General features: G+C 39.1%; 38 protein-coding genes (1 of these 38 only partly in view). 13 read left to right on the top strand and 25 right to left on the bottom strand.

All coding sequences use genetic code 11. From position 1 onward, the window contains the following. Nucleotides 1–50: 50 nt before the first annotated feature. The 23 genes from N5O98_RS01745 to N5O98_RS01635 all read right to left on the bottom strand — a co-directional run bounded on the left by N5O98_RS01745 (nt 51) and on the right by N5O98_RS01635 (nt 33135). The gene (locus tag N5O98_RS01745) at nt 51–1058 is read right to left on the bottom strand and encodes a FecR family protein (RefSeq protein WP_004310319.1); all 1008 of its coding nucleotides are present in this window, start codon (nt 1056–1058) and stop codon (nt 51–53) included. Between the two features lie 7 nt (nt 1059–1065). Further along, nucleotides 1066–1686, bottom strand: a complete 621-nt coding sequence (locus tag N5O98_RS01740; RefSeq protein ID WP_004310318.1) for an RNA polymerase sigma factor — start codon at nt 1684–1686, stop codon at nt 1066–1068. A 195-nt stretch (nt 1687–1881) separates the two neighbouring features. Continuing rightward, nucleotides 1882–4086, bottom strand: coding sequence for an alpha-L-rhamnosidase-related protein (locus N5O98_RS01735; RefSeq protein ID WP_182423438.1), 2205 nt, complete (start codon nt 4084–4086; stop codon nt 1882–1884). Between the two features lie 140 nt (nt 4087–4226). Further along, entirely contained in the window at nt 4227–6086 is a 1860-nt protein-coding gene (locus N5O98_RS01730; RefSeq protein ID WP_118160944.1) for a right-handed parallel beta-helix repeat-containing protein, read from the bottom strand. A 35-nt stretch (nt 6087–6121) separates the two neighbouring features. Then, nucleotides 6122–8218 (bottom strand): aceric acid hydrolase, encoded by a 2097-nt coding sequence (locus N5O98_RS01725; protein WP_118160945.1) that lies wholly within the window; start codon nt 8216–8218, stop codon nt 6122–6124. A gap of 128 nt (nt 8219–8346) precedes the next feature. Then, nucleotides 8347–9096: a DUF5131 family protein gene (locus N5O98_RS01720; protein WP_118160946.1), complete on the bottom strand. Its 750-nt coding sequence runs from the start codon at nt 9094–9096 to the stop codon at nt 8347–8349. Between the two features lie 729 nt (nt 9097–9825). After that, on the bottom strand, nt 9826–10764 hold the full coding sequence (locus tag N5O98_RS01715) for an N-acetylmuramoyl-L-alanine amidase (protein ID WP_004318388.1): 939 nt from the start codon (nt 10762–10764) through the stop codon (nt 9826–9828). Between the two features lie 28 nt (nt 10765–10792). Continuing rightward, nucleotides 10793–11143 (bottom strand): hypothetical protein, encoded by a 351-nt coding sequence (locus tag N5O98_RS01710; protein ID WP_118160947.1) that lies wholly within the window; start codon nt 11141–11143, stop codon nt 10793–10795. Nucleotides 11144–11228: 85 nt separating this feature from the next. Next, a complete protein-coding gene (locus N5O98_RS01705) occupies nt 11229–11747 on the bottom strand; it encodes an HU family DNA-binding protein (protein WP_004296078.1) in 519 nt (172 codons plus the stop codon). Nucleotides 11748–12059: 312 nt separating this feature from the next. Continuing rightward, nucleotides 12060–14009: a protein-disulfide reductase DsbD family protein gene (locus N5O98_RS01700; RefSeq protein ID WP_149948970.1), complete on the bottom strand. Its 1950-nt coding sequence runs from the start codon at nt 14007–14009 to the stop codon at nt 12060–12062. A 25-nt stretch (nt 14010–14034) separates the two neighbouring features. Next, a complete protein-coding gene (locus tag N5O98_RS01695) occupies nt 14035–14583 on the bottom strand; it encodes a hypothetical protein (protein WP_118160949.1) in 549 nt (182 codons plus the stop codon). A 167-nt stretch (nt 14584–14750) separates the two neighbouring features. Next, on the bottom strand, nt 14751–15284 hold the full coding sequence (locus N5O98_RS01690) for a hypothetical protein (RefSeq protein ID WP_242398329.1): 534 nt from the start codon (nt 15282–15284) through the stop codon (nt 14751–14753). A 121-nt stretch (nt 15285–15405) separates the two neighbouring features. Next, nucleotides 15406–17250, bottom strand: a complete 1845-nt coding sequence (locus N5O98_RS01685) for a S41 family peptidase (RefSeq protein WP_269495433.1) — start codon at nt 17248–17250, stop codon at nt 15406–15408. Between the two features lie 29 nt (nt 17251–17279). Continuing rightward, nucleotides 17280–19817 (bottom strand): PL29 family lyase N-terminal domain-containing protein, encoded by a 2538-nt coding sequence (locus N5O98_RS01680; RefSeq protein WP_118160980.1) that lies wholly within the window; start codon nt 19815–19817, stop codon nt 17280–17282. A gap of 81 nt (nt 19818–19898) precedes the next feature. Continuing rightward, complete coding sequence (locus tag N5O98_RS01675) at nt 19899–22124, bottom strand: hypothetical protein (RefSeq protein ID WP_118160951.1); 2226 nt, start codon at nt 22122–22124, stop codon at nt 19899–19901. A 21-nt stretch (nt 22125–22145) separates the two neighbouring features. Further along, nucleotides 22146–23201, bottom strand: a complete 1056-nt coding sequence (locus N5O98_RS01670; RefSeq protein WP_118160952.1) for an Omp28-related outer membrane protein — start codon at nt 23199–23201, stop codon at nt 22146–22148. Between the two features lie 9 nt (nt 23202–23210). Further along, nucleotides 23211–24329: an Omp28-related outer membrane protein gene (locus N5O98_RS01665; protein WP_004306194.1), complete on the bottom strand. Its 1119-nt coding sequence runs from the start codon at nt 24327–24329 to the stop codon at nt 23211–23213. A 5-nt stretch (nt 24330–24334) separates the two neighbouring features. Beyond that, complete coding sequence (locus tag N5O98_RS01660; protein WP_118160953.1) at nt 24335–25432, bottom strand: Omp28-related outer membrane protein; 1098 nt, start codon at nt 25430–25432, stop codon at nt 24335–24337. A gap of 35 nt (nt 25433–25467) precedes the next feature. Beyond that, nucleotides 25468–27072 carry a DUF6029 family protein gene (locus N5O98_RS01655; protein ID WP_118160954.1) on the bottom strand — a complete coding sequence of 535 codons (1605 nt, stop codon included), beginning with the start codon at nt 27070–27072 and terminating at the stop codon, nt 25468–25470. A gap of 33 nt (nt 27073–27105) precedes the next feature. Then, nucleotides 27106–27594 carry a TlpA family protein disulfide reductase gene (locus tag N5O98_RS01650; protein WP_004306197.1) on the bottom strand — a complete coding sequence of 163 codons (489 nt, stop codon included), beginning with the start codon at nt 27592–27594 and terminating at the stop codon, nt 27106–27108. Nucleotides 27595–27630: 36 nt separating this feature from the next. Further along, nucleotides 27631–28524 (bottom strand): Calx-beta domain-containing protein, encoded by an 894-nt coding sequence (locus tag N5O98_RS01645; protein WP_118160955.1) that lies wholly within the window; start codon nt 28522–28524, stop codon nt 27631–27633. Nucleotides 28525–28561: 37 nt separating this feature from the next. Then, nucleotides 28562–30145, bottom strand: coding sequence for a RagB/SusD family nutrient uptake outer membrane protein (locus N5O98_RS01640; protein ID WP_258910592.1), 1584 nt, complete (start codon nt 30143–30145; stop codon nt 28562–28564). 20 nt (nt 30146–30165) lie between these two features. Then, the gene (locus N5O98_RS01635; protein ID WP_118160957.1) at nt 30166–33135 is read right to left on the bottom strand and encodes a SusC/RagA family TonB-linked outer membrane protein; all 2970 of its coding nucleotides are present in this window, start codon (nt 33133–33135) and stop codon (nt 30166–30168) included. A gap of 938 nt (nt 33136–34073) precedes the next feature. Here N5O98_RS01635 and N5O98_RS01630 point away from each other — a divergent pair. From N5O98_RS01630 to N5O98_RS01575, 11 genes are all read left to right on the top strand, one after another. Continuing rightward, nucleotides 34074–34559 (top strand): hypothetical protein, encoded by a 486-nt coding sequence (locus tag N5O98_RS01630; protein ID WP_118160958.1) that lies wholly within the window; start codon nt 34074–34076, stop codon nt 34557–34559. 332 nt (nt 34560–34891) lie between these two features. Further along, entirely contained in the window at nt 34892–38125 is a 3234-nt protein-coding gene (gene hsdR, locus N5O98_RS01620) for a type I restriction-modification system endonuclease (protein ID WP_118160959.1), read from the top strand. A gap of 14 nt (nt 38126–38139) precedes the next feature. Then, the gene (locus tag N5O98_RS01615; RefSeq protein ID WP_118160960.1) at nt 38140–39597 is read left to right on the top strand and encodes a class I SAM-dependent DNA methyltransferase; all 1458 of its coding nucleotides are present in this window, start codon (nt 38140–38142) and stop codon (nt 39595–39597) included. After that, nucleotides 39597–41030 (top strand): restriction endonuclease subunit S, encoded by a 1434-nt coding sequence (locus tag N5O98_RS01610; protein WP_118160961.1) that lies wholly within the window; start codon nt 39597–39599, stop codon nt 41028–41030. The genes N5O98_RS01615 and N5O98_RS01610 overlap by 1 nt, the downstream gene beginning before the upstream one ends. 4 nt (nt 41031–41034) lie before the next feature. Then, nucleotides 41035–42639: an AAA family ATPase gene (locus N5O98_RS01605; protein WP_118160962.1), complete on the top strand. Its 1605-nt coding sequence runs from the start codon at nt 41035–41037 to the stop codon at nt 42637–42639. Continuing rightward, nucleotides 42636–43454, top strand: a complete 819-nt coding sequence (locus tag N5O98_RS01600; RefSeq protein WP_118160963.1) for a hypothetical protein — start codon at nt 42636–42638, stop codon at nt 43452–43454. Before N5O98_RS01605 ends, N5O98_RS01600 begins: the two co-directional genes overlap by 4 nt. A 10-nt stretch (nt 43455–43464) precedes the next feature. Beyond that, entirely contained in the window at nt 43465–45099 is a 1635-nt protein-coding gene (locus tag N5O98_RS01595) for an McrB family protein (RefSeq protein ID WP_220400869.1), read from the top strand. Continuing rightward, nucleotides 45096–46391, top strand: coding sequence for an McrC family protein (locus N5O98_RS01590; protein WP_118160964.1), 1296 nt, complete (start codon nt 45096–45098; stop codon nt 46389–46391). The genes N5O98_RS01595 and N5O98_RS01590 overlap by 4 nt, the downstream gene beginning before the upstream one ends. Before the next feature lie 227 nt (nt 46392–46618). Beyond that, a complete protein-coding gene (locus tag N5O98_RS01585) occupies nt 46619–47530 on the top strand; it encodes a DUF5655 domain-containing protein (RefSeq protein ID WP_004318410.1) in 912 nt (303 codons plus the stop codon). A 2-nt stretch (nt 47531–47532) separates the two neighbouring features. Then, a complete protein-coding gene (locus N5O98_RS01580; protein ID WP_118160965.1) occupies nt 47533–49296 on the top strand; it encodes a DUF262 domain-containing protein in 1764 nt (587 codons plus the stop codon). Continuing rightward, on the top strand, nt 49280–51055 hold the full coding sequence (locus N5O98_RS01575; RefSeq protein ID WP_118160966.1) for a DUF262 domain-containing protein: 1776 nt from the start codon (nt 49280–49282) through the stop codon (nt 51053–51055). The genes N5O98_RS01580 and N5O98_RS01575 overlap by 17 nt, the downstream gene beginning before the upstream one ends. Before the next feature lie 166 nt (nt 51056–51221). On the opposite strand, the gene N5O98_RS01570 is transcribed toward N5O98_RS01575, so the two are convergent. Both N5O98_RS01570 and N5O98_RS01565 read right to left on the bottom strand, forming a co-directional pair. Further along, nucleotides 51222–52985, bottom strand: a complete 1764-nt coding sequence (locus tag N5O98_RS01570; RefSeq protein ID WP_118160967.1) for a helix-turn-helix domain-containing protein — start codon at nt 52983–52985, stop codon at nt 51222–51224. 374 nt (nt 52986–53359) lie between these two features. Then, complete coding sequence (locus N5O98_RS01565; protein WP_004308227.1) at nt 53360–53977, bottom strand: DNA polymerase ligase N-terminal domain-containing protein; 618 nt, start codon at nt 53975–53977, stop codon at nt 53360–53362. 221 nt (nt 53978–54198) lie between these two features. Between N5O98_RS01565 and N5O98_RS01560 the strand changes: the two genes are divergently transcribed. Next, the gene (locus N5O98_RS01560) at nt 54199–56667 is read left to right on the top strand and encodes a glycoside hydrolase family 95 protein (protein ID WP_004308228.1); all 2469 of its coding nucleotides are present in this window, start codon (nt 54199–54201) and stop codon (nt 56665–56667) included. A gap of 13 nt (nt 56668–56680) precedes the next feature. Continuing rightward, a protein-coding gene (locus N5O98_RS01555) for a glycoside hydrolase family 88/105 protein (protein ID WP_004308229.1) crosses the window boundary here: on the top strand, nt 56681–57671 show its 5' portion. The gene runs 212 nt beyond the window's last position; only the first 991 of its 1203 coding nucleotides appear in the window; it begins with the start codon at nt 56681–56683; the stop codon falls past the right edge of the window.

Here is a 57671-nt window from a genome sequence, read left to right as displayed (position 1 = left end):
CTGCGTATATACACAGCCTGTCCTCATTCTATTATCCTATCCAGTATATTTTACTTCTTTCCGTCCTGTTTCATTCGGACTGTCACTTCTTTCCGGACTTCATCATATTCAAATTTTACCGGTGCAATTTTTTCCAAATCCTGAAGCACCTTCTCCAGTATCGTGTTATCCGAGGTCAACGTATATACATATTTCGATGCCTGCTCATCCTCTATCTTAAAGTTTACATTATACCAGCGGTTCAGAACCTTGACCACTTCTGCCAGAGGAGTATCTTTAAAAGAAATCACATTGTCTTTCCACATTGAAACTTGCTTTGAATGATCGTTCTTGATTATCCGGCACTGGTCACTTTCTTTATTATATATCAGTTTCTCGCCCGGCAGTAACGGGTATTCTTTTGCAGAGGAAAGAGTCAGGTTTACATGTCCTTCATCCAGACAGATCACAATATCTTTATTTTCCGGGTAGGCTTGTACATCAAAAGAAGTACCTAGTACATGAACGGAAGGTCCGTTCAGATTAACGATAAACGGACGTTTTTTATTCTTGGCTACCACGAAATAGGCTTCTCCCACCAGGAAAACTTCCCGCTTACTCAATCCGAACTTTTTAGGATACTTCAACCAGGAATCCGAATTGATATAAACTCGCGTCCCGTCTTGAAACATCATCTGTATCCGCTCTCCTTTGGCAACACGAATTTCCTCATACTCCGTAGTGCCGAATAAATCCACCCGGGAATTGATCTGTAAATAAAGACCTATCAGGAAAATAACGGGAATCAAGATTGCAGCCACACGGAAGCAGATACGTTTGATCTGTTTGCGTGATATGTTCTTTTGGATCTGATGGTACATCTTTTCTGAAGGTATAGTATGGTCCACATATATTTCTGCCGTTTCGGCTTTTAAATATTCTGCCTCCCGAGTCATCACAGCATCCAGGTAAGTGTTCCCTTCTTCTGTGGCAAACCATTCCGCCACAAATTTTGCATCCTCCGGTGTAGCAACTCCGGCAAGCACTTCTTCTATTTGTTTATCAGTGGGTCGATTCATTCTCTTTTTATCTTAAATAGTGGACACTTAAATATGTCATTAGTGTGACAAAAGTAACAATTATTAGCATTTTACTTAAATGAATACGTAGCATTTTCAATGCTTCCGTATAATGCGTTTTGACTGTATTAACAGACAGATTCATCCGTTCGGCTATTTCCTGATTCGTTAGTTCCTCTTTCACTTTCATCAAACAAATACTGCGTTTCTGCGGTGGAAGCATATCTACCGCTTTATAAAAAGAGGCCATCAATTCTTTCTTCTCCAGATTTTCTATCAGATTATCTTCGTAGACAGGCGTCGATTGGGCTATCTCATAGTTCTTGCTGATTGCACTATTCTCATTACGAATCAGATTTAAGACATGATTTTTCGTCATAGTGAACAGATAGTTCTTAAGGCTGATTCCTACATGTAGTTCCGACCTAAATTCCCATAAACGGGCAAAGACATGTTGCACTACATCTTCTGCCATGTCTGCATTCATTAAATAACGGTAAGCTAATACATATAGCAGCTTATGATATCTGTCATAAGCCTGTGTAAAAGCTCCTTTATCTCCTTTTTCTATGAAGGAAAAGAGCTTCTCGTCATCCGTATTAGTGTATTGAGCTGATTTATCTAACATTCCTTGGACTTTGTTTAATCGTTTTTCCAAAAGAACAAAAGACATATTACAATTATGTGTCTTTCACAAAACAAAAGTAGTAAAATTTAGAAAAGGCAATGCATATTCCTATAAAAAAAGTCCCTGATTAACAATCTCCACTATAAAAGAGGATCGTTAATCAAGGACTACTCCACTAACTAATTAACAAATGAATTATAAATGATAGGTAACAATTCTTTCTTCGGGTGAATCGATCCAGAGCCGCCATACTCCTTCCGACACTTTCTCCGGTGTTCCGATATTTGCTTTGGGGGAACGACGGCTTTTGATTGTCAGATAGCCTTTCCCTTCTGTTGCTTTCACTTTCATCGTTTTGCTGTTCATATAGACATGGATATTGCCATTCGGTGTGGGTACAGTGCCTTCCATCCATTTCAATCCTCCCAATACAGGAGCAATAGCAAACTCTTTATATCCTTCTTTTACAGGTTTCACTCCCAGATAATATTTGCCCAACAGGTAGATAGGACTCGCTCCCCAGGCATGGCACAAACTCTTTCCGTATGGACGGCCATACATGGCAAGATGTTGCGTTCCGGTTTCTTCCGGGTTATATTTTTCCCAGAAGGAGGTAGCTCCTTCCTTCAACATTCCTCCCCAATAGGCTTTCATTTCTTTCATTACAGCATCTTGTTCGCCAAGAGCACAAAGGGCTTCCAGTTCGTAAAAACGCATATAGGGAGTTGTTATTTTCAGAATACTGTCATTCAGAAGAACAGAGTTCTTGATGGCTTGCTGCTTGTCTGCATTCAAATATTGAAAGAATACAGAAAACATATTTGCATAGCGGGTGACTGCATCACTTTGCTGACCGTTGACGCAGTTATGTACAAATGCCTGTTTCTCGTTATTCCAGAAGGCAGGTTCTAACTTTGCTTTCAAAGCAGCAGCCAGTTTCTCGTATTTCTGTTTGCCATTGGCATCTCCAACTAATTCCGCACACAAAGCCATTGTTTCCAGACTCCTGCAAAACAAAATTTGTTCAAAAGAGAGTTCACCTTTCTTATCCAGATAACCGTCTGCCCAGTCCACAAATACCCAGTCGCCGGTCATGCCTTCTACCATGCCATTCTTATTGGTACGTCCCAACACATAATCCATCATTGTTTGCATACGTGGATACAGTTGGTTGACAAAATGGCGGTCGCCACTATACATATAATAGTCATATACGCTAAGGAACCAGTAGAAAGTATAATCCATGATTGTATTACTGTGGCTGGTCACAGGGTCTTTGCCACGAAGTAACCAGATTGTACGTTTGACGGACTCGTTATCAAAGAAAAGATAGTAGTTCATCAAATAACTTTGGATGGCATCGCCACTCCATACCCAACGGTCACGTTTGATACCGTCAATGAAAAATTCGCGGGTAGTGAGATGCATGGTGTATGCACCAACTTCCCAAATACGATTCAGTTCTTCATCATTGCAACGGAAATTTCCACGGTATTCTTCAGGAAGATATTCATATTGCATGGAGACTTCTCCAATCTGTACACCCAGCTCGTGAGTTACATAGACATAGCGGAAGGCTTTACTGTTCTCCAATGTATATTCGTTTTCAGAATTACTCAAGGAAGAAGTGCTGCGGATGGCGAGGTCGGTCACTTGTCCCGGTTCGAGCAAGAGTTTGTCCAATGTTTCGCAATATGCTTTATCTTTTGCTTCTTCCGGGCTTTCACCATAATAAATTTCTATTTTTCCTTTTCCGGAAAGATTCTTCAATGTGATAAACCCGAATGTTTCTTTTCCAAAATCATAAAGGATACCTCCTTCGGACTGTTCTGTCTTCGTAACAGGTTGCTGCGGTTCACGCGTCAGACTGAATTGGGAAGGACGTTGGGTAGCTCCGTCAAAATTCCAGCAACCGGCATCCATATAGATAGTGGCAGATGTGTCACTGGCTTTTCCACTCTCGTCAATCCATTCTTTATCTTCGTAAGTCACACGCCAGGAAGAGTCTGAATTCACTGTTTTTCCCTTCACATAAATAGTGGGAGGAGTTGCCTGATTCCAGACTTTAATGTTCAGATTATGTTTTCCGGCCGGAAGCAACATGGTTTCCGGCATACCGAACTGGAGCTTTCCATCCAGTTTGACGTTGTACTTTCCTTCGGCAGCAATAAAGATCTCTTCCGGCTCAGAAAGATTCAGTTGCTTGCTGAATTCTACGACAACATAATGACTGTCCGTTTTCCAAAAAGGAGGGAAAAATGCACCTCGTTCCGTACGACGGTTATTCATTTGATTTCCCAGCCAGATTTCGTAGTCTCCCGGATACCATATCCAGGTCTGGGCAAATGCGCTGCTTGCCAAAGACAAGGCACTAAGCAATATCATATATTTCTTTTTCATTTCTCTTTCTATTACTAACAAACTGAATCGTAAGAAATAATTCGTTCCACAGTGGTTGACGTTTAGTTCCACATCTGTTTCCCTTTAGTTCCATATCTGTGGAACGAATCACGTATTACAGTTAAATGACTTGTCAATACCTACTGGATATTTAGTAAATCCTTATATCCTGCTTCCAGTCCCGCACGTTCACGAACATCATTATCCACCTTCGGGCCATTGTTCTCCCATACATTTCCCGGACCATTGGCATTTTGCAGATACTTCTCTCCTTCTGTCCAATTATCACGTACAGTAATAAAGGAAGAACCTTCATCCGTATAAAGATAGAACCAGTGATTAGGATCGTGCACATACCCCGGCTTATAAATACTATGCACGCAATTCTCCGTTACATAACTTTTCGGCTGCGAACCGAGTGTGTAAATACCTGCCACATCATACATGTGTTTCGCATAATGATGAATCAGATTGGCATGTACTCTGTTATTACGCATACAATTCACAGTTTGCGTCCATCCCCAACCAAGGCTGATGCCACTATAAGGCACTTCACTGATTTCATTATGTTCGATATTGACGTCCCCTACATATCCCGCAGCAATGGCAAGGCATCCCCAATCTTCATTGCCTATTTCCGTGAAATAGCAATTATTGATTTGTTGCTGTGTGCATACTTCCCGACGATCAGCAGGGTCGTATGGCAAATGCGTTTCATGGGCAGCCGGAGAAAAACTGCCGACTAACAGACCATTTCCGGCAATATCGCGGAAAAGACAGCCACGAACAACACCGCCTTGCACCGCTTCTTCATAATCCAATCCGGTCGAGCCTAAATGCTCGAACCGGCAACGCTCGAAATCAATCTGCCTTGCAGCAACCACACGAACAGCAGCTGCGGGACGTCCCAACCATCCTTGGTTATCCAACGGATGATTCAAATAGTTCCGTTGCATTTTCGGATCAATCCGGTAACCATCTGTCAGATACATACCTGCCTGAAGAGGTACATGTCCTTTTTCTGACGGACGCATCCACGTAGTATAGGAAAAAGTAATTTTCTCGAAACGAATATGACACACAGGGCGATCCAAAGTTCCTTCCACCCGTACTAATGTCTCAACGGCAGGCACGATCACTTCCGCCTCCTGCATCTTCTCTCCTTCCCGTGGATAATAATATACTTTACGGGCATCTATATCATGATACCATTCTCCGGGTACATCCTGCAATTCGCGGGCATTTGTCAGATAGAAAGCAGAATTATGTCCGTTCGTCGTCACCATCGGACGCGGCCAGGGATGCTCAAACTGAATCCGGCTTTCCGGTTGATGAAAACGTATTGCCGCACTATCTCCCTGCACTTCAACTGAACGAATCCGAAGATTGGCAACACACCACATCTGGTGTAATACCATCTCGGCATATTTAGCTTTCAAATTCCCTTTATTATCAATAAGTCTGCGAATGGAAACTGCAGGCACATAAAGAATTTCATTCTTCTCATCCACACTGCAAATGCGATTCATCTTTTCGAAATCTTCCACATCACGGGCACGAACTGCCTTTTTTCCATTCACCCACAACTGGCGGAAATCCAATGGACGTCCATTAAATGCCGGGACATCTGCTACCCAAACTTTCCCTTGTTTCTTCCAGCCATTTATGCTGATTCCTCCACTCAATATCACCTTTTCATCGCCTACCGAACGAATGACTGTTGGCGATTCCTTGGTTCCGCTATCTTCCGGACGGATAAAAACCGGTTCATGGAAGGCATACGTTCCACCTTCCATATAGATTGTGATTCCACCTTGAATACGGTTATCCTCTGTCCTGCGCCATTCTCGTGCTTGTCGCAAGGCAGAAGTCAGCGTGGCTTTAGGAGATTGACGAGTTCCGTCGTTGAAATCACTGCCCTTGGGAGAAATCCATATCTCATCGGCCAATAGCCAGTGACTGCACAAGATACATATAGCCGTTAAAAATAACTTTTTCATGATTTTTTTCATTTCTGTATACTAAACAATCCGGACTATCTGGCAAGAGGCATCCATACAGTCATTTCTCCCTTTCCTCTGTTTCCCCAGGCATAATAAGGAATCAAGCGGATATTTACTGTCTTTTCAGCCTGAACAACCGGCCGGTAAAGCACTCCTTCCCACGAAGTTGCAGATGCCAGACGTGCCATCCCTTCGAGTGCAACAATCGGACTGCCTTCGATTGTGATTTTCTTCGGAGTTAGTTTTATATCAGCGGGAATCAATACATTATCAATCTTTTCCCCGTTTGCAATATCCATACTTTCCAGACAGTACACCAACGGCCCGCGCTTCACGACCACCTGATTACGAATCTCCTCTGCTAACGGATGAGCTTCGAGCAAACGGACAGGCATATCCATCATCAGCTCCACTATATCCCCCTTCTTCCATGTACGATTTACTTCCGCATACGAATTTGCCTTTGCATTGGTTTGCAGCGGCTGTCCATTCACCCTAAGCGTAGCCTTTTCACACCATTCAGGAATACGTAAGAAGAGCGAGAAAGTACCCGCCTTACGAGGAACTTTATCCAACGTTACGCGCACATTTCCATCCCAGGGATAATCCGTTTCCTGCGTCAGAGCTACTTCTCCCTTCTCTTTCCAAGTCGTTGTCAATGTATTTGCCCCATACAGATTGCAATAAATCCCTTCCGGACTCAATGTATATGCATAGTTTTGTGCCTGGCACAGCGTACGCAATGTGTTCGGAGGACAGCAGAAACAACTGATATATTCTGTCCGTTCCTTTGGCCAGCGAAGCGTGTAAGGAAGATCGGCACTGATACGAAGCGGATTCGTGTAGAAATACTTCTTTCCATCCAGACTAATACCGCTCAATACACTATTATAAAGACAAGTCTCCACAAGATCGGCATATTTCGCATCCCCTGTCACTTCCAGCATCCGCCAGTTGAACAACATATTACCGATATTAGCACACGTTTCATTGTGAGCAGTGCTATTCGGCAGCTGATAAGGACGTCCATAACTCTGATGCACTTTCTGAATACTATCCGGCTCATAACACGTTCCATCGGGCGATGTACCATCATAAAGAGCACCGCAAGCACCGGTCACATACATTTTCCGGGTCACGATATCATTCCAGATACTAGTCAGATTCTTCATTAATTGCTGCTCACCGGTTTCTGCATATACATCCGCTACTCCGGCATACAGATAGTTGGCACGTACCGCATGTCCCATCGCACGATATTGATCGCGGAAAGGAATACGGTCCTGGTTATCATCCGTACCGTTCTCTACCATACCACGGATATCAATCAGATTCTTTGAAAGCTCCAGATAACGGGGATTTCCGGTAGCCCGGTACATTTCGACTACCCCCATATAGTGAGAGGGACAAATAGCATTGCGAGCCAGTTCGGCAGAAGCCGTTTCATAAAAATGACAGAGGAAATCCGTCGCTTTCACGGCAGCATCGAAAAGAGTCGTTTTTCCGGTGGCACGACGATGCACAATACCCGCCATCATCAAGTGTCCCAGATTATAAGTCTCAAAGTTCAACCGATTCGCAAAAGCTCCTTTTTCATCCTCGTCACCTACTTTCGTTCCAATGACCGTTTGTTTATGCTGACCCTCCAATGCATGAGAGTCAATCCCTTTATTCAGTTCTTCGATAACAACAGGCGTATGTATATAACCGTCTGCACGTTGGGCTTTTACGACACAAGTAATAAAGTTATCCATTAACTTGTCCAACTCCGGATCTTTATTAACTGCATAGACAGAAGCGACACCTTCCATCCATTTATACATATCTCCGTCATGAAATGGAGGTCCCCAATGCTCTCCTTTGCATACCCCGGCAGCAATCTCAAAATTACGGAAACCGTGAGAGATCTCCGGCGCGTTCCAAGTGTTCCACATACTTTGCAGGGAAGTCCGGCTAAATACCTGAAAGCGATCTCCCCAGAATCCATCTGTCCAATGTACGGCACTGATTCCGGTATTCGCCATCTTCGCAAAACGGCTCTGACTCATATCCGTCAATCCATTGCTTTGCGCAAGTGCTCCCGTAACGGAGGCGGAAGCTAAAAGAAGTAACAGTTTTATCTGTTTCATTAATATGGATAATTTAAAATTTACACAATATCTTTATAAAAAGACGTGATTATCCGCATTTTGTACTCAATAAAACAAAAAAGCGAAGATTGCCAAGCAACCCTCGCTTTCAGTAAAAAATATCTGAACTAACCTTTTATTTCTTGTTTATCAGGCATATAATTCAATCCTGCCTTCCTCGCCTGCGAATGTTGAAACTGTCGGGCAATTTTGTATTCATGTCCCTCTTTCAGCAAATAACTCCCAGTCTGCTTGAACCAAAAGCCGACATTCGCATCTATACATTGCTGCCGGATATCCAGCACCCACTCGTAGTCACACATTCGGGCTTCCTTTCCCGACTCCCCTCCGGCAACCACCTGTTCCACCCAATCCCCTAACTCACCTCTAAAATCAATCCGGCTAAGAAGCGGCTCGCAGATAATAATTTTATGTTTAATAGGAATTTCTCTATAAATAGGTAGACGATAATCCACCCTATCCTGATTCTCCATTGTGCAGCAGATTGTTACGTTCTCATACCCATCACCCCAATCGGGAGGCAGACACTGTTGCAATCGGTCTATCCGTTTAGTGATAAAGAGGAAACGAAGATCCTGCCGTATCCGCATCATCTCCCACGCTTCGGCACGCCATTCGTCAGCATCTTCTATCAGAAAGTCCGAAGTAAAACAGGTATATACCAGATTGCCCGAAGGTATCTTATACGTACCGTTCTTTTTCCGAAGCAAGGGTAAATCAAACTTCTCCGTCTTTGTCACCACCGAACTGTCTTTTCCATATTTACCATCCGTCCGATACACATAACAATGGCAGCAGCCCTCACTCAATTTGTGACAGCCATGCCAAAGATTCCACATTGAAGCTTTTTCACCCATCTTCTTTTTTTCTTCAAAGATATATTTAAACTATTACATAACCATAAAAAGAGTGCACCCTATTCTTCAACAGAATAAAGGTGCACCAAAACACAAACAAAACAAACAATAGAGCGACCTTCACAGGCAGCCGATCCACAAGGGATCTTTATCTTAGTCAGCCCATCTTGATGATGATAGCTTCACTCATAGCGATACTCCTACTGCTGATAACAATGCAGGCAAAAAGTATTCCATGTATTGCCTTACATGAATCTGGTTTTCCATTTCCTCCCAAAATTCTAATTGCTTATAACGGGTAAAGTAGCACCCAAAAATCATAAAAGAATGTTTTTTTATCGAGAAGACATTTTGCTAATCGACTATTATATATAATCATTAATCCCTAATATTGTTTGTTAGTTACCTTCTGCAAAGGTCCGTATAATCACGAATATGGCAAATTGTATTCATGTTTAAGAGAACAATATCTGTTTACAAACAAGACTAATAGCTAATGTTTTAAAATAGCCTGTTTCAGTATATGCAAAATTCAAACTCAAAAGCTACCACTTTTACGTTATTCGCACATTTAGGGCTATACAATTCCAATTATCACAATAGAAAAATTCGCCCTCATTCTCATTGTATATCCCGATGATGAATATGAATATTATTGAACAATCACTCCATTAAGCCCGATATACCTCTACAAAGATAGTATTATTCTATATATTTCTATGCAAATCCTCAAAAAAGAATTCTCCTCTTTTTATAAATAAAGTAAAGTAACATCAATGCCGATATACTAATTATTAGCATCCAACTTATATTTTTCCTATAATATAAGCTATTCTCTTCCTCCTCACAAACCACTTTATGATGATTCGTGTCGATGAAAGATGATATTTGAGTATCTTCTTTCTCATCTATCCTCTCTTTCTTTTCAAAAACCTTATTCACCGTCTTTCTGCTACCTGAAATAAAACAGGTGGAAGAGAAATCCCCTGTCGCAGTATCTTTCCCCAATACTACCAATATTTGTTCGGTAGACTCCTCCATCCGTTCCAGCATCTTCCTTTCCTGATTAACATCATACGAAGCCACATGGGAAGAATGCCCGGAAGAACTTGAATCCATCTGCACCTCACTGCTCCTACTGATAACTTCCTTCTTAGTCCTACATCCCGAAAGCACCCCCGGAAGAACGAACCCCAACAATAAAACAAACAGCAGCTCCCTCCCACTCTTCATAAACTCCCTCACATCAAAACAAGGACACGCTTTCACATATTCATAAGGTTCGATCACCCCGTCTCCATTCAAATCCGGCGAAGTATCCCGGTGTCCCAATACCTGAAGAATAGTATATTCCCGTTGCAAATCCATTATTACTTGATAAAGCACCCGTTTTTGAGCATTTGTCCGAGTATCTGCCGGATGTCCGTTCTCATCCAATCCCCCGATATAACAGAGCCCGATACTTCGCTCATTCCAACCTTTGCAATGTGCTCCAGGCAAATCAATCTCCCTTCCTTTCTCCAGTCTTCCGTCCAGACGGATAACATAATGATAACCGATACCATTGAACCCACGTTCCCGGTGCCAACGGTCAATATCTGCAGCGGTAAAATCCTGTCCGGCTTTTGTAGCCGAGCAATGCACTATAATAGAATCTATCTTTCTCATGACATTTTATTCTTATCAACTAACCTCATTAATATTCCGAAGGAGGAATGCGCTTCACACACCCTCTGATCTCACACTTTTTCACCTCCGACTCTTTCTGTGCCAACTCCACCTCATGGCATTTATGTATCCAGTCGATCTTCTCTTCCTGCTCCTTGCGAAGCTCGATATAAAGCCCGTCTATTTTCTCGTCCCGCTGTGCCAGGCGATCTTCCAGCCAATCCACCTTTTTACGACGATTTTCTTCTTCCAGACTGCTCACGTCTGCCTCTTCTTTCCGTGCATCCGTTTCCCGGCAAGAAATATATCTCACCATCCATTTCACCGCTTCCAAACCACCCATAGCAGTAATAAAAGCAAGGATTGTAGTTATTTGCATATTGATCTATTTATGTAGTTATAAAGAAAGAATGAGGCCGAAGCCCCATTCCATACAAAATCGCTAATTCCCGACTTTCCGTTTATCAAGCTGCCGGATCGGGTGCTTCACCATTACCTCCTGCACCTCCGTCAGGATCCGGTGCTTCGCCTCCTTCGCCTGAATCACCGTCGATGATACTTGAGTCGTTGATATGATCCAAATCCTTAAACTTCAATCCATCCGAACGCGTCGAAGTTCCCGTAAAGAGACGGATATCCGAATTCGCACGAAAACAAACCCGCAGACCACTGATGTCGGATACAGTAAAGTCTTCTGCCTTTTCCGTTCCTTTGCTTTGAGCTGAAAGGAAAAAGTAACCCAATCCCTTAATGTTCACTGAACGGCCCGAAAGTAATGTCTTACGTAGAAGTGTACGAAAATCTTTCAATACACTAATTGTTTCACCCTCACTTACACCGGAAGTAGAAGAGATTTCTTTTGCAAACTCATCCAGTGTAGCGCTCGTATCATATTGATAAGAAATCACCGGATACACTTTCTTTCCTGCCTCTTTGTTTGTCGGGTCACACAGACGTTGAACTCTTTTAAATCTAATTGCCATAATACTTTTCTTTTTTTAAATGAATACTGTTTAATAATTACTTCGCTAACGTTAACAATGCAAAGATGCGACATATTCAACGGACATGAAACGACAAGCAATTATCGGCACTACAGAGCCTACAAACAGCATTTATAGCAAATAATCAACCCAATACCTGGAAAAAAGCGACAAGCAGAGGGACAAGGGAGCATAAAAAAGACCGGCAAACAAAGTCACGCTTTGTATGCCGGTCCCACTACCTAAAAACAAATTCCTTTTCTAATCCTATCGATCACGAGTCCAGGTTAAAAAGAGAATCAATGACTAAATTCATTTTACGTAATGTTCCAATCCTTTCTGTAAAAACTCAATATAAGAAGTAATATCTTCATTATATGCATACGACTTATTCAACGGATAACCTTCATTATCCAGCAATACATAAAAAGGCTGTGCATTTGCTCCAAACTTCACACGTTGCAGATAGCTCCATTTATCCCCTACCGAGCGTAAGGTACGTTCCGTTCCATTTTCCGTTACTTTGAGCGGCTCATTCAATGGAGTCTTATCATCTACATACAAAGAGATAAGCACATATTTATCATTGATGATACCGCCTACCTTACTATCTGTCCATACTGCCGCCTCCATCTTACGACAATTCACACAACCATATCCGGTAAAGTCGACCATCACAGGCATTCCCTGTTGCCGTGCATACTCCATCCCAATATCATAGTCCTTGAATCTGGAGTGAACCTCATTCGAATATAGATTAAAGTCCTGTGTCATCACAGGAGGAGCAAATGCACTGACAGCTTTCAAAGGTGCTCCCCAAAGTCCGGGGATCATATACACAGCAAACGCTAAAGAGACAAGTGCAAGAAAGAAGCGGGCTACGCCTACCCTACTTTCATCACCGTCATGCGGAAACTTGATCTTTCCTAACAGATATAACCCCATCAGTCCGAAAATCACAATCCATAATGCAAGGAAGGTTTCTCTGTCCAGAATCCTCCAGTCATAAGCTAAATCCGCAACCGACAAGAATTTCAAGGCAAAAGCCAGTTCCAGAAAGCCCAATGTCACTTTAATTACATTCATCCACCCTCCTGACTTAGGCATTGATTTCAGCCACGAAGGAAAAAGAGCAAACAGTGTGAATGGTAAAGCCAAAGCGATGGCAAAGCCTAACATTCCAATAGCAGGAGCAATCACACTACCAGTTGTAGAAACCTGTACGAGCAAAAATCCAATAATAGGCCCTGTACAAGAGAAAGACACCAGAGATAACGTAAATGCCATCAGAAAAATACTTAGCAGCCCACTCGTCGCTTCCGCTTTGCTATCCACAGCATTACTCCATTTAGAAGGCAAAGTAAGTTCAAATGCCCCAAAGAAAGAAGCAGCAAAAATAATCAGCATCAAGAAAAAAAGAATATTGAATACGGCATTCGTTGATAAAGCGTTCAATGCACTAGCACCAAATATTAAAGTAATTGCTAATCCCAGTGTTACATAAATCACCACAATCGAAGCACCATAAGTCCATGCATCCCGAATCCCTTTCTTCTTGTCTTTGTTTCTTTTCAGGAAGAAACTCACAGTCATAGAAATAATCGGCCATACACAAGGAGTAAACAAAGCCAATAAACCGCCAAGAAATCCGGTGACAAAGACATACAGCCAAGATTTATCCTCTTGAGAATGTTCTTCCCCCAACTCTTGCAGTTCATTAATAACCGGCTTCCAAAGATCACTTTCCGATTGCTTCTCTAGCACATTTGCCGGCCTCTCTTCCTCTTCTTTTGCAACTGCTATATCTGCTTCTGCTTTTTTCCCATATTGAAAAGGAATTTGAGTCGGAGGTAAACAGCTCTCATCATTACAAGCCCCAAACTCCAGAAACCCTTCTATAAAGTAATCATTTCCTGTAAATCTCACTTTTTGGATAAACTGTACCGTATCTTCAAAATAACGCACGTTCATCTCGAACATCTTATCATAGATGCTGATTTCTTTTCCAACAGGTTGCAATTTACCCACTGTTTCTACATGACTACTCGCATTGATGTTGAAAGTAGCGGAAATAGGCCCATCATCCCCTATTCCAGTCGAGTATACATGCCATCCTTTCTCTATCGAAGCGGTAAACACGATTTCCGCTTCCGTTTCAGAGGTCATTTTCAACTCATTTTTGAACTTTACAGGCTCCTTGATTTGTGCTTGTATATTCCCGATAGTGTACCAACCTACTAATAAAAATAAAATAATTCTCATTTTCTAAGTTCTAAATTATAATCTATTATACAACAAATTTATTTCGCTGTTTATATTCTATTGTGCTCGTCGGTCTCTTATATCTTTTCAGCATCTCTATATATTCTGGAGAAGGATTCTTATTAGAGGTATCTGCATTTGATGGCGGGGGTATCACTTTGATGAATAAGAAGATGCAGAATATTACCCAAATAAAATTTATTGCTAAAAAAATCCAAACTTGCTTCATACGTTGTCGTTGTTTTTCTTTAGTTTCATTACGATATTTATCAGCAATAGACAAATATTGTCCATCGCTAATAAATAATCTATGAGCAACAAAAGTGAATATAACAGCCAAAAGTATACCTAACTCTTCATTGTTTGGTACTTCCAATGAATGTAATACTCCAACTATTGGGCCAACAAAAACAAAAGTAAACAATGAAGTCGGTAGTAATAACCCTGCCACTTCCGGTAACCGCTTTTCTCCCCACAATCTAAGCTGCCATATATATGTTCGATAAAACAGATATTCATATATCTCATATATATATTCAAACCAACACCTCTGATTTTTCTTCTCTAAAAACATTGTTTACTAATTATTTATTACTCTTATTTTATCAAATAGCAAGCATCATTAGAATATTACCAACTCCTCCAAATTGCTACTGCATGAAAAGCAAAAAAAAGTCGACAAAAAACAGAACAAAAAAACCTTCATATTTTTATCATTCATAGTATTCTTTTTTTAGTTAATTAATTATTTACCTGCGTAATAGAACGAAACCACTTATACTCCCCCTCTACTCCTTCTCTCCATACTTTCAATTGATATGGCTTGGTTACAAAATATTTGTTTAAAGTAGGATTGTAAATTCTTACAGCAAAATTGTATGTTCCTTCACCACCATATAATACTATAACAGTCGCATACCAATTAGAATTAAATATTTCCTTCATAGCCCCATCGGCAGGTACAGGTCTATCTATCCAAAATCCATACTCATTCCCTTGATAGGCACCTCTCGGTATGACTATCGGATATTCAGAATCATAATTTACTATTGATATGTATGTATTAGACAAAGGACATTTATCACTCTCCCCAATACATAATAATTCACTTAAAGGTAGTGTTTTTTCGTAATGAGAGGTTGAATACCAGTTAGTTACCACATTATCCACGGCTTCATATTGTGATTTACTTTCAGAATCATCATCCGAACAACTGCTTATTAATCCTAACATTCCAATGAATATGATTAATTTATATAACGATTTATTCATCATAATATTCCATTTTGTTTCTATTCATTTATGAAGCAAAATGGGGATGCCCTCACTAACACCTTACCGAGAAGCATCCCCTTTAACTTAAGAGAAAATTTATTTCACAAGAGATTTAGTCTTACTAATATAAGTTTTCTACCTCCGGCTTATTATAAATAACAGAGCCAAAAGTTCCTATTGAGCGTTTCACAGACACAGATGGTAATCTTTGAATTCCATCCATTTGTGGACGTTCCATTTTCATCTTTCCACTGCGAACTTTAGCTTTGCCTGTATTGGGATCCACTCCTTGAATATCACACAAAGCATACCATAACGGTAAATTGAAATCGAAGTTATCCCAATCTCCAAAAGCATACGGAAACGCATTATCAATATCATCCGTATAGTCTGCATTTTGATTATTCAACATTACATCTGGCTCAATTCCATCAGCATAATCCCCCCAATCCTTTGCATTGAACGAACGGAAAGTAATCGGAGCAAATTCGTAATAAGAGTTACCATATTTATACTCTTGTACCTCCATACCTACATTTTTTCCTTCAGTACGACTACCAAATAGTTTTACAGGGAAATCAATTCCTCTTAATCCACTAATTACCAATTCACTGGAAGAAGCTGTCTCTTCCGAACAGATAATCCGTATGGAATTCAAACCTAAATCATCTCCATCACCAAACCGAATATATTCATCTGCACCAGAACTACGTTGCATCCTCATGAAAACATCAGAACGATGTGAAGAACCTGCAATAGAAGCTGATAAATAGCGTGACAATTCAACCGCACCTCCGTAATTATAACGTAAATCCAAGATTAAATCGGTAATACCTTCCGTTTTGAACTGCTGTATCATATATTTTAACTCTTCCGCATAATTCAAATCAAAACCTTGATAAACAAGGTAAGCCACATTCAAATTACCTTCTTTTTCTTTTATAAACATAGAATAAAGTACCGGATTGTTATTATAAGTACCTGTCGTCAAAATAACACTTCCATCTACTAATTCATATTTTTGCAAATCTTCATTAGGCACATAGCGTCTATATCCAATATTGAATGACTCCCCTCCACTTGCATAATATAATGCATTCATGTATTGCTGATAGTTGTTTTTATTCAAGGTTACCCCATTCACAGCAACAATTACATCACCGCGTCTTAATCCTGCTTTTGCTGCAGGAGAATCAACAAATACATATCCAATAGACAAGCCGATTGTCGTTCTATCTGCCATATAGGAAGAGAAAAATGTTCCTAATCCTGTTCCTACCATGCTTGTAGCACGAGTTGTGGCATGAGTATCGCTAGAACCTACTTTTTCAATATATGAATAAATATAACGTTGACCGGCATTCACAGAATATGCACGGGAAATTCCTCCATCTTCTGTATTTGTTTTCATCTTCAAAAGGTAGGTAGATAAAAAGTTATCATACGAAACATTTTTGCAATCAACTTCCAGTGTATTATACTCATCCTTGAATAGATAATGTTCCTTCAAATAGTTATGCATAAATTCATTTAAAGCAATATCCGCAGAAGATACGTCACCAGATCCTGATTGTGTTATAGTACATACAACTTCAGGTGTTTTATATCCCTCAACTTGCACAAGCACTGTTAATATACGATTCTGTCCGGCTTCATTTTTATCAACCTTTACCCTGAATCCTCCTTTACCGGCAGTAGAACTACCACTGGTATTAGTAATAGCCGCCCAGTCCGATCCTGTAGAGTATTGTAAAGAAGGAGTCCATTTTCCTGAAGCGGTAAATGAGATTTCAACAGTCTCCCCATAAAGTGAAACAGTCTTTTCCGTTTCACTGCTAATTGCAGTGATTCCATTATCCGTACCGCCAACTTCTCCTCCGTCATCACTATCCGAACAATTACTGAAAGCAATCAGACACAAAGCAAGCAATACTACACTATAAAAGCTATTAAATAAGTTTTTCATCTATTATTTTATTAAATTAGAAATTAAAATTATTGCGTCGGAGCATCTACTACAGTTTTAGAAACCTCGTAAAAACGTCCTTCTTCATCTATCCAGGTAACATTGATATTAGTTGGCAATGTTCCATAAGTACTTCCCGAATAAGTTGTTGTTTGTTTTACACCATTTTGCATCACATACCTGATTTGTTCATCATACATACCAGTCAGGTAATCTGCCGGCCCTGCAAATACATAAAAGACTTTGCAGGCAGACTTCGGTTTCACAGTATAAGAAACGGTGTAGAATTTGTCTTTTTCTATCTTGTCAATTGTTACTTCCGGAACACTGGCATTCCACAAATCGGCGTCCCTTTCTTTTCGCACATAAGTCGGCTTTGCACTTGTATATTCCTTCTTTGTCACAGTCGAAGAAGGATTACCATCAGCATCAACTGCTATCATAAACAGTACATATTCTGAATTAAATGCAATATCCTCAATCACCAGTTGATGATTCTTCAGTTCAGCAGCAACAATTTCAGTAACATTATCATTCATAATTAATGCTTGCTTTACTGTTTCTTCATTTCCCCAATACGGATAGCTTTTGAAATCACTCAATTTCATGTGGACATAACGGAATTTCACCGGATTTCCGGTCGGAGTCAGCGTTAAAGTCGCAGACACGGTTCCTGCCTCTATTGCCACATCCACCGAAATAGAAGAATTATAAGATATTTCCTTGGAATCAGCCTGTACTTTGACTAACGCCCCGAGTTGTCCTTTGTCATTTAATGCTACTGCAATAAAAAAGCCTTTTGTTCCCGGTTCTAAAGAAGCTCTTTCAAAGTTTTTTGCCTCTTTAGAAGAATCACCATTTTTAATAAGATAGGAAATAACCTCTTTGTCAGTGCTATAATTTGCCAAAGTCTGTTCTTTCATATAAGAATAATAGAACTTATAACAGTCAGTTCCGGGAGTAATGGTCGCACTTACACTTGAAACTGTAGTAACAACACCACTAATATTTATGGTCGCTGTTCCGTCATACGTCAACGCAGGAACGGGAATCTCCACCGCTACCAGCTCTTCTGTTCTATACCCCTTTTCTTCTTTATAAGGAATAGCCCAAAGTACGTATGTTGTTCCCGGTATTACTTTCGGAAGAAAATCTAGCACTTTTCCCTCCAATGGCCCATTATAATCCGAATACTGTTTAGTTCCGCCACCATAAGCCAAATCGTCAATAACCCCTTCTGGTGAATAATTAGACTTATCTAAAATCCCTGTATAAAAAACGTCACAGCCCTTTCTAATTGCAGAAACCGTTGCACCTTCAAACGTAATATTCGAAATCTTTAGTTCTACAGTCGGAGCTATCTTAATCACAGTAGCAATCACATCGTCAGGCAAACATACACTACCTGCCTCAAATGGGGGCACTGCCCAAATCATATATGTCTTTCCGGCTTCGGGATCCTTACCTATCAGTTCAGCCAATGGTATTTTATCAAGAGCCTCTGTCTTCATATACATACGGGCAGTATATCCGTTCACTAATTCAGCCACACTCTCTGCACTATATTCATTGATTTCCAATACTCCCAAATAATACATTTCTATGCCATTCGTCAAAGTAGTAGAAACTGTCTGCCCCACAATAGATATAACTATAGGAGCATCCCCTATGATTACGGGAATCTCTGCGATAATACTCTGTCCGTTAGATGCAACAGCCATTATAGCTACTTTGCCACTCGTCTCCGCATACTGATTTTCTGCCACAGGAGCAGTAATAGTCAATCCTTTTCCTGTCAGGGAAGCTTTCCAACCATCAGGTTTTGTTACGGTATATTTCGAAATTCCACTCATTTCAACTGAAATCAATTTCTCCTCACCATTCGTAAAGTATTGCTTTCCGGACAATATATCACATTTCAGTTCCTTAGATTTCGACAACTTTAATATTGTGCCATCTTTCAGAGTAAAATACGCATAATCATCATCCTGACTAACTCCACTAAAAAGAGAGGTATCTCCCGTTCCTTCTCCGGACGCGTAAACACCGGTAGGTTCCCAAGTCTTTCCACCGTCCGTAGAAATCTCCCATTCTTTCGTATTCGTATTAATGCGAATCTTAGGAGCGGCAGCCGTTACAGGCATCATTTTTCCTTCTCCATCTTTCAAGAATGTCTTTTTACCGTCTATACTAGTTATTCCCCAATAATAGATACCATCCTCTTCGTTCTTTATCACGGTTATTTGCGGAGCATCCTCCCCATTTTCACCATTACGAATAATTACTTCTGTCTTATCTGAAAACTTAATTGTATAACTTCCGTCTTCATTCTCCAATACAGAAGCGATTGATTTATTTTGAGATAAAGCATCTGTCAGTGTCTTCAATGTGGAAATATCCGTCTGTACACTTTGTAACGAAGCTTCCAACTTATCCATGCGGTCTTCCAAACCGGAAATTGAGTTTTTTAAATCATCGTCATTATAGCATGACGACAACATTACCACACATACTGCCAGGAAACATACATATTTCCCCATACTACATAAAAAATATTTTCTTCTCATATCCATGATAATTTAGATGATTAGAGAAAACCGCACGACAGACTTTCACGCTATCGTGCGGAATAATTGTGCCAATACTATTTATTTGGCGTGAGGATGTTTACCCAGTTTTTTCAAATCAAGATAAATAGTACTTCCGCTCATCATCGCACCAGGAGTACTCTTATCCACTTTCTCCTTAATAATCGTATTTGCAGGAATCCGTCTATCTTTCTTTATAACTTGTGGTTTTGCTGTTCCTATCATACCCTTTACTGATTTCGGAGCATCCGGAAACAATACAGAAGGATCAGTAATAATACCTTTATCTTTATCATAGAATACAGTATAAAGGTCGCCAATAACTTCATTGCCATCACTATCTGCCCCAATTGGTACACATAAAGCAACTAAACGTTTGGCTTCACTTGTCTTATCGTATGATTGAGTCGTTGAATTTACTGTTGTCAAGCCATAATCCAAACAATGTTCCTTCCATACATCCATACACTCCTGATAGGTATAATCACCACTTGCAGAATACGCATCTTCAAGAATTGTATGATAAACTTTAGCCACATCCTTTATAATAGAAAACTGGACAGTGAAATTATTCATTTCACTCATATATGCACGTAATTCCATAGTTGGATTCGGGCCTGCCACAATTGCTTCGGTAGTAGCTTTTACAATCTTCACATCCGTCAATACGCCATTCCAGTCTTCAGCCATATATGCAAATATATATTCGGTAGCCGGCTCCAATCCTGTCCAAGTAAAGCTTTCCACTCCTCCTGTTGCATCAGCAGGCCATACATTAGAGTCTTCAGACAGTAAATAATTGATTAATTCCGCTTTATTAGCATCTTCCAGTAAATCCGGTGTCATAATATACTGATGATAGAATACGGCTGTCTTCTGATTATATGAATAATTCAGTTTCAGACTTGTACGTCCCGGATCAGTGATCGTTATATCAATATCAGCTTCAGATGCATCCGGAGTATCAGTAATACGCGCTTTGGTAGAAAATGAAGCATGCTTTACCTCTTTGGATAACTGACCATACTCATTACGCCCAATGTAAGCTACTACATAAGGAGCATCAGGAAGCAAATCAAATTGAAATTCTGTACCTTTATAGGAACCTTCCTGAGCGAAATTCGTATTTCTCACACCCCATCCCTCCTGGTCTAAAGTTCGCGCTAAAGTGGTCATGGTTGCTTCATCTGCATTTTCATAAGGAGCCCATTCCGAAGCTTTAAATATACGATAAAACATGGCGACGCAATTTTTTTCCATTTCAACATTCAGATTAACCATGGAAGCACCAATCCTACTAATTTGTAGATTACATTCCGGTAATTCTGCATTCGGGTCTATTTCTTTCAAATGAAAGTCCTGACGGACATATTCACCCGGAGTCTTATTCTCATCCAGCCCGATGCTGGTAGCGGTTATCATCCTTTTCGCATCTGCCGTATAACCGAAGTCTACCATATAATACAAATCCTCTTGAGGAACCTGTGCATCTTCCGCTTTTTGAATCCAGTGTCTCATAAAATCTATATACATCGACTTTCCATACGTATTTATAAATGCATCAATAGGTTCTGAATCTCCACAAAACTGATAGAAATACTTACTGTCCGTATTAGGGAGGTATTGAATACCAACGGCACGATAACTTGTTGTGACATCGATATCCACACGAGGAGTGCCTATTACACTTTGAACCGGAGTCTTCAAATAACAGATTTTCATATCTGCAGGATTCTGTCCGCCTTCATCATTACAACCGACAGTTATAATCAGATATTCTGCTCCGGGTACGATTTCCGATTGGGAATATTTCGAATTAGCCCAGTCAAATTCTGCATTCGGATAACTGTCTCCCAATGTAGATCTACTAAACGTATATGCACCTGCACCTTCGGAATTATAGATAGCCTCCATTATCAAATCTTCCACCTCTTCCTCTGTTGCTTGTACTCCTGTCCCTACACTTTCGAATAAGTAATTGTACATACGACATAAAGGATATACATCCAACCGATAAGATTGGACTTTAGAACCCGGAGTACACTCAAATACAAAATTATGTTCAGTGTTACTGGTAACTTTTATACCTACTCCGCGTTCGCCACCGTCCACTTCATTCTCAACCCATCTTATTGGTGTCGGATTTGGAGGAAGCGGAACATCCGGATTCACTGGTACATCAGGTTCTACACCCGGTTCATCACTATCCGAACACGAAAGGACCATAGGACTTACCACAAAGATAAATCCCAACATGAGTAATAAACTAAATAAATTCTTCTTCATAATTAAAAGTGATAAATGTGATTAATCATTTACATATTCATAATCGGCATCGCCATCAATAGCCTTGCAGATAGCCAAATTATTTACATATCCGTTTTCATCGGTAACCAATGCATAAAAAGAAAGATTCTCCGCATTCCATCCTTCTTCCATTATAACAGTATAACTCCTGCTTGACTCCTTTCCGGCCGCTATATGTCCCAATTTATCGCCATCAACGGTAGCAGACAGTAATTTACGTACCACATGGTTATGTGTGTAATCACGATAAACTCCCCCGTCATTTTGTTGATATTTCAATCCGTTTTCTACCGCATATAAAATCAAACGATATTCAGCACTCTTTTCCGATTTAACGCTTACCGTCACATCAGCCTGTCCGTTATATTGTGACTGGATGGCCACTCCGCAAGACGCGGGATACTCCTCCAAAGACTTATTAAATACAGCTCGCATGACACTATAATTTTCAGACAACCCCATTGCCTCACGCATATCAACCACACATGAAGGATAACCGGAGATAGAAAACTTTCTGGAAAGGATCGAAGACTGTTCGATTGTCATCGGATCAGCACTTGTTCCATCGACATGAAATGACATCAGATAAATAACTCCCTCATAACTCGAACTTATCAGATAGTTCAGGCGAGTCATTCCTGCCGGACACATGGCACACCACGTCCCAGTAAACTCCATTGCACAAATGCGTCTTACAAACTTAGAAGGTTCACCCGGTGCAGCACTCGCAACAACCGTTACCAACTTGGATACATAGTTACCATAAGATGCTTCAAAAGCATAGGTTCCGGCTTTAGAAGTAGAAAATGTACTTCCATCCAAAGTTTGTCCGTCCATCACGGAACGGATGATTGCATCAGCAGTTACATCCATTCCCGCATGCATTACCGTAAAGGTTATAATATCCTTTCCATCAGCAGTCAACGTATTTTTATTGACGCTCAAAATCACTTCTGTCTGCTCCGAATCATCGGAATTGCCAGAACAGGAAATCCAGAAGATTCCTACACAGCATATACAGACCAGCAATATTATTTTATAGACATTTATACACATAACTCGTCTTTATTCGTTATACAAGTAATCTGCCGATTCTCCAAGTTTGCACTCATTTACGTTGTTACACGTATAAGTTTTTCCCCCATCCAGCGTTGTCAACATCGACACAATCACACGCATATTATCCGCATTCCATCCCGATTCCAACTGACAAGATCGTTGCATGGTAGATTCTATTCCCGCATTTACTTCTCCATTGAAACGGTCACCATTCAACGATGTGGACACCACTGCACGTACTACATTATTATGAGTATAATCATTTCCTCCATTCGTTTGAAAGTATTTGATACCATCCTCTACCAGATAAATCAAACAACGATAGGTATTTGTTACGTTGGAAGTTAATTTGGCAGTAATCGTCACCGTACGGTCAGAAGCATTATATACAGATTCAATCGCTACCCCGCAAGAAGCCGGATAGTTACTTAGTTCTTTTTGAAGCTCCTCTTCAATCTGGCTCTTGATACTGATCATTTCTTTAGTACCTTTACGCAGATTGTAAAAGAGACGAGGCAGTCCGGAGAAATTGCCGAGAATATTAGTCCGGTAATTATTGGTAGCTGCCGTACTCATGGGATCCGTCATTCCCCCGAAATCCATGTGGAAAGAAGCTACCGCCAGTCGTCCCGGTTGTTCATTCTGAATTGCTTTCAATGTAGTGCTAAGTGCCGGACAAGCCTGACACCCGACAGAAGTAAACTGCATCCCCAGTAATTTATGATAATAGCTGGTTCCTCCTGATACGGGAGTAACCTGAACGGTCACTTCATTTTCACTAACCATTGCTTTTCCCTCATAATAACGGGCTTTAAAAACATACGTACCCGGCACTGAAGTGCTGAAAGCACGAACGCCATAATCCAGATTTTCTTCTCCCGACTCCTTTACCAGAATCAGATTCATCGTGCTTTCTTCGCTTACATCTTGTGTGCCCAGTTTGACCGTAAAGGTCACTTTTTCTACCCCATCTGCCTGTATAGCCGTCTTATCGGCTGTAATCCGCAAAATGCCGTCATCCGTCCCTCCATTCTCCGTTTCGTCCGAACTACCGGAACAGGATGACAGCATTGCTAAACAAAGGATCATTACAATTGGTAGAATTGTCGAGTATAATTTCTTCATAAGCCTCAATCATTATAGAGATAGTCTATGCTACCGTTGATAGAACATTCGGTTATATTATCCACCATATATGCGTCATCTACTTTACGTAATGCATAAACCACTACACGCGATGTGGCAGGATTCAGGTTCTTTGCATTAGAAATGCTGAAAGTAGCGGCAGTGTGCTCCTGATTTGCATCCACAGTAAACCGTCCGTCAGTTGACATCGACAGATAATTGTTGGAAATAGCTTTTACCGTATAATCGTATGAGTTCTCATTTCCTCCGGATGCTGTCAAGCCATCAGTCACCAAGACATAAACCAGGTCATATTCTCCTCCCTCGCTCGACTTCAATGCAGCATTTACTGTAATTTCGCCAGTAGAAGAATTATAGGATGTATTTACTTTGATTCCGCATGTAGCCGGATATTTTCTAATTTGGCTTTGTAATGTCTGTTTGATAGCACTCACATTCCTGTCTATTGACATCACTTTTAAATCATAAATACAGGTAGGAAAGCCGGATGCTCCAAAACGGCTCATGATTGTGCTTGTCTGTGACAAATGGAAGGGATCAGTCGCTGAACTGCTGGAAGAATGAAAAGCCATTTTCACCATACGACCCGGCATCAGTTCTTCCACCTTCTTTAATGCCGAAGTCATGGCCGGACAATAGGTACACCAAGTCCCGGTCATTTTAAATACACCCACCTTGCGATAGAAAAGTTCATAATTCTTACGATTCTGTGCGGTTACGGAAACTTCATCCGACTCCCAGTCCAGATAATATGCTTTAAATTTATGAGTCCCGTTTTCTACTGACACGAACGTATTGGTCCGTCTCTCCAGATAATCACCGGTAGTAACATCTTCAAAATATACATTCTTCATATATTCAGGTGTCGTCAGTACTTTTCCTTTGGCATCGGTCACCGTAAAAGTCGCCATATCTGTCCCGTTAGCTTCAATCTTGGCTTTATCCACAGTCAAAGTAATAGGTCCTGTCACTTCGCCGTTGTCCGGCTCTTTACCATTGTCGTCTGAATTGCCGCTGCACGCTGTAAAACATCCGCACAAGCATATCAGACTTGACATAAAAAACATTGTAAATTTTCTCATATTCTATATTCTAATTAATAAATGTTTCGATGAACTCAAAATGAAGTAGTTATAGTCAGGTTGGCACCTGTATATTTAGGAATCGTCCGGCAAACTCCACCAGAGCAGACGTACCCTTCCTTGTTACGACCATAACTCAAGGCTATACGCGTACGTGACTTGGCATAACTGGCTCCCACATTGTAATAATGGATTTTATCCTTGCCGTGATTATACATATCACTTCCATAAATGCTCCATGCCGGAGCAAAATTTATCTCCAACAAAGCTGCCATCCAGTCCTTCTGATCTTCTTTTGTAGTTAGATATTGCAACTCCATGCGAGTTGAAAAAGAAGGCGTGAACTTATATTGCAAATCTGCTACAAAAATATTCGACAGATTAGTCGTTTTATTCGCTCCGTACGAAGGGCTATATTCTTGCATGGAATAAAGCAAGTTCATTTTGAATGACTTTGTCCATTGCTTTTCCACATCAACACTAAAGTCACGAAATGCCAAGTTACCTATCTGGGCTGTTCCTTCTTTTTCTAAAGCATAATAGGTAGAAAAGTTAGCATGTAATTTCAAACCGCGTTTACCTCCAATGACCGTTCCTCTTTTGAAACGATAAAAGACATCCAATTGTCCGCCCATCTCACCGCTAACTGCATTTGTCACATCTCCTATTTGTGGAGTATGAGGATGCAAGTTGGTCAACATATAGGTATATTGCGTACTCATAGCCGGGACATAATTCAACAGATTCGAAGTCGAACCATTACCGGCAATAATCTCACTGTTCATCCATTCCAATCGGCGCCCGGTCAGATTTATTCCCAACCCGTTACCGCTATATCCTAGTTCCAACAGTTGCGCATTGGCACGTTTCCTCGCATAAAGTTTGTCATCATGAATGAAATTATAATATTTATTGCCACCATCCACATATTCACCTTTCGCTGTAAATCCGGAGCGTTCAAAATTTACCCGTCCCGAGAAGCCATTCGAATAAGGTTTTCCCCCTTCTTCTTCGAGGTCGATATTGATTTTCTCATACCGGTTCAATGCCCCTCCTTCGATACTCAAGGACGTGTTTTGCCAACTAAGCATTTCAGACAAGGAGAAACTTACATCTATGCCACGTACTTGTGTATCGGAAAAGTCCATACCAAAACGTGGAGTACCCCAAATGGCTTTTAACCCTACAATATTTTTGTAATTGTAGGTAAATCGTGCTCCCATCACTGCATTATTTAGTCCCAGCATACGGTCCTCCCAGCTACGGAATAGTAGTCCACTCCCGAACTGCTCATAAAACGTACCCGCTGTTACGGAAAAATCCTTATCAGCCCAGGATACATAATAATTGGTCAGCTTTGCTTTCTCCAATTCTGCCGGGTATCCCACCAGTACCGGTTCATAGGCTTCCAACTGTACACCTACGGCAAACTTACCCTGATAGTAATCCAGTTTCAGATAATTGTTCGAGCCGAAATGATCTTCCGGAGATTCTGCTTTTGTTTTACTGTCATCCTTGTAGTAAATCGTATTCGTTTCAAAGCTCCCTGTCAGATAACCTTTCTTGTTATCTTCCTGCGCATAGGTCAATGTTGATGTTAACGCTAACAAAGCCAACACCTGAACTCTTATTCTAGTCATGTCATTGCGTTTATCTATGAATAATAACAGTTTCTATTTCTGTAGTTTTTTTATTGCTTTCAGTAGTTCCAGCTCACTTCCCGGCGCATATCCGGTATGTGAATAGACAATTTTCCCGTCAGCATCCACCACATATACCTGTGGAGTCAGGCTTACATTCATAGCTCGCATAAATTCCTGATTTTTATCATACAGCATGATAAAATCATCCCATCCATGTCCCTCTGCCAATGCACGCGCTTTAGCTGTAGAACGGCTGTCATCTGTCGAAACAGCTACTACACGGAATTTGGCTTCTTCCAACCAATCGGGCAATTGTTCATTTATGGCGTCCAATTCACGAATACAAGGTTTACAGGTTGTTGCCCAAAAAGAAATAATCATAGGTGTTTTGTGATTAACCAGGGAAGCTGTGTTGACCTGTGCTCCCTTAGTATCTTCCACCTTAACTGATGGTATTTGTGCCATAGTGCAGGTTAACAAAGCAAACAACAGCGTAATGCAGACAATTAGTGCTCTCATAAGTTCTTTTTATTTGTTATGTTAATAATCTTGTTTTTATCTGATGTGTTCCATTTTACAGCCAAATAGCCTGAATTTCTGTATTTGTATCAGTCCGTCCTTATACATATCACCAATTAGATTGGCATTCTCGAAAGTGACAGTTTTAGTTTCAACATCATATTCTCCACGATATACGTCAGAAGTACTTCCGTCTAATGCCAGTCTCCTGAAACGAATGGTATACGGACCATAAGAAGCGACATCTTCACCCGGTACAATAGATAAATAGGTTTTCTGCGCCACCGAATCATATTCATAATGCAAACGCCAGCTAAATTCCCACTCAATGTCATTATCCGGATCAAATCCATTCTTATTCGAGCAAACCAGATAATGCTCGTATGCCTCCGTACCTTCTTCCGCGGTATTCACTTTTACGGAGAATCCCACTTGTACATTAGAAGCATTGGTAGCAGAAGCTGTTCCGGTAAATATCCAGGTTCCCGAAAGTGTTTCATAAAAACTGGAATCATTATCTTTGATAATCACCGTCAGACGATTGTTTGTACCAATGGATGCCCCTTTCACATCGGCAATTTCAATATCAAAAGAGCGGTCGTCATTGACAACCTTGTCGTCAACAGTTTTAAACTCAAAGTTTATAGCTTCCTGACCGGCAGGAATAAGCAGCGTCTTTGTGGTGACGATATAGTTTTCATCCTCTTTGGCGGTATGATCTTTTAATTCGAACGTCACGCGGATAGTTCCGGTATGTTCTCCTGTCACTACGACAGGCACAGTGCATAAACCGGCAGACTCTTTCACTGTCATTACTGTTTCCTGCAAACTTACCGTAGCCGCTCCGGAATTGAACTGTTCCTCATCGTCCGAACAGGCGGTGATCAGAACGGCACATAGAAGAAGGGTGTATATTTTCAGATAGTTCATTTTACTCAAGTGTTTGATAATTTACGTTATTCATTGATTAATATCCCGGATTTTGCTGACCTGCCAGTTGAGGGTTGGCATCCATTTCTGTTTTAGGAATCGGCCAGAGCATCCGCTGGTCATCCACAGGTTTATCCAGTCCGTCAGTACTTGCCTGTCCCGGAAAAAGCACCAGTCCTTTGCTTTGCGGTTTTCCACGTTTTACACCTTTTCCCCAACGTTTCAGGTCCATCAGCCGGTAACCTTCACCCACAAGCTCACGTGCCCGTTCGTTCATGATTTCATTTAATAAAGCTTCCTGATCGTAGGTTGCATCAGTCCATCCCTCAATTCGCGCTTCTTTTAATGCATTCAAAGCGTCATTACCCTTTTTCACAGCGGCTGCGGTTCCAATCTTTGCATTAGCTTCCGTGGCAATCAAATACATTTCAGCAATACGGAATGGTTTAGGCTGATTCAAATAGCGTGTTTCGCTTCCTAATGCATTGTAATATTCATTACCCGGATATTTATTAAAGAAATAGATATCTGCCGCATTACCTGACGATACGGTTAAGTGGTATTTCCCGAAATAAGTCTTTAGCCGGATATCTTTTTCATTGTATAGGTCAATCAGTGTTTGTGTAGGAATATAATCCTTTTTTGTAGTCGGATAACCGATAAAAATAGTCCCCAGAGGTACACCGGCATCATCAGCGCTAGTCATGGCAACCTGCCAGATGGTTTCCGTTCCCTTGTCATTCTTCCATACGCTCTCAAAGTCTGTTGCTGTGTTCGATAATGGATATCTGTTCGAATTAACCAGATCACCTGCATATTTGGCTGCATTTTCATAGTCATCCATTTGCAGGGCAACACGCGCTTTCAAGGCAGTCACTACATCTACTGTAATATAATTTCCACAGTTTTTGGGAGCCGTGTTGACCGTCACGTATGCACCATTGATATATCTGTCATAGTCAGCAATGCCATTCTTGGCTGTCTCTATACGCGTTTCAGCCTCTTCGAGGTCTTCCAATATCTGTTTGTAAGTATCTTCCAGCGAAGATCGTCCCGGATATTGGATAGCAGGAAGTTTAGGTTCATATTTCACCTGAAGCGGCAATCCTGGAGTACTTGCTGCGGTAGCCACATCATAATCGCGGCAAAATAAGGTAGCCAGATAAAAGTAACAGTATGCTCTCGTAAAATACGCTTCCCCCTCATATACATTAATCTGTTGCCTCTGGGTTTCAGTCAATTCGATTCCCGGGTTCTCATCAATCTTACCTACCCCGTCAATAAAGAAATTGACACGTCCGATAGCAGCATAGTAGTTCGACCAGATTGTTTCTACGGTAGAGTTTGTACTCTCGAAAGTCCAACGGTGCAACTCACCATATTTATTAGAGAAATCCGCCACTGCATTAAAGGCATCTGCCTGAACTTCCGGAGCTAATACATAACTTCCTCCTGTCAGTCCTAAATATACAGAATAGATACCGGTACGCGCTTCTTCAAAACCGACTATAGTTGTTAACGCTTCCTCTGTAGGAACAGCATCGTACGGCATTTTATCCATATCACAGGAAGTCATTCCTAGTGTCAGTATAGTCAATGCTATTATAGATATTTTCTTCATATTCACCATTCTTTATGTTTTTAGAAAGTTAGTTCGACTCCGAAAGAATATTGCTTGGTATTGGGATAGTTCCCCAACTGGATATTACTGTCTACTTCCGGATCATATCCTTTATATTTAGTCACTGTGAGTAAGTTACGTCCTACAAAGTAGATTCTGGCGTTACTGATTACTCCTGTTTTCTGAATCACTTTGGCCGGAAGGGTGTACCCGACAGTCAGGTTTTTCATGCGCATAAATGAAGCGTTTTCCAGCAAATGCGTATCAAACTGCATCGGGGAGTCGGGAGTAGCAATTCTAGTTATATCTCCCGGTTTCTGCCACATGGTAAGCATTTCTACAGTTTGATTGTCCGAGCCTGCAAAAGTGGGGTTCTCTGTAAAAAAGCGTTCATTATTCAACATATACTGGCCGAGCATAAAAGAGAAGTCGGCACTGACGGAAATTCCTTTCCATCCGAACTGGGTACCAAAACCTCCGGACCATGGAGCATAACGTTGCTTGCCGACAAAAACGGCATCTTCTTCCGAATAGCTTTTTGTCAGATTTCCATTTTTATCATACCATGTATTATATCCGTCACGCGGATCGACCCCTGCCCATCTTACATAGTAGTATTCTCCCCAAGGTTTACCGACTTTCATCTTCAAACCGGTATCAGGCAAAGTATATTCATCCAATCCGTTAAATAGTTTAGTTATCTCATTCTTATTATAATTCAGGTTTCCTGAAACACTCCATGAAAAATCTCTCGTTTTCAGAATATCCACTCCCAGAGTAATATCGAAACCGCGATTGCGCATACTTGCCACATTTTCTACGCTACTGCCATGTCCGGTAGTGTATGACAATGGATACCCCATCAACATATCGTCCGTCTGGCGGTTATAAAATTCCAATTCTACAGAAAAGCGGTCAAACACTCTTGTACTGATGCCTACATTCAGTGTTTTCATGCTTTCCCATGTCAGGTTATCATTTCCGACGGTAGAAGGAGCAATACCCGGTTGTCCGTTATACAGCAAACCGGAACCGACCAATGCCAACGCATTATAGGCACTGATACCGGAATTACCTGTTGTTCCATAGCTCACCTTCAACTGCAAACTGTTCAACCATGAAACGTTCTGCAGGAAATTCTCTTTTCTCATATCCCACATGGCTCCCAAAGAATAGAAGTTCGCCCACTGGTTATTTTTGGCAAACAAGGAAGACCCGTCCCGTCGTGCTGCCAGATCGACATAGTAACGATCAGCAAAACTGTAGCTGATTGTGCCGAAATAAGAATTGAAAACCTTGTCATACATCGAATGTATCGGCACTTCTGACTCTGCTCCAGCTGCCATCAGCATCATTCGTGAGTCTACCATCTTTTTAGAAGTTGCCGAGAAATTTTCATTCTTTGTGATAATGGACTCCTGTCCTGCCAACACGGTGAAAAGATGCTTGTCTGATAGACTGAATTTATATTCCGCCGTATTGGTGAAAGTAAATGAATAATAACGTTCAAAAGACTCGGACGCCACTCCTGCCCCTTCAAAGGGGCCTTCCGGATAGGCTTTATGGGAGTTACGATAATCAAAGGCATCTACCGCCTGTGAGGTACGGATATTCAATCCTTTTATTGGGTTTATATTAAAGAAGGTATTGCCATTGATACGTACCGTACTCCGGTCATTGGGTTGAAGTTCTGCCAAGTAATACGGATTATAATATCCCATATCGTCAAAATAGTCCAATCGTTTCCCATAACCTGTAAAGTTGCCTTCTTCGTCTGTCAATATCTCGTTTATTGTTTGGTCAGGACGATAAATACGGGCAGCATACGCTTTATTATAAACGCTGTTAGCTTCCGTTCCGAAAGTTGTCGTGTTATATTTCTGATAGGAAAGGTTCACGTTAATCCCGGCTTTCAGCCAGTCGGTTACCTTTACTTCCACATTACTGCGCAAAGTCTCACGGCGCAATGAGGAATCGTCCATGATTCCCTCTGTATCATAATGTCCAAATGAAATGTAGTAGTTGATACCTTCGGAACCGCCAACCACATTTACATCGTATTGTTGGGTAGGAGCTGCATCTCCGAAGAAGACATCCGCCCAGTCTGTAGATATACCATTATCTATATAGAACTTCTTCCGTTTTTGAAATGTAGTGTCGTATGCTTTTCCCGGATCTAGCATTTCCTGCAGGTTAAGCCATTGTTCAGTGTTCATCATCTCTATATTATCTCCTGTCATTTTCGACCAGCCATATTGTGCATTGATACTAACACGGGCCTTCTGTCCCATTTTTCCTTTCTTGCTAGTCATTATCACGACTCCGTTAGCAGCACGGGAGCCATATATAGCTGTTGAAGAGGCATCTTTCAATACGGTCATGCTTTCGATGTCGTTCGGATTTAATGCTGTAAATGCTCCGGATGATATAGGTGAACCGTCGAGAATAAAAAGAGGTTCTGTATTTGAATTGATCGAACTGACTCCACGCAATCGCATTACAACACTCCCGCTCGGTTCTCCACTAGGGGTAAACACTTGTAAACCGGCAACTTGACCTTGTAATGCATCTCCGGCATTAGCCACCGGTCTGTTGGCTATCTTACTATTATTTACCGTTGTTACCGAGCCGACTACTGACCCTAGTTTCTTTGCTGATCCATAGCCTACCACAACAACTTCATCCATCAGCTGTGTGTCAGACTTTAAGATAACTCTAACAGTCGGCTGAACAGGAACCGACTCAGTTTTCATACCTATATATGATATTTGCAATATTTTTGCTGAATTCGGCACATTCAATAATGTGAAATGCCCGTCTATGTCTGTTATTGTACCTAAGTTAGTGCCTTTTACGACAATTGAAGCCCCTACAACAGGTTGTTTGTCATCATCGGAAATCACTGTCCCCGTGACTTTCTGCGTTTGAGCTGTTATCAGCCCGATACCTATAAAAAGGTATCCAAATAGCAGCGCTAATTTCTTCTTCATAAATCTCTTTTTAAGTTATTAAATAGCCCTAAAACAATTAAACTCACTTTTCACACTTCGATAAGTTCTATCAGAACTTAATAACGATTCATTGCTTTTGTTGTGTTTTTGCATCAAATATGCTATTTATAAAAGAAATGTCGCTTGATTTTACTTTTTCAATCAGACTAGATGACGATTCCATAAAAAAAACATGTCTTTTTGTTGTTTTTTGCAAAAAGAATATATACTTTTGTTCCATTATATGATACCAAAAAGGAATTGTTAATAAATGAAATTAAAAAAAGATAGATAACTCATATTTTAATAACTATATATTTATTTTATTATAAATGGAGTATAAAAAATCACCAAGTTCTGATAGAACTTGGTGATTTTTCTTTTAATGAAGTAATCTATAGCAATTTTTCCTCAATTAACCTCCTATCAAACCTTTCATCAATATTATAATTAAATTTCAAATTGACATTAAACATAAAATAAAATCAGAATTATAAAAGAGTCTCGTTTAAACTATGTTAAATAGCTACTATCTGAAAATTCTTCATATATGACACTCGGTATATTTCTTTATACAGATAAAAACACTCAAACACATAGCGATACAATTTCTTTACATTGAAAATGATTAGATTATTACTCTATTTTAATTTTTTGAGAGATTTACTATAGTTTTATCTCTTGATTTTAAGGAGCTCCTCGTTGCTTTAAAACCAACGAGGTGTTCCTCGGTGTGCAACGGGTCGTTCCTTTAAAAGGAACGACCCGTTGGTTTTAAACCAAAAACCACTTATGTAACCATCTGAAAACCAAATTATTACACAAGCATCCTCTCGTACCTTCCTTTTATAAGAAATTTCTCAACACATGAATGCAAATGCTAATATTAAAAACGGCACTACTCTGATAAATATTTTACAAATAAAATCTAAAAAATAATGGTTACAGTTACTTTCCAAATCAAGCCCTATCTAGCGGCTTACATGTATGTGCGCTATAAAAATCACCTCGACGTACCTCCAGACCGTTTTTCTTCCTCGCTTTCCGCCATCCATCTTCTCGATACCCAGCCTATCTACCACTTCCTCCACCAACTTTCCATCCCACACCCTCCCAATGCCTCATGGCACGAAATAGGAAATATCACCTTTATTCTCCCCCACCCTAGAAACGGAAAAAATCCAAATGTATATAATTATATAGGTCATGACAGTGCACTTATCATTGAAAAAGCAATGGAAGTAGAAATGAAAGCCGAACTTTATGAATTTCTCCTGGAAAATAAATACTGCCACGGCATCATGTTCAAAAAATCAATGGAAACTTTTGTCGCACATTATAATATGGTAGAGTTAGTGGAAGAAGAAAGTTTGATGAGGGCGTTTCAAAGGTGGAGAAAGATGATGAAGGAGGAGAAAAAATAGAGTGACAGTTGGCTGAAAAGATGTTTTTTTTACATTCTCCATCTTTTCGCTTTTATATAGCGTAATTTTTCATATCTTTGTAGTATGACAGACGCAAATAACAAAATGTATTTATTATGAACCAAATAAAAGAAGTCTTTGAAAAGAAAAGCATTAAACAAACGCAACTTGCAGAGAAGATCAGCGAAAGTTTTAGTCGAACTAATGCCTATGTTTGTAACCGCTGTCAAGCCAGCTTAAACAACTCTTCAAAATCGCTAAAATATCGCAGGTAGAACCTCAATGATTGATCTCAAAAAAACAATTGACATGTATCCTAAAGACCTACAATTATGAAGGATTCCAATTTTACATTTTTACAGACTACATATCCTGATCTGTTTACTCTTGGCGAACTTGCTGAGAAACTTATTTCTATTGATCCTAATTCGTCGTTGACCAAATCTCGATTATTTGCAGAAAAGCTTACTGCTTTAATTTGGAGCTTTGAAGAGTTAGACGCAACAGATGAAACGCAGGTATATAAAATCAATAAACTATATAACGAAGAAATAATTCCCGAAATTATAAAAGACTTCTTACACTTAATTCGTAAATCAGGTAATCGTGCTACACATACAGGGAACAGTAGCAAAGAAGAAGCTCTTTTTGTATTAAAGAAGCTCTTCAAACTTTCAACATGGTTTTATGAAACATACGAAAACGTTCAATTATCCGAAATCAATTATAATGAGCCTACTGGCATAAGTACGGATAATGAGATAGATGAGCTAAACAGCAAACTACAATCCTTAGAGGAACAAGTATTGAGCTATAAAGATAAAATTACTGCTCTTAATAACTCCGCCAGTTCCAAACAAGGACGTCGTAAACGTTCTATTTCCGTTGCTAGTCTTATAGACTTAAATGAAGACGAAACGAGAATAATGCTTATTGATCCTGCTTTACGTAAGGCTGGTTGGGAATGTGATACTCATACGCTAAACTTCAGAACGCATCGCACAATGCCAGCGAAGGGTCGCAATATGGCGATAGCAGAGTGGCAATGTGGCAGCATTAGAGCTGATTATGCTCTGTTTATTGGTACGACACTTTATGGAATTGTAGAAGCTAAAAGATTCTCTGCAGATATATCAACCAACCTTCATCAGTCAAAGATATACTCATGTACAATTGAGGAGCAAGATGGGATTGTACTACTTGGCAATTGGAGTGGCAACAAAGTCCCTTTTCTATTTTCTACAAATGGGCGTCAATATCTTGAGCAAATCAAAACAAAAAGCGGGATTTGGTTTGCCGATACGCGTAAACCAACAAAGAAATCAGAACCAATACGAGATTGGTATTCGCCCGAAGGTCTTGAGAAATTATATGAACGAGACATAGATGAAGTTAATCAGAGGTTAATGACAAGCAGCTATGATTATTTAACAGAGTCTTCCGGGTTAAGCCTTTACGATTATCAAATCAATGCAATAAAAGCTATTGAGCAAAAAATCATAAATGGAGGAGACGATAAAAGAGCTCTTCTGGTGATGGCTACTGGTACTGGCAAAACAAGGACAGCCATCGGTCTGGCATATCGTCTTATTAAATCTAATAGATTCAAACGTATATTGTTTCTAACTGATCGTCGTTTACTTGCTGAGCAAGCTTTCGGAGACTTTAAGGATAAGAGAGTAGAAGATTTTAATACATTCACAGAAATATACAAAGTAAGTTCTCTGAAAGATGTATTACCTGATGCAGAAGCTCGTTTACATTTTGCCACAGTTCAAGGTTTAGTCAGGCGTCTATTTTATAACAATGATGAAAACGAAAAATCGCTTTCTATTGACTCTTATGATTGTATTATTGTTGATGAAGCACATCGAGGGTATAATCTTGATCGTGAACTAGACGATGACGATTTAAGTTTTCGTGATCAGGATGACTATGTGAGCCAATATAAACGTGTTATTGAATATTTCGACTCACACATTATTGGTCTTACAGCAACACCAGCTCTACATACAACACAAATCTTTGGTGCACCTGTATTCACATACTCATATAGAGAGGCGGTTATAGACAACCGGTTAGTAGATCACGAGCCCCCGTACCTTATTAAAACAAAGTTGAGCGAGGAGGGGATTGTATGGAAGCAGGGAGAGAGACCTAAAGCCTATGATCCCGAAACCAATTCTATCGAAGAGCTTGCTGAACTGGAAGATGAATTACATATTGAAGTAGAACAATTCAATAAGAGGGTTATTACACCAAATTTCAATAGAACTGTTATTAAAGAACTAGTGCAACATATTGACCCTGAGGGTGAAGGTAAGACATTGATCTTTGCAGTTCGAGACTCTCATGCAGATATGATTGTCGATATGCTATTTGAAGAATATGAGGCAATAGGTTTGGATGTACATAGAGACGCTATCCGTAAGATTACTGGAAATGTCTATGATCCGTTGGAACTTACAAGGTTATTCCGTAATGAAAAGTATCCCAATATTGCCGTAACTGTAGACCTACTAACTACGGGAGTAGATATTCCACAGATTACAAACCTTGTATTTATGCGCAGAGTTAATTCTCGTATTTTGTTTGAACAAATGTTGGGACGAGCTACACGTAAATGCGATGAAATAGGCAAAGAATATTTCCAAATATATGATGCAGTAGGTGTATATGATGCCTTGAAAGGATTCTCTCAGATGCAAACTGTTTCGAATCCGTCTTTTTCATTCAAACAACTTATAGATGAATTTGATCACATCGACAATGACACACGCAAAAAACGCCAGATAGAACAAATTATCGCAAAATTACAACGAAAAAAACGAGATTTAACAGACGATAAACTTGATCAATTTGTACGACTATCAGAAGGAAACACTCCTGAAGATTTTATACATAAACTACGTAAAGAGGATATAACCTCAAGCATTGAACGTATTAGACGAACATCGGAGCTTTGGGATTTCCTCGATGAACGAATATATAGACCAAAAACTCAGCTCCTATCTGAACACGAAGATAGGTTACGTAGAGTTGAACGAGGATATGGTAATGCAAAGAAGCCGGAGGACTATATCGAAAGCTTCAAAGAATATATTTTGAATAATAAAGAAAAGATAGAGGCTTTAAAGATTGTCTGCAACAAACCTAGTGAGCTTGATCGTAAGTCTTTGAAAGAGCTAAAACTTATTCTTGATCAACAGGGCTTTAATGTTGCTACTCTAAACCAGGCTTGGCACGATGCCAAAAACGAAGATATTGCAGCCGACATAATAGCTTATATTCGAACGTTTGCGCTCGATGTAATGCTAGTCACACCTGAACAACGAGTAAAAGGGGCAATACAGAAGGTTAAAGCTATGCAATCTTGGAATGCTATTCAGCTTAAGTGGATAGATCGTTTCGAGAAACAACTCATCGCAGAGACCATACTCACAAAAGAGGATTTAGACAAAGAGCCTTTCAAAAATGACGGTGGCTATATACGAATTAACAAGATTTTTAATGAAAAACTAGATATGGTATTACATACAATCAATGAATACCTATACAGTGCATAAAACAACAGATAATTATGACAGCAGAATCAATCGCACAGAAACTTTGGAATCAGTGTAATGTACTTCGCGATGACGGGGTAACATACCATCAATATCTTAACGAGCTGACGTACATACTTTTTTTGAAACTTTCTGATGTTAAGGGTTTCTCAAATGAGATACCAGCCCAATGGCGATGGACGGAATTTGTAAGTGAGACTGATAATAATAAAGCTTTTGCTCTATATCGAGATTTTTTAGCATCAGTCAGTGGTAGAACTTCAAGTGATACCATTAAAGAAATATACCGTAATGCTTCGACAAGCTTACGTAAACCTGTAAACTTTAATACCATCGTCCAAGCTATTGATAAACTTGACTGGTATGAAGAAAGTGATCGTGACATGATGGGCGACATCTATGAAAGCCTGCTTGAAAAAAATGCTACAGAAAAGAAGAGTGGAGCAGGTCAATACTTTACACCACGCCCCTTAATAAATGTGATGGTTAAACTATCGGTACCAAATCTTGGTGAGCGCTGGAATGACCCGGCCGCCGGAACTTTTGGCTTTATGATATCGGCAGACCACTACCTGAAAGAAAAAACAGATAAATTCACATGGAATGATAGAGTACGTGATTTTCAGAAAAGGAAGGCCTTTTCAGGTGTTGAGCTTGTACCTGATGCACATCGTCTGGCATTAATGAATGCACGCCTACACGATATGGAAAGTGAGATTATACTTGGTGACACTTTAACTGACTTAGGCAAAAAACTGATTGGCTTTGATGGTGTGTTGGCAAACCCTCCTTTTGGAACAAAAAAAGGTGGAGAGCTCCCAACACGAGATGACTTCACCTTTCCGACAAGTAATAAACAGCTTAATTTTTTGCAACATATCTACCGTAGTTTAAAAAAGGATGGCAAAGCACGTGCAGCAGTTGTATTGCCAGACAATGTCTTGTTTGAGGATAACGATGGGCAAAAAATTCGTCGTGACTTAATGGATAAGTGCGATCTACATACCATTTTACGTCTACCTACTGGTATATTCTATGCGGCAGGTGTAAAGACCAATGTGTTATTTTTTACACGAGGAACGTCAGAGACTGGAAATACTAAAAAGGTTTGGTTCTACGATATGCGCACCAATGCGCCAGCATATGGCAAACGTACCCCTTTCACGGAAGAGGCTTTCCGTGACTTTATCTATGCCTACACGGGAGGAATTTCCGCCGATAATGTGGTCAAGGAATTCGATGGTACGATCGATCATACTAAGCGTGCAGCTGTCAAAGATGAGCGTTGGCAGTGCATCACACGCAAAACGATAGCCGAAAAGGGTGATAGTTTAGATTTAGGATTAATTGCAGATAGCAGTTTGCAGGACTCTGCAACTCTTGGTGACCCTAAAGATATTATTCAAGAGGCAAAAGATGAGATTACAACCATTCTTTCTCAGTTGGATTTAATGCTAAAGGAGTTGAAATAATGGAGAAACGATTGCCAAATAATTGGAGTGAAACAAAGTTTACAAACCTGATTAGTTTTATAATTGGTGGTGACTGGGGGTATGATTCCGAGAAAGTTATTGAAGACTCTTCTTTAGTTTATTGTATTCGTGGCGGTGAAATAAGAGACTGGAATAAAAACAAAGGTAATACAGCAGCTCTTAGAAGGCTTAAAAATACAAGTATTGAAAAACGGAAGTTAAATAAAGGAGATATACTTGTCGAGATTTCTGGAGGAGGTCCTGATCAACCTGTAGGAAGAACGCTATATATTGATGAAGACTCTATCAACAACAAGTTTCTATATCCAACAGTATGTACTAATTTTTTCAGACTAGTAAGAACATTTAAGCCTGTAGATAGTAAATACATAAACTATTATCTACACTATTTCTATATTATAGGAGGTACAATTGAGCTACAAGGAGGTAGCAATAATCTTAGAAATTTAAAAATCAAAGAATATCAACAAATTACTATTCCTTTGCCACCTTTGGCAGAGCAGAAACGGATAGCAGATAAATTGGATATACTTTTCGGGCGGTTAGAGACTATCAGAAAAGCAACTGACCATATCCCTGAGCTAATCAAAAAAATTCGCCAACAAATCCTTACTAATGCTGTTACTGGCAAACTCACCGAAAAGTGGCGACAAAAAAAGGTATTCGATGTATGTGACATTGTTGAAGTTATTGATTCAGAATATGATTCTGAAGACATTCCTGACACTTGGATATATTCTACTATTGAAAATGTAGGAAAAGTCAAGGGAGGCAAGCGTTTACCTGCTGGCGAGGAATTAGTTGAGCAAAATACAGGATTCCCATATATCAGAGCAAGAGATCTAAAAGAAGGTACAGTATTGACAAAAAATATGATGTATCTTTTGCCTGAGACACAGCAAAAAATTAAAAGTTATATAGTAAAGACTGATGATGTCTACATAACAATCGTTGGTGCTAAGATTGGAGATGCCGGGATAATTCCAGAATCGATGAATAATGCAAACTTAACAGAAAATGCAGCTAAAATAACACTACTGCATCAGGATTTGTATGCTCATTATTTGAGTTTATGGCTCAGAGCTTCAATATGCCAGAAGAATATTCAAGAATCAATTAAATCTGCTGCACAAGGAAAGTTGGCATTGGCAAGGATCAATAAATTACCTATATATTTACCGCCTAAAAAAGAGCAAGAAGAAATAGTAAGCAGAGTACAATCACTATTTGAAAAATTAAAAACAATTGAGCAAAAGTTTCAAATGCTAAAAACAAAATTAGACAATCTACCTCAAGTCCTCTTGCATAAAGCATTCAAAGGTGAATTAGTCGAGCAATTACCAACTGATGGCAACGCTGCTGACCTCCTCCGTGAGATAGAACAACTCCAAAAATCAATCAAAAAGAAGTAAACTTGTGAGAATAAAATCGCTTAAAACCTCCAAATATAAAAATCTGCACAATGTTAATATAAACTTCAATGCAGATCTCATCACGTTGTTAGTAGGGCAAAACGGACTTGGAAAATCAAATCTGATAGAGATTTTTACGTTTATATTTAAAGACCTATACACTATCAGAGAGAGGAAAGAGTTTATAGCATCAGCGAACAAAAGTGAACTTAGTGACTACATTATTGAATATGAATGTCGAGGACATCAGCTAAAGATTGACTATCACGATGATCAATTGGAAATACGTGTAAAGCATGATACAGAAGAATACCAACAAATTTCGTTTGCAGAGTTTAAGGGGAATTCCAATGTTTTTCTACCAGATAGAATAATGGGCTATTATTCAGGAGATAATAAACGCCTTGAAAAAATATTAAACGAGTACACATTAAAAGAAAAGAAGACTCAACAACGTGCATACAGAAATGGGAGTATTAATAAGAAATTGCGCAATATATTCTTCTCTGAAAATAAACACAGCCAATTAATCCTATTCACTCTTGCAGTGTATTGGGATCACTCAAGAATCAGGCAAGTTGCAGACCAAATTCTAACCGATATTTTAGGAATTGATGAAATGATAGGGTTTGAGATTATATTTAAATCACCATCATTTGCAAAACTTAATCAGCTTAAAAAGAACAAGGCAACTTTAGAATATTACGAAGGAGAAATACTTAGCACGAATGACTATAATAAGTTTACTGATATTAATATTTTCTGGGGGATAAAAGGCTCTATTGACTCTCTTTTAAGGGTGTTATTGTTTGAATATTTAGGTACACAATCATGTGTAATATATGAAGATAATAATAGAGAGTATTTAGCTATCAATGAACAATTAATGAATTATGATACTCTTGTTGATAAAATATATGCTGTATTTCCAGATCCTTTAGACTTCTTTGACGCCCTTGAAGCTGCTTCAAGTATAGGCGTTTTAGATGAACTTAAATTAGAAATCAGCAAAACAGGGGATGATGATTACTATAATTTTACAGCATTAAGCGAAGGAGAACAACAACTAATAAGCGTACTTGGATTAATGGCGATTCTTAGAGATGACAATGAAGAAGTTTTATACTTAATTGATGAACCAGATACTCATATTAATCCCCAATGGCAACGTAACTTTATTAAGTTGCTGTTAGATAACATAGGAGACGGTCAACATAGACATATGTTTATATCGACACACAGCCCATTCCTTGTCCAAGCCTACGAAGATAATGTAGTAGACATTCTACTCTTCAGAAAAGATAATGATAACGGAAAAATAATAATTGATATTGCCAATAGTACAATTAAAAACTGGCGTATTGATCAAGTGTTGATGAGTCCTTATTTCGGACTCGAAAGTACTAGACCTAGCAGTATCGATGACTTTATGAATAAAAGGTTGGCTATAATAAGACAAGGCGAATTATCAGAAGACGATAAGGCTGAATTGTTGAATTTTGAAAACGAATTAGGCTTCTTGCCAACTGGAGAGACGTTGACGGAATTGGAAAGTATGGTATTTATCCATAAAGCTGCAAAAAGATTTAAGGAGGAGAGTAAGAAATGAAGTATATAGACAAATCGAGTGTCCCTATTCCTAATATACTCACAACTAGAGGAGTGGAAGAAACAAAGAAAAATACGGCTAAATATAAAGCGAACAAAGCTAAATATACATCTGACACACCTGCTACTAGAACTACAAAAAAGTATACTGTCGCAGATTCATTTAATATTGATGAAAAAATTTATGGGCATGATGATGTAAAAAACGCACTTATAAATCTCCAAAAGAAATGCTGTTGTTTTTGTGAATCTCGGATTACTCATATATCATCGGGAGATGTTGAACATTTTCGCCCCAAACAGGGATATTCACAAGACAATAGCGACATGTTTCACAAACCTGGATATTTTTGGCTGGCATATGATTGGTCAAATTTATTGTTTGCTTGCGAACGATGTAACAGGCGATATAAAAAGAATCTCTTCCCATTAAAAAATACAGCAAACAGATGTAATCCGAGAAGAAGTTTTAATATTTCAAAGGAAAAACCGTTATTCATAGATCCAAGTAAAGTAGATCCTGCTATTCACATTACATTTAGAAAAACGACTGTAACTCATAAAACACAGGAAGGTGATATAACTATACGTGAATTAGACCTAAACAGAGGAGATCTTGAAGAAATGCGAAGAGACTCATATACTGCTATTGAAGCCTTAATGAATATTTACGAAAGAGATAGGGGAACACCTAATGAAACAGATAGCAAAACAAAATTCAGAGATGCTTTGAATGAAAAATTAAATAAAACTGCTCAATACACAATGATGTTTAGATGTAACTTCGAGAATTACATTCAAGAATTTGGTATATAATTTAAAAGATATGAAAGACACATACTGGCATATACAAATGCATATGCCCGAAGGTAATGCTAAGGGATGGATCATTGATCCAAAAGATATGTTACAAGAAGACTGTCCTGTTATCGGAACAGGAGAATGGACTGACCCTAATAATCAATGCGAAAACTTTAAGTCAGCAATAAAGATCGGGGATATTGTAATGGTCAGAAAAGGGAACTTACCGATTGCACTGTGTGAAGTCACTAGCGAAAGCTACAAAGATGATAAGTTAAAAGAAAAGTATGGAAACTCAAATTTTAGGAATGTAACTGTTTTAGATTATTGGAAAAAAGGTAAGGTGAATTTCAAGTCTCAGGGAACATTGTCCCCTCTTTATAAAAGCTCAAATTCAAATTCATGGAATATAATTAATAATTGGTATAAACAAATTCTCAACAAAATGGAAACAACAAAGATCGTTGATATACTAAAACAAAAGAAACAAATCATTCTTCAAGGCGCACCGGGTACCGGAAAAACCTATATTACGGCTTCGGTAGCTCTTTCGTTGATTGGTGAAACATTTAATCCAAATGATCATAAAGAAATCATGGAGAAATATGATAAATTGATCAATGACAAGCGCATATTTTTCACAACCTTTCACCAATCAATGGACTACGAAGATTTTATCGAAGGATTAAAGCCTGTTGTAGATACTGATAATATGATTTATGAAGTGAAAGATGGGATATTTAAAAAAATATGTAAAAGTGCAGAACAAAAAGGCAGTCTCAATGCTCTTGAACAAGCAATAGAAAAATTAAAAGAGGCATGTTCTGAAGAATCTATTACAGCTAAAACCAAAAGTAACGTAGGATTTTCTGTTACATACAGAGGGGGCATAACTTTTAGAGTGAGGTCGAATAATAGTAATGCTAAAGAAGGTAAAGATTTTCCAGCTAATATTGAGTCTATCAAGGATTATTATAGAGGTAAGACAGATAATATCTATAACATATCTTATGTAAGAGGCATTTGCGATTATTTAATGGATCAATATGGAGTAAAACCATATAAACCACAAAATAACGATTTGAATTATGTTCTCATTATAGACGAAATCAACAGAGGAAATATTTCTAAAATATTTGGAGAACTAATAACGCTATTGGAAGTCGATAAAAGAGCTGGAGGTGAACATCCAATAAAAGTAAGATTGGCCTATTCAAATGAGGAAAATTTTAGTGTTCCTTCAAATCTATATATAATTGGAACAATGAATACAACCGACAGGAGTGTCGGACATATTGATTATGCTATTAGAAGACGTTTTGCATTCTATACCTTAACTGCCAATAAAGATGCAATCACTTCCTATTATAGCACAACCAAAGATATTGAAAGTGGAACAAAAGAAATCGCTTTATACTTATTTGAAAAGATAGAAGAATTTGTAAACACTAACATATCTCCAGAATTTGACATCAATGATATTATGATTGGTCATAGCTACTTTATGGCTAAAAATAAGAGTTCCTTAAAGATGAAGCTTGAATATGAGATTATTCCACTGCTCAAAGAGTATGAAAAAGACGGTATTATAGTCCTTAGAGAAGAAGAACGCAAATCATTAGGAATAGAGTGGGTAAACTTATTTGAGACAACAAAATGAACACTCTTCCAGACATAATATCTTTAGTTGAACACAAGGGATTTGACAGTAACCATATTGAAGGAATAAAAGAACTCAATATTGATTTCTGTGAAACCAGTTATGAGTGTGCTCCCAAATATTTAGGGATTCACCCCCAAACATTGTGCGCTAGTTACTATATTGGGGCAGAGTGGCTAACCGATAACCATGCAGTGGTTGTAACTCCCAAAATACCTAATCTTGATTTTATCGAAATGTTTGTTTGTGCATTAAAGTTTGAACCATCTGCAAAATATTTTTCTAAATTTTACGACATTAACTTTAATTCTAAACCAATAAAAACCAATGTATTCAATAATCAAATAACGCCTTTAATAGTAATTCATTTCATTGCCTTGCTTAAAAAAATCACCAAGCGAGGATTGAAGAAAGCATACGTGATGAAAAACGAAAATCTACAATCCAAGATTAAAGGTAAGATAAATATTTCTCAACACATTAAACAAAACGTAATTCCACGAAGAGAGGATCGTGTATATTGTCAATATCAAGAATATACAGTAGACAATTTGGAAAATAGAATCCTAAAAAAGGCTTTAATTTATGCTGAATCGTATATAAACAGCCTCTCTACTCACAAATCATTCGTAACCCTTAGATCAACAATAAACAATATCAAAACCTATTTTACAGAAATTTCCGAAGATGTTGAATTGTATGAACTGAAATCCATAGTCAATAACAAAATTTACAAAGAGTACTCGGAAGGGATACGTATTGCAAAAATGATATTGCGTAAGTTCAACTACTCAATATCAGAAACTAAAATCAGTACAGATTTCATCCCTGCCTTTTGGATTGATATGTCACGACTGTATGAGGTATATATATATTCCAAACTTCATGAACGATATGGAGATGCCATAAAATTTCAAGTAGCAGGATATTGGAGAACTGCTGTAGATTTTGTAGATACGGATAAAAAAATCGTTATCGACACAAAGTATAAACCACAATACGATGGAAGTAATGGGGGAATTGTTGAAGATATTAGACAGATCTCCGCATATGCTAGAGATAGTAAAATTCTTAAAGCTATGGGATGCAATGGAAATAATGTTGTGGATTGCCTTATTATATATCCAGAAAAAATGATCGACAATGAACATAAAAATGAAGATGATTTTACTTTTGACGATTGTGCTCAATTGGAGTCGTTAGATGGTATTGATCATCTACTTTATAAAGCTACTCCAATAAAAGGATACGAAAGATTTTATAAGCTTAGTTTTACGATGCCATATTTGTAAATTATTACAATATCATTGTTATTGAAATATCAACTAAAGCTCATAAAGGGCAAGTTGGGCAAGGTGAGCAACGTATAAATTAGTCATCCACTATAAGTGTTCCCTTCTATATTGACCGCCAGTTCGTCAAATATGGAGAAAAAATAGTGAAGGAGAATTCGGATAAATAAATAGCAATATCAAAAAATTTCTTACCTTTACAGCAATAAACAATTCAAAATAAAATTATGGCACTTTACAAATATAATACTTCAGGCGTCTTTTCTGAAATAAAGGAAAAGCCTTTTAAATTGGAAAGAGATATTCAACGCATGTTTGAAACCAATATGTCCGAAATCATGGGACTTGAAATGATAAAGTCCGAATTTACGATCAAAGACCGCCGTATTGATACGCTTGCCTTTGATCCTCAATCGAAGGCTTTTGTTATCATTGAATATAAGAGGGAAAGAAACTCCAGTGTCATAGATCAAGGGTTTACTTACCTAAGCCTAATGCTGCAAAACCAGGCTGATTTTATTCTGGAATATAATGAAACACAAGCTAGGAACTTGAAACGGAATGATGTGGACTGGTCGCAGACAAAAGTCGTTTTTGTTTCACAAGGATTCACGCCTAACCAACGAGAGGCTGTCAATTTCAAAGATTTATCCATTGAGTTATGGGAAGTGAAGCGCTATGAGAATGATAGTGTTTCCATCACTCCTATTCGCAAAAGTCACGCATCGGCAAGCATTAAAACAGTGATGCAAAATAGTCCGGAATTTAAAGAAGTGACAGAGAAAATTAAAGAATATTCCGAGGAAAATTTGTTAAAAGGAAAATCTGACGATGTAGTAGAATTATACGAGAGTTATAAGAATGCAATTCTTAATTTGAATACAGAAATTGAAGTTAAACCACAAAAATGGTATGTTTCATTCAAAAAGGCCAACAGCCATATTTGTGCACTTGAAATCCAGAAAAATGGAATAAAGCTTACTATAAATGTAGCCAAAGGACATTTAGAAGATAGCAAGCAATTAACAAGGGATATTTCAACTGTCGGACATTTTGGCAATGGAGATTATGAACTCAAAATCTCGGATACTAAATATTTAGAATATATCATGAGCCTTGTGAAGCAAGCGATTAAATAAATATGGCTAATTATTGTAACATAGACCAATACTTATATAATTATCTGAAAGGTTTTTGGGTAGATAAAAAACTCCATGGAGTATTCCCTTCAAGAACCTGGCAGTATAACAGATATATCCAAATCTCAACTCCAGTAAATGACTCTTCTATTCACTATGAATATCGTATAGATAATGAATGGAATGGGTTAGTTGAACTTCATATAGAAGGACGCTATACTCAAACCGACTATATGCGTTTTTTACGTTATTTACAGAAGCAGACAGAGAGCAATCCTGATTTATCATGGCATCAATGGGGAAAATGTAAAGGACGATGCTGTATTGAAATTACAATCAATAATTGGGAGGACATAAAGAATGCATTCCAGAAGCTGATAATGTTTTTCGATCCGTTGCTGACGGATTGTATTGATAAATTCAATCTTCACAGAAAGAATGAGATTTCCAGCCCATACACACGGGAATTAGAGTTTAAAGAACTTACCAATTCTCAAGAAAAGGTCGTTTTGGAAACCAAAAATTTGCAAGATTTATTTTCTTCCAATTTGGTTATTCCCGATTATCAGCGAACCTATTGCTGGGAAGATAAAAATGTTACAGACCTTTGGGACAATTTGCTTGAAATGCCCCACAACAGTGACTATCATTTAGGATCTATCATCTTACAAAGAAGAACTGTGAATGATTGCACTCTTTACAACATAATTGATGGACAACAACGCCTTGTCACTTTAACGCTTATTATGCGCGAGTTAGGATATACGGGGCAGATGCCTTTGCTTAAACAAAAATTCATATCAAAAGACGCACGTCTCCATGTGGCCAATAACAAAGCACTGATTAGAACTCTCAATCAGAGAAATACAGACACAACTATGTTGGAACGTCTGTCCCATCACCTGATTTTCTCTGTACTAATTCTTAATGATAGCAATCTCGATCTGGCATATACATTCTTCTCAAATCAGAATTCAAAGGGTGTATCGCTTTCAGACTATGATTTGTTAAAAGCGCACCATCTACGCTATCTAAACATTGAGGATCAGGCAGAACATCTTGCTATGCGGTGGAATGATCTCTCATTAGAATGTGACAACAATGGAGATTCATATCTTACCCATACTTTGGGAGTACATCTCTTCAGATTAAGAAAATGGATGCGGAAGCATAATGTGGAGGAATTTCAGCCACGCAAGGTAAAGGAAGAGTTTTCGGCTGCCCGTATTATGTCCAGTATTCCTGCTTTTGGAGAAAAATTCTATTTCTATGAGAAAATCCAAGGTGGTTCGCATTTCTTTGCATACACTTCTATTTTTGTAGATAAATACAAGGAGTTTATCCGTACCAGGCAAATACAGCTACTAAGGAATCACCTTCAATGGGAGTCCCATTGGAAATATGCCGATATTATAGAAAGCCTCATGTTCGGTTATTTTATAAAATTCGGGCATCAATATTTATCTGAAGCGTTGTTCTGTATTGCCGGAATCATGGCGCAGCATAGATATAGTGCCACGCGTGCCATCTTTTATAAGATTCGTGAATTCGCAAAAGATTCAGAAATTATAATGATGATAGATCAGGCATCTTCGCCCACATTCTTTTTTGCCGAAGCCATTCCTTATATCAGGATTAGTGGATTGGAGCAAGAAGGTGACATCAAAGAGCGATTCTATAGATGTTTAAGACGTATCTTCTGTGAGCTGAATGATTTTTCGGATAAAACAATAATCGAAAAGAGAAACAATGAATATGGAGAATAAATATACGCCGGAACTTATTGCAACAAGCCAGTTTAAGTTTTCTATTCCGCTTTACCAGCGTTTATTTGCATGGAAAAGGAAAGAGGTTACCAAACTTCTTTTTGATCTAAAAGAGCATTTTGCAAAGATGCCTGCCGATGAGCCATATTATCTCGGTATGCTTACTTGTATTGATATGAAAAATCATTATGACTTAATTGACGGTCAGCAACGATTTACTGTCATAACTCTTTTTGCCATCATTTTTAAGGAATATGATGATAAATGGTCCGGTTTCTTGATGGATGGTAATCGCCTTAATTTCATAGCGAGAAGCGATGATAAGGCATATATAAAGAGCAAGATCAAAGGCTATCCGACTAAAGCATATGTCAATAAGAATATGGAAGAGGGACTCGCCGCTATAACTGGTTTCTTAGAATCCAATTTTAATACTCAGGAGAAACGGATTGAGTTTGTGCAACAGGTTTTCACACGATTGACATTTTTCTTTTCTTACTTGCCATCAAGCTATCTTGCAGATACCACTTCGCTGAATAAATATTTTGAAGCGATGAATGCACAAGGAAAAGGACTAGAACAGCATGAGATTCTCAAAGTGCAACTGATGCGGGGAGAAAAGGAACAGGATTACTTGACGCATATTTGGAATCTGACCTCCATGATGGATCATCCTATCATTGCGAAGGAAGAAAACCAGGACGAGGCTTGTTACCGACAATTTTATGAAGAAGCTATAAGTCTTTGTCGTAAGAAACTATTTCATGAAGTTTTAGAAAAGTGCAGATATACGTCTCTCGATGACGAGGAGGAGTATTCTATAGATGTGATTCAACCTGAAAAAATAGAGTTTAAACAGAATAGCTATGAAGATGGCGAAAACAGTATTATATCATTTCCGGAGTTTCTTCTTTTGGTGCTTGATGTGTGTACTGGCGGCGAGCAACCAGCCAGTCATTATCAACCGGATAAACTGATAGAGAAGTTTGATGCTCTGAAAACGCATTTCACTGCAGGGGAATTTTACGAGAAAATGCTTTATTACCGGCTACTGCTTGATTATTATACGATTAGAAGAGATATCAAGGATGGGCAGGGTAATTACAGTTTAATTCTGAAAGGTCCAAAGGATGATAATGATAAATTAAAGCAATACCAATCGATGCTTTACGTTTCAACGGAGGCTTTCTACAATTGGCTTAAACCTTATTTGAGAAAATTAGAGCAAGACGAACTCCAGTCCTGTGCAGAGATGCTCGCATTCCTTAAAAAAGAAGATAATGAACGTCACGGCGTATTACCTGCCAGAAAAGATCTTTCATATAAAGCATCCGGTAACATTAGGTACTGGTTTTGGCGTTTAGACTATTACCTTTGGGAACAACGCAGCACTTTCTTCAATGAAGAAGAACAGAAGATTGTAGAGCACTATGTGTTTCGGAGAAATCGTTCTATTGAACATCTGCATCCTCAAGACGAATCACACAATGAAGAATGGGAGGAAGAAGCTGTACATTCATTTGGCAATCTTGCCATGATTTCTCAAAGTTTCAATTCACAACAAAGTAATGACCATATACAAATAAAGTTTGCCCGAATCCATGAGCAAATCAGCAACAAATCACTGCAAAGCATTAAGATGTTTTTAATGTGTAAACTCGCTGACTTTAACTATCAAAATTGGACAATGAAATTGGCTAAAGAACACGAAAATGAAATGATTGAATTTTTAGAACGGTCTTTCTATATATCAGATTGAATCGTATATTGTTATATAACACATTATTTTAGTCTAAGTTCAAATACTTGATAGGTTTCCTTTAATTAGCAAAGCTATATGTTCTTCTCTATCTAATATTTACAATGAATATAGTACATATTTTAGTTTATATCATTTAAACTGAAAATATGTACTATATATTCTTTTACCCTATAATACTTTTAATGTAATCCGTAGGACATACATGATAGAAGTCTTTGAACTTCTTTCCAAAATATTTAGCATCACAATATCCCAGCATTCCTGCAATTTCCGAAACAGTGTACTGTTGGGAGGCTAGCAGTTTAAGCGCCCTGTCCATTTTGAACGAATAGATATAATTTTCCGGAGGATTCCCGGTTATCTCTCGTATCCTGCTATAAAAAGCAGTACGGCTCATTCCTATATCGATACTTAATTTATCTATTGTATATTTATCAGTAGAGAGGTTCTTTTCCAGGATTTTATTGACTTTATCCATAAATATCTGATCCGTATTTTCTGTTTCCATTTCTTCTTTGGTGGGGACCATTGGAAAAACAGCATCCGACAAAAACAATTTGACCCGTTCACGCAAGACCATGCGGTTTTCTACAAGCATACGTATGTTTGCCCTTAGCCTGCAAATGCTTTCTGTTCGTAATTCCAGACGATCCGCCCCACTTCCTAAATGAGACAAATAACTTTCGTTATCAAAGGCCCTTATCAAAAGAACGACCGGTATATACCCTATCATTTTATCTGTTTTGATCCGAAAACTAAGTGCATCTCCATTTGTTCCGTTTACATTATCGTCAATAATTATAGCATCAGGATTTTGGCGGACTACTGTATCCTTCAGCAAATCAGGATCCTCCAAAACTGAAATCTGAAAATACCGCGATAAAGCTTTCCTTAAATAATTCCTGAATGCCCCGTCCGCCATTACCAATAAGATATGGGATGTATCTTTTGTTTTAGTATTCGGGATACCATCTTTATCACTTTCAGAAGATTTTTTAGCCTTATTCTTCGTATTTGTTGAAGAATGTTTGATAGCCGAACATTCCTGATTCCGGCAATGACAATCTGTTGGAATGACAATTTGGAAAGCAAATGATTTGCCATGTCTATATCCGTTTATTTTTCCACCATGCAGGCGAATGATTTTTCTTACAGTCCACAAATCACTATACCCATATATGGGAAATATGACCGGAATAAAAGGAAACATTTTCCCTACTCTTTTGTCTGCTATCTCACAATTAGTAATCTGCAACTGCCAGGAATCTATTGTATGTGTTATATTGATTGATATGCAACAGCCTAAATCGGAAGCCAAAATTAGTTTGCTTATAAGATGTTGAAGCGCTGCCGTCATTATGTCCTCATTGATCCTGCAACTGACGCAATCCGAACATTCGCTGACAGTCAGTTGTATACGGCGCGAATCAGCATAGGGACGACATTGATTAACAATAGAAGTAATATAAGAAGAGAGTTCCAAATTTACTGTTGATGTCTTAGGAAGTATTTTTTTGTTTACCTTATTGAGCCTTACAATATTCTGATTACAATATATAATGCATTCGGTATATCCCAATGCCTCTTCTACCTGTTGGGAAAGCGATTCGGGAAGATTACCGGTTTTAAGTTCTTCCAATTGATTTCGTAATAGTATCAACGGGGTATGCGTAGTATGGAGCATGTTCATAGCTATCTTAAGTTTTTCATGTGACAACAACTGGACATTATACTCTACCGTAAGATACGCAAACAAAACAAGAAATAGCCCAATGCCGAAACTCTCTACGGGAACTGCATAACCAAGCAATGATAAATCAGGCAAAATTACGCCAATAGCTTGTTTACTGTTTACTAAATTGGCTCCACTATCTATAGAAAGTAAAGCGCGAAAGTTTAATAATAAACTCAGGTAACAATCATTCATACTTATATAGGATTTGATTAATACTTACATTTTCAGCAAAACACGTTTGATGACCTTTTAACGTGTCTAAATCCGGCACAAGTATAAACTTTTCAACGTCCACATATGAGGTAGATTCTAACAAAAGCAATGGGTGTTTTCTATCAAAAGTGGTAACAATATCGTTTGTTACCGAAATATCAAGGGATAGATTCTAAAATCATCATTTTATTTGGTAAAACATAGTAATTGTAAAATATTTTATCACAAAACAATACAACCACACGAGCATATAGTTCCACTTAATCATTAGAATAATGAAATAAGTAGAATTATCAAGCCGCGTATATAATTTGAAAATAATAGACTTCTGATAAGTACTGTCAGATCATAGTTTACAGGAATACCTCATCATAAGACGGAATAATCTTTGCATCGTAAACGTGAGTGGCCGCAAATACATCATCTTTCTTTATCAACAGCCAGTCTTTATCCTGATCATCCATATTGGTATGTATAAGGACAAATAGCCCTTTGAGTTTATGCCCGTGTAACTTGAATTCAAGTATTCCATTTTTAATAGCAGCGGAAATGTTACGATTATTACCAACGTAAGCATAGGTTCCACTATCCCATATTTCCACCGTACCTGCTCCATAGTTACCTTCCGGTATAACTCCTTCAAAGTGCGCATAACTCAAGGGGTGGTCTTCTACTTCTATGGCCAACCTCTTATCTTTTGGATTCATGGAAGGTCCTTTAGGCACCACCCAACTTTTTAATACTCCATCCACTTCCAAACGAAAATCGAAATGAAAATGACTGGCATCATGCTTCTGAACAACAAAAACAGGCATTCGATTGGGAGTTTCCACCGTATCCGCCATCGGTTCCGGTGTTTTACCGAATTGCCTTTTTGCCCGGTACTCTTTGAGGTTGATCATAGAGGCTTCAACCGCCTGCTTTTCTACCATTTTGATGTTTTTTCCTTCATCGGGAGAATTCTTTGCCATAATCTGTATTTTTTAGGTGAATAAAAAAACGAATGATTCAATGTGACAACAATCAGTATATCTGTTTGTTTGTCGAAATTCATCTATTTTAATGGCTTTAGAACTGTGTTTAAGTTTGCTAACTTATTTTTAGTCTTCTCCCTTTCTTACTGCCTGCATAGTGGGTACAAAAATCCCTTTCAATCGTCCTTTTATAAAAGTATAAAAGCAATTGGAAGGAAATGAATAAAAAGAGATTAATCGGATATCTGTTCGTCACGATGTCTGTTGGTTGTATTCAGGCGCAGGAACAGAAGTCTTCTGTACCCGAATACAAGCTATGGTATGACTGTCCCGCACAGGTATGGACCGAGGCATTACCCCTTGGGAATGGTCGTTTGGGGGCCATGGTATATGGAACACCAGGCACAGAACAAATACAACTAAACGAAGAAAGCATTTGGGCGGGACGTCCCAATAATAACGCCAATCCAGATGCACTGGAATATATTCCGAAAGTGCGTGAACTGGTCTTTGCCGGAAAATACCTTGAAGCTCAGACACTGGCCACAGAAAAGGTAATGGCAAAGACTAATTCAGGAATGCCATACCAAAGTTTTGGTGACCTGCGAATCGCTTTTCCAGGTCATACACGTTATTCCAATTATTACAGGGAATTAAGTCTGGATTCCGCACGTGCAATCGTACGTTATGAAGTAGACGGAGTGCAGTATCAACGCGAAACGATCACCTCATTCACCGATCAGGTAGTAATGGTACGACTGACCGCCAATCGTCCCGGACAAATTACTTTCAATGCACAACTCACTTCCCCTCACCAGGATGTTATGATCGCTTCTGAAGAGGGAAACTGTGTGACACTCTCGGGAGTCTCTTCCTTGCATGAAGGATTGAAAGGGAAAGTAGAATTTCAAGGCAGATTGACTGCTAAAAATAAAGGTGGGAAAATAGCTTGTGCCGATGGAATACTTTCTGTTGAGAAAGCCGACGAAGCGGTTATCTATGTATCCATTGCAACTAATTTCAACAACTATCAAGATATCACCGGTAATCAGACAGAGCGGGCAAAGAACTATTTGGCGAAAGCAATGGTTCATCCGTTCATTGAATCGAAGAAGAATCATGTTGATTTTTACCGACAATATCTGACACGCGTTTCTCTTGATTTGGGACGAGACCAATATGCGAATGTAACCACCGATAAGCGTGTGGAGAATTTCAAAAACACCAATGACACACATCTGGTTGCCACCTATTTTCAATTCGGACGTTATTTGTTGATCTGTTCTTCCCAACCGGGAGGACAACCCGCCAATTTACAAGGAATTTGGAATGACAAATTATTCCCTTCCTGGGATAGCAAATATACTTGTAACATCAATTTGGAAATGAATTACTGGCCTTCGGAAGTAACGAATCTAAGTGAACTGAATGAACCGTTATTCCGTCTGATAAAAGAAGTGAGTAACACAGGAAAAGAGACGGCTAAGATTATGTATGGAGCCAACGGATGGGTGTTGCATCATAACACGGATATATGGCGTATTACAGGAGCAGTTGACAAAGCTCCTTCGGGTATGTGGCCCAGTGGTGGCGCATGGCTTTGCCGACATCTTTGGGAGCGTTATCTATACACCGGAGATGTGGAATTCCTGCGTTCTGTCTATCCGATACTGAAAGAGTCCGGACGTTTCTTTGATGAAATTATGGTGAAAGAACCCGTACACAACTGGCTGGTAGTCTGCCCCAGTAATTCACCGGAGAATGTACATTCGGGAAGTAACGGGAAAGCTACTACAGCTGCCGGATGCACCATGGACAACCAATTGATTTTCGATCTTTGGACAGCAATTATATCTGCTTCTCAAATACTGGATACAGATCTGGAGTTTGCCTCTCATCTGACACAACGTCTCAAAGAAATGGCTCCCATGCAGGTGGGACATTGGGGGCAATTACAAGAGTGGATGTTCGACTGGGATGATCCGAAGGACGTACACCGTCACATTTCTCATTTGTACGGACTCTTCCCCAGCAATCAGATTTCCCCTTACCGTACTCCTGAATTATTTGATGCAGCACGTACTTCTCTGATTCACCGTGGCGACCCGTCGACCGGGTGGAGCATGGGATGGAAAGTTTGCCTTTGGGCACGCCTGCTTGATGGCGACCACGCCTACAAGTTGATAACTGACCAGCTGACTCTCGTACGCAATGAAAAGAAAAAAGGAGGCACCTACCCTAACCTGTTCGATGCGCATCCGCCATTTCAAATTGATGGAAACTTTGGTTGTGCCGCAGGCATTGCAGAGATGTTGATGCAAAGCTACGACGGTTTTATATATTTGCTTCCCGCACTGCCTACCGTTTGGAAAGAAGGTTCTATCAAAGGAATCATTGCCCGTGGAGGTTTCGAACTTGATTTGAGTTGGAAAAACGGGAAAGTTAGCCGACTGGTTGTCAAATCTTATAAGGGAGGAAATTGTCGTTTACGTTCGCTCAACCCATTAACCGGGAATGGCTTGAAGCGTGCCAAAGGTGAAAATCCGAACCCTCTTTATGCAGTCCCCACCATTCCGGAGCCATTGATTAACGAAAAGGCCAACTTGAACAAAGTGGAAATTGCAGAGACTTACCTCTACGACCTACCTACCAAAGCAGGAAAAGAATATGTATTGATTGGAAAATAATAACTCGACCGATATGAACAAAAACTTATTGAAACTGATTGTCGCCTGTGGAACTGCTTGTTTCCTGGCTTGCGCAGCACCTCAAAAAACAGAAACGGAAAAATGGAGTGAACGCATGGCACGCTCCGAAATAAAACGTTTCCCCGAACCCTGGATGATTGAAAAAGCTAAAAAACCACGCTGGGGATATACCCACGGACTAGTAGTGAAATCCATGTTGGAAGAATGGAAACATACCGGGGACAGCGTATATTATGAGTATGCCAAGATATATGCAGATAGTCTGATCGATGCTGACGGACATATCAAAACCATGAAATATCTTTCATTCAATATTGATAATGTCAACGGTGGAAAGATTCTTTTCGATCTTTACGCACAGACCGGAGACGAACGTTACAAAATAGCCATGGATACTTTGCGCAAGCAAATGGCAGAGCAACCCCGTACCAGTGAGGGAGGATTCTGGCATAAATTGAGATATCCTCATCAAATGTGGCTGGACGGAATTTTTATGGCTTCTCCTTATCTGGTTCAATATGGTGCTACTTTTAATGAGCCCGCTTTATTTGACGAAGCAACAAAACAGATTCTTTTGATAAATAGCAAGACTTATGATCCTGCAACAGGGCTTTTTTATCACGGATGGGATGAAAGTCGCGAACAGAAATGGTCAAATCCTGAAACAGGTTGTTCTCCTAATTTTTGGAGTCGCAGTATCGGATGGTATGGAGCTGCTATTGTAGATGTACTGGACTTCCTGCCACAGGAAACAGCCGGACGCGACAGCATTATACAAATTCTGCAGGGATTGGCAAAAGCGATTGTGAAATACCAAGATCCTTCATCCGGAACCTGGTATCAGGTAACCGATCAGGGAGCACGTGAAGGTAATTATTTGGAATCATCTGCCACTGCCCTGTTTATCTATACGCTTGCCAAAGCTATCAATAAAGGATATATTGGCAACGAGTATATCGAACCGACACAAAAAGCCTTTGACG

Source organism: Bacteroides sp. LFL-34 (genome assembly GCF_027257075.1).
Taxonomy (GTDB): domain Bacteria; phylum Bacteroidota; class Bacteroidia; order Bacteroidales; family Bacteroidaceae; genus Bacteroides; species Bacteroides ovatus.
This window is presented reverse-complemented; position numbering and strand designations above follow the sequence as displayed.

What these genes read in the sequence shown, in the direction of transcription:
- N5O98_RS01745 (WP_004310319.1), bottom strand. Translation starts at nt 1,058, where the DNA reads ATGAATCGACCCACTGATAAACAAATAGAAGAAGTGCTTGCCGGAGTT.
- N5O98_RS01740 (WP_004310318.1), bottom strand. Translation starts at nt 1,686, where the DNA reads ATGTTAGATAAATCAGCTCAATACACTAATACGGATGACGAGAAGCTC.
- N5O98_RS01735 (WP_182423438.1), bottom strand. Translation starts at nt 4,086, where the DNA reads ATGAAAAAGAAATATATGATATTGCTTAGTGCCTTGTCTTTGGCAAGC.
- N5O98_RS01730 (WP_118160944.1), bottom strand. Translation starts at nt 6,086, where the DNA reads ATGAAAAAGTTATTTTTAACGGCTATATGTATCTTGTGCAGTCACTGG.
- N5O98_RS01725 (WP_118160945.1), bottom strand. Translation starts at nt 8,218, where the DNA reads ATGAAACAGATAAAACTGTTACTTCTTTTAGCTTCCGCCTCCGTTACG.
- N5O98_RS01720 (WP_118160946.1), bottom strand. Translation starts at nt 9,096, where the DNA reads ATGGGTGAAAAAGCTTCAATGTGGAATCTTTGGCATGGCTGTCACAAA.
- N5O98_RS01715 (WP_004318388.1), bottom strand. Translation starts at nt 10,764, where the DNA reads ATGAGAAAGATAGATTCTATTATAGTGCATTGCTCGGCTACAAAAGCC.
- N5O98_RS01710 (WP_118160947.1), bottom strand. Translation starts at nt 11,143, where the DNA reads ATGCAAATAACTACAATCCTTGCTTTTATTACTGCTATGGGTGGTTTG.
- N5O98_RS01705 (WP_004296078.1), bottom strand. Translation starts at nt 11,747, where the DNA reads ATGGCAATTAGATTTAAAAGAGTTCAACGTCTGTGTGACCCGACAAAC.
- N5O98_RS01700 (WP_149948970.1), bottom strand. Translation starts at nt 14,009, where the DNA reads ATGAGAATTATTTTATTTTTATTAGTAGGTTGGTACACTATCGGGAAT.
- N5O98_RS01695 (WP_118160949.1), bottom strand. Translation starts at nt 14,583, where the DNA reads ATGTTTTTAGAGAAGAAAAATCAGAGGTGTTGGTTTGAATATATATAT.
- N5O98_RS01690 (WP_242398329.1), bottom strand. Translation starts at nt 15,284, where the DNA reads ATGATGAATAAATCGTTATATAAATTAATCATATTCATTGGAATGTTA.
- N5O98_RS01685 (WP_269495433.1), bottom strand. Translation starts at nt 17,250, where the DNA reads ATGAAAAACTTATTTAATAGCTTTTATAGTGTAGTATTGCTTGCTTTG.
- N5O98_RS01680 (WP_118160980.1), bottom strand. Translation starts at nt 19,817, where the DNA reads ATGAGAAGAAAATATTTTTTATGTAGTATGGGGAAATATGTATGTTTC.
- N5O98_RS01675 (WP_118160951.1), bottom strand. Translation starts at nt 22,124, where the DNA reads ATGAAGAAGAATTTATTTAGTTTATTACTCATGTTGGGATTTATCTTT.
- N5O98_RS01670 (WP_118160952.1), bottom strand. Translation starts at nt 23,201, where the DNA reads ATGTGTATAAATGTCTATAAAATAATATTGCTGGTCTGTATATGCTGT.
- N5O98_RS01665 (WP_004306194.1), bottom strand. Translation starts at nt 24,329, where the DNA reads ATGAAGAAATTATACTCGACAATTCTACCAATTGTAATGATCCTTTGT.
- N5O98_RS01660 (WP_118160953.1), bottom strand. Translation starts at nt 25,432, where the DNA reads ATGAGAAAATTTACAATGTTTTTTATGTCAAGTCTGATATGCTTGTGC.
- N5O98_RS01655 (WP_118160954.1), bottom strand. Translation starts at nt 27,072, where the DNA reads ATGACTAGAATAAGAGTTCAGGTGTTGGCTTTGTTAGCGTTAACATCA.
- N5O98_RS01650 (WP_004306197.1), bottom strand. Translation starts at nt 27,594, where the DNA reads ATGAGAGCACTAATTGTCTGCATTACGCTGTTGTTTGCTTTGTTAACC.
- N5O98_RS01645 (WP_118160955.1), bottom strand. Translation starts at nt 28,524, where the DNA reads ATGAACTATCTGAAAATATACACCCTTCTTCTATGTGCCGTTCTGATC.
- N5O98_RS01640 (WP_258910592.1), bottom strand. Translation starts at nt 30,145, where the DNA reads ATGAAGAAAATATCTATAATAGCATTGACTATACTGACACTAGGAATG.
- N5O98_RS01635 (WP_118160957.1), bottom strand. Translation starts at nt 33,135, where the DNA reads ATGAAGAAGAAATTAGCGCTGCTATTTGGATACCTTTTTATAGGTATC.
- N5O98_RS01630 (WP_118160958.1), top strand. Translation starts at nt 34,074, where the DNA reads ATGGTTACAGTTACTTTCCAAATCAAGCCCTATCTAGCGGCTTACATG.
- hsdR (WP_118160959.1), top strand. Translation starts at nt 34,892, where the DNA reads ATGAAGGATTCCAATTTTACATTTTTACAGACTACATATCCTGATCTG.
- N5O98_RS01615 (WP_118160960.1), top strand. Translation starts at nt 38,140, where the DNA reads ATGACAGCAGAATCAATCGCACAGAAACTTTGGAATCAGTGTAATGTA.
- N5O98_RS01610 (WP_118160961.1), top strand. Translation starts at nt 39,597, where the DNA reads ATGGAGAAACGATTGCCAAATAATTGGAGTGAAACAAAGTTTACAAAC.
- N5O98_RS01600 (WP_118160963.1), top strand. Translation starts at nt 42,636, where the DNA reads ATGAAGTATATAGACAAATCGAGTGTCCCTATTCCTAATATACTCACA.
- N5O98_RS01595 (WP_220400869.1), top strand. Translation starts at nt 43,465, where the DNA reads ATGAAAGACACATACTGGCATATACAAATGCATATGCCCGAAGGTAAT.
- N5O98_RS01590 (WP_118160964.1), top strand. Translation starts at nt 45,096, where the DNA reads ATGAACACTCTTCCAGACATAATATCTTTAGTTGAACACAAGGGATTT.
- N5O98_RS01585 (WP_004318410.1), top strand. Translation starts at nt 46,619, where the DNA reads ATGGCACTTTACAAATATAATACTTCAGGCGTCTTTTCTGAAATAAAG.
- N5O98_RS01580 (WP_118160965.1), top strand. Translation starts at nt 47,533, where the DNA reads ATGGCTAATTATTGTAACATAGACCAATACTTATATAATTATCTGAAA.
- N5O98_RS01575 (WP_118160966.1), top strand. Translation starts at nt 49,280, where the DNA reads ATGAATATGGAGAATAAATATACGCCGGAACTTATTGCAACAAGCCAG.
- N5O98_RS01570 (WP_118160967.1), bottom strand. Translation starts at nt 52,985, where the DNA reads ATGAATGATTGTTACCTGAGTTTATTATTAAACTTTCGCGCTTTACTT.
- N5O98_RS01565 (WP_004308227.1), bottom strand. Translation starts at nt 53,977, where the DNA reads ATGGCAAAGAATTCTCCCGATGAAGGAAAAAACATCAAAATGGTAGAA.
- N5O98_RS01560 (WP_004308228.1), top strand. Translation starts at nt 54,199, where the DNA reads ATGAATAAAAAGAGATTAATCGGATATCTGTTCGTCACGATGTCTGTT.